The following is a 40643-nucleotide window of genomic DNA, read 5'->3' on the forward strand; positions in this document are numbered from 1 at the left end:
GTTTGTGTCACTGCCGAATATTTTGGCTGGTGAAGAGATCGTGAAAGAGCATATTCTTGAAGAGTGCCACCCAGACTTTTTGTTCCCGTCTGTCGATAAGATGCTATCAACCGATAACAGTGCCTTGATCGAACGCTTTACCGAGATGCATCACTGGATCCGTAAAGACGCAGACAAACAAGCCGCTAACGCAGTATTGAAATTGATTGACCGACCTTTTGTTGAAGCATAAAGCGCTTACTTACAGAACATTAAGAGATTAGTTATGGCAGTAAAAGAGAAAAAAGAGCTTCCTCCATTTGAATACCCGCAAGGTTATCAGCTGTTTGCTGGCGTGGATGAAGTAGGACGCGGACCTTTGGTTGGCGACGTGGTGACTGCTGCGGTTATCCTCGATCCAAACAACCCAATCGAAGGCTTGAACGACTCAAAGAAATTATCTGAGAAAAAGCGTCTTGCGCTGCTTCCAGAAATCAAAGAGAAAGCTTTAGCTTGGTCTGTCGGTCGTTGTTCTCCACAAGAAATTGATGAGTTGAATATTCTGCAAGCGACGATGGTAGCTATGCAGCGAGCTATCGCAGGTTTGAGCGTTCAACCTGATATGGCGTTGATAGATGGAAACCGAGTCCCAGAACTGCCGATGGATGGTCTTGCGATTGTGAAGGGTGACTTGCGAGTGGCTGAAATCAGCGCGGCGTCTATTATCGCTAAAGTCGTTCGTGACCAAGAGATGGAAGAGCTTGATAAACTTCATCCAGAGTTTGGTTTTGCTAAGCATAAAGGTTACCCGACCAAAGCGCATTTCGAAGCGATTGAAAAACATGGTGTAACCGAGCATTACCGCAAGAGCTTTAAGCCAGTAAAACGCATACTTGGCATAGACTAGAGCTTTACGTTAACTAGAGCTTGGCATCGAATAAAGTTGCTAACTTGTATTAGAAAAAAATAGAATACACACAGTTGTAATCCTAGGCTCAAACCTAGAACTCAGGAAAAATAATGTCAGATCCAAAATTTGTTCACCTACGCGTACACAGTGACTTTTCCATGGTGGATGGCCTATCCAAGGTGCCACCATTAGTTAAAAAAGTCGCTGAAATGGGTATGCCTGCTCTAGCATTGACCGACTTTACCAACCTGTGTGGTTTGGTGAAGTTTTACGGTACTGCCCATGGGTGTGGGGTTAAACCTATTATTGGTGCTGACTTCTTGATGCAGTCTCCGGAGTTCGGTGACGAGTTGACCAAGCTCACCGTTATCGCAACGGACAACAAAGGTTATAACAACCTAACGCTACTTATCTCGAAAGCTTACCTTCGTGGTCATGTTCAACATCAGCCTGTTATTGATAAAGAGTGGCTAATTGAGAATGCAGAAGGCCTGATCATTCTATCGGGCGCCAAAGAAGGTGAGATTGGTAAGGCGTTACTGAAAGGTAACCGTGATTTGGTTGCAAGCAGCGTCGAGTTTTACAAAACGTACTTCGCCGATCGTTTTTACTTGGAACTGATTCGTACCGGACGACCAGATGAAGAATCATACTTACACTTTGCGTTAGAGCTTGCTGAACAGGAAGACTTGCCTGTTGTCGCAACCAACGAAGTGGTTTTCCTAACTGAAGACCTGTTTGATGCTCATGAAATCCGCGTGGCGATCCATGATGGTTTCACTATGGTCGATCCTCGTCGCCCTAAGAACTACAGCGCGCAGCAATACTTACGTAGTGAAGAAGAGATGTGTGAGCTGTTCTCAGACATTCCAGAAGCGCTAGAGAACAGTGTTGAGATTGCCAAGCGTTGTAACGTGACCGTTCGTTTAGGGGAATACTTCCTGCCTAACTTCCCTACAGAAGGTTTGGCGATTGAAGACTTCTTGATCAAGAAATCTGAAGAAGGTCTTGAACGACGTTTGGCGTTCCTGTTCCCTGACGAAAAAGTTCGCGCTGAGCGCAGACCTGAATACGATGAGCGACTCAAGATCGAGCTCGAAGTTGTCAATAACATGGGTTTCCCAGGTTACTTCTTGATCGTAATGGAGTTCATCCAATGGTCAAAAGACAACGATGTACCAGTAGGTCCAGGGCGTGGTTCTGGTGCCGGTTCTTTGGTGGCTTACGCGCTTGATATCACCGACCTTGACCCGCTTGAATACGATCTCCTTTTCGAACGTTTCTTGAACCCAGAACGTGTCTCCATGCCCGATTTCGATATCGACTTCTGTATGGATAAGCGTGACCAAGTTATTGATCACGTGGCTGAAATGTACGGTCGTGATGCCGTTTCTCAGATCATCACCTTTGGTACCATGGCGGCAAAAGCGGTAATCCGCGATGTAGGCCGTGTACTGGGTCACCCGTTTGGTTTCGTCGATCGAATTTCAAAGCTTGTGCCGCCCGATCCGGGTATGACGCTAGAGAAAGCATTCCTTGCTGAACCTGCATTGCCAGAGCTTTACGATGGCGATGAAGAAGTTCGTGAGCTGATTGATAAGTGTCGCATCCTTGAAGGTTGTACGCGAAACGCCGGTAAACACGCGGGTGGTGTTGTTATCTCACCCACCACGATCACCGATTTTGCGCCAATCTATGCCGATGCAGAAGGTAACTTCCCAGTAACGCAATTCGATAAGAATGACGTTGAAACCGCTGGTTTGGTTAAGTTCGACTTCTTGGGTCTGCGTACCCTGACCATCATCGACTGGGCGTTAGGCCTCGTCAACCCTCGCCTGAAGAAAGAGGGTAAAGAGCCGGTTCGTATCGAGTCGATTCCTCTTGATGACCAAGCATCGTTCAACCTATTACAAAATTCTGAAACCACCGCGGTATTCCAGCTGGAATCGCGTGGTATGAAAGACCTGATCAAACGTCTACAACCGGACTGTTTTGAAGATATTATCGCATTGGTAGCCTTGTTCCGTCCGGGTCCTTTGCAATCAGGCATGGTAGATAACTTTATCGACCGTAAGCACGGCCGAGAAGCGGTTTCTTACCCTGATGAAACGTGGCAGCACGAATCGCTTAAAGAGACACTAGAACCTACGTACGGCATCATTCTGTATCAAGAACAGGTAATGCAAATCGCACAGATCCTTGCTGGCTATACGCTTGGCGGAGCGGATATGTTGCGTCGCGCGATGGGTAAGAAAAAGCCAGAAGAGATGGCAAAGCAGCGTGGTACCTTTAAAGAGGGTGCTGAAACCAATGGTGTTGATGGCGAGCTGGCCATGAAGATCTTTGACTTGGTAGAGAAATTTGCGGGCTACGGCTTTAACAAATCTCACTCGGCCGCATACGCACTGGTTTCTTATCAAACGCTATGGCTGAAAACGCACTACCCAGCGGAATTTATGGCTGCGGTAATGACGGCGGATATGGATAACACCGAGAAAGTTATCGGCCTTGTTGATGAATGTTTCCGTATGAAGCTCAAGCTTTTACCACCAGATATCAACTCGGGTCTGTACCGCTTTAACGTGGATGAAGATGGCGCGATTGTTTATGGCATCGGTGCGATCAAAGGGGTCGGTGAAGGCCCTATTGAAGCGATCATCGAAGCGCGAAACAAAGGCGGTTACTTTAAAGACTTATTCGACTTCTGTGCACGCCTTGATCTGAAAAAGGTCAACAAACGTGTTATCGAAAAGTTGATTCTATCCGGAGCCTTAGATAGATTAGGTCCTCACCGAGCGGCGATGATGGCATCTTTGAAAGATGCGGTGAAGGCGGCGAGCCAACATCACCATGCCGAGTCTTTTGGTCAATCTGATATGTTTGGTGTGTTGACCGATGCTCCAGAAGAGGTTGAGCACAAGTATACCCAAGTGCCTAAATGGCCTGAGAAGGTTTGGCTTGAGGGTGAACGTGAAACGCTTGGTTTGTATTTAACGGGTCACCCGGTTAACGCTTACATCAAAGAGTTAGCGAAATACACCAGCTGTCGTTTGAAAGATGCCACGCCAACGCGTCGTGACCAATCACTAACAATTGCGGGCTTGGTGATTGCTGCGAGAGTGATGACGACGAAGCGCGGTACGCGAATCGGTTTGATGACACTTGATGACCGTTCGGGCCGAATGGAAGTGATGTTGTTCTCGGATGCGCTCGACCGCTACGCAGAATTGCTCGAAAAAGACAAAATTGTGGTCGTTTCCGGACAGGTCAGCTTTGATGATTTCAATGGCGGGCTTAAAATGTCCGCGCGCGAGGTCATGGACTTAGGAAGCGCCCGTGAGAAATATGCTCGTGGGGTGTCGATATCTATCGACCAATCCCAAATTAACGGTCAATTTTTTGAACGCTTTAGTCAAATCTTAGAACCTTATAGAGCCGGAACGGTCCCAGTCAATGTATACTACCAGCGTGCCGACGCTAGAGCGCGGTTAACATTGGGCACAGAATGGCGCGTGACGCCAAGTGATACATTACTAGACGAATTAAAACAGCTGCTTGGAAATAGCCAAGTAGAACTCGAATTTAACTAAAATTTAGCTTCGCGAATGCGGAGCTGAATCAACAAGGATTCATAGATGAGCCTGAACTTTCTAGAATTTGAAAAGCCTATCGCTGAACTTGAAGCAAAAATCGAAGCGCTACGTGACGTTTCGCGTCACGGTGGTGACACAGCGGTAGATCTAGACAAAGAAATCGAACAACTAGAGAAAAAAAGCTTAGAGCTTAAACAGAAAATCTTTAGTGACTTAGGTGCATGGCAGGTAGCTCAACTTGCTCGTCACCCTCAACGTCCTTACACCAAAGATTACCTGGAGCATGCATTCACAGAGTTTGAAGAGATGGCGGGCGATCGCGCTTACGCTGACGACAAAGCGATTGTGGGTGGTATGGCTCGTCTAAATGGCCGTCCTGTTATGGTTATTGGTCACCAGAAAGGTCGTGAGACTAAAGAGAAAGTGATCCGTAACTTTGGTATGCCAAAGCCTGAAGGTTACCGTAAGGCGCTACGTCTAATGGAAACTGCTGAGCGTTTCAACATGCCTATCATCACTTTCATCGACACAGCGGGCGCATACCCAGGTGTTGGTGCTGAAGAGCGTGGTCAATCTGAAGCTATCGCTAAAAACCTAAAAGTGATGGCTGGCCTTTCAGTTCCTGTTATCTGTAACGTTGTGGGTGAAGGCGGTTCTGGTGGTGCACTAGCGATTGGTGTTGGTGACTACGTGAACATGCTTCAGTACTCTACGTACTCAGTAATCTCTCCAGAAGGTTGTGCTTCAATCCTATGGCGCGATTCAGATAAAGCACCACAAGCTGCTGAAGCGATGGGCCTGATTGCTCCTCGTCTTAAAGAGCTTGAGCTTATCGACGAAATCATTCCTGAGCCTCTAGGTGGCGCGCACCGCGACCCTGTACAAACGGCTCAGAACATGAAAGACATGTTAGTTAAACAGCTAGAAGAGCTAGAGCAGTTTGATAACGAAACGCTGCTTGAGCGTCGTTACCAGCGTCTAATGAGCTACGGCTACTGCTGATAACTTGCCTTAGCGATAAGGCTAGCTATACGAACAAATGATGAAAGGGTTGGACTCAGTGCCAACCCTTTTTTATTATTAAAATATTATCCCTTCACACACGACCTCTTGGTTTATTAGCCTCATGACACACTTAATTGATACCTTCACATCTGTACTTGATCAAAGCGCGCTTAAGCCTTGTCGGTTGATCGTCGCTTTCAGTGGTGGTGTCGATTCTCGAGTTTTGTTGGAGCTGGCTGCGCAATACGCTAAGTCCCATCGCATTGAGTGCTCCGCAGTACATGTTCATCATGGCTTAAGCAACAATGCTGATTATTGGGCAGAGCAGTGCCAAACATGGTGTGATGCTTTGTCGGTATCCTTGTTTATTGAACGAGTCTCGCTAGATATTAGCCGTGGAGAAAGCGTTGAAAAGCTGGCTCGAGACGAGCGATACCAAGCCTTTAAAAAGCATATTAGACAAGGTGATGTATTAGTTACAGGTCAACACATCGATGACCAAGTAGAGACTTTCTTGTTAGCGTTAAAACGGGGCAGTGGTCCGAAAGGGCTCTCTTCAATGGCGAAAGTGATGCCATTTTCAGGTGCTCATATCGTTCGCCCACTGCTGTCGGTGACGAGAACGGATATTGAAGGGGCGGCGCGCGATATGGCTTTAACTTGGGTAGAAGATGAGAGTAATCAAGACGTTCGCTTTGACCGCAATTTTATTCGTCATCAAGTCACTCCGACACTGACCGAGCGTTGGCCTAGTTTCCGAGAGTCGGTCAGTCGCAGCGCTCAGCTATGTGCAGAGCAAGAGTTACTGTTGGATGAGTTGCTTGAGTCTCACTTACAGCAAGCTTTAGGTGGCAATCAAAGTCAAAGCATAAGTATAGAAGCACTATCTCAGCACTCTGATTTACTGCGTGCACGTATATTAAGAATGTGGCTGAGCTGCTGTAATCAACCGATGCCGAGCCAAAAGCAGCTCAAACTTATATGGGATGAGGTGGCATGCGCTCAGGCTGACGCCAATCCTAAGCTGGTGTTGAATGAGGTTGAGGTTAGACGTTTTAATCATCAGCTCTATGTCGTCAAAGAGACCAAAGACTTATCGAACTGGCAAAGCGATATCTCGATGGAAGAGAGCTTAGTTCTGCCTGATGGTTTAGGGGAACTACACTTAACTTCAGCGGCGAGTGATGGTGTATCTAACCACTGTGATGCGCAACGTTTTAGTCTCAACACAACGAGAGGAACACTGCGAGTGATCTTTAACCCTGAGGGATTGTCAGCACACCCTGTTGGGCGCGGTCATAGCAGGAAGCTGAAGAAGTTGTTTCAAGAGTACCAAGTACCCAGTTGGTTAAGACGCAGAACGCCGATACTAATGGATGGCGATCGAGTGATCGCTGTTTTAGGCTTATTCGTAGATAAAAACTACGAAGGTCAAGATTGTGAAGCGCTTTGGAGCAAGTAGAAAAAGTTTGTGTCACAATTCACCGTCACTTTAATAAAAATAATTAATGGAATATGCAATGAAGAAAATTACACTAGGATTAGTTCTTGGATTTGGACTATTGAGTGGTAACGTACTGGCGGCTGATGTTGCTGCGGGTCAAGCTAAAGCAGCAATCTGTGCGGCATGTCATGGTGCAGACGGTATCGCAGTGATCCCTGGCTATCCAAACCTTAAAGGTCAAAACGAGCAATACATCGCTTCATCAATTAAGGCCTATAAGAACGGCCAGCGCACCGGCGGTTTGGCCGCTGTAATGCAGGCTCAAGCTTCAATGCTGAGTGATGAAGACATCGCGAATCTAGCCGCTTACTACGCAAGCCTTAAGTAAAACCTTCTCAAAGCGCTGATTAAACAAGATGATAAATTTCGAGCCAGAGCTTTAAAGCTCTGGCTTTTTTCATTGAATGTTTACTATAGCTAACCGATAATGAGCCATTCGCACAGTTTAAGGGATGAACATGAAAAAGATTGAAGCCATTATCAAGCCATTCAAACTTGATGATGTACGTGAAGCACTTGCAGAAGTGGGCATTACGGGTATGACAGTATCTGAAGTTAAAGGCTTTGGACGTCAAAAAGGTCATACTGAGCTATACCGCGGCGCAGAGTACATGGTCGACTTTTTACCTAAAGTGAAACTAGAAATCGTTGTGACCGACGAAGTGGCTGACCAATGTGTTGATACCATCATCGAGACGGCTCAAACAGGTAAAATTGGTGACGGTAAGATCTTCATTACTGAAGTTGAACGTGTGGTACGTATTCGTACTGGCGAAGAAGACGAAGACGCCGTATAAAAAAACTATTACCCTAAAAGGAGCGTTTATCGCTCCTTTTTCATTTCTGGTAGGGTGTTGTATGTTTAAGAAAACCATCATTGTTATCACGCTATTGATAACGCTTGCTGTCGTTAGTTTTCATTTTATCTTCGTGATCCCGAATAAACCCAACCTGATCACTTCCTCTCAAAGTACCAGTAACGACATCTACAGCTGCTACCAAAACTCTGCACCGAAAGCGATTGATGTGTCTGATGGCTTAGACATTACGGTGTGGAATATCTATAAACAAAACCGAAATAATTGGCAGAGTGAGTTAAATAAGCTGTCGGCAGGTAGCGATTTAGTCTTGCTGCAAGAAGCGAGTATGACAGAAGGACTTCGCCAATGGGTAACGAGCGGCCAGTGGGGAAGCACTCGTGTGAATGCGTTTGAGGCCTTTGAGCAAAGTGCAGGGGTACTCAACCTAGCAACTCATTTGCCGATTGAAGCTTGTGCTTATACTCATGAAGAACCTTGGCTTCAATTGCCTAAATCCGCGCTTTGGTCGCGTTACCAACTAAGCAATGGCGAAGAGTTGGCTGTGATTAATATCCATGCCGTGAACTTTACCTTTGGTACGGAAGATTATGAAGCTCAGCTCAAGAGCTTAACTGACAATCTGCAAAAATATCGTGGGCCTGTTATTTTTGCTGGGGATTTTAATAGCTGGAGTGAAGCTCGCTTTGCTGTATTGAAAGATGCGTTGGAGAAGGTTGGTTTGACGGAAGTTGCCTTTGAGCCAGATAACAGAACTCAGTTCATAACAGGACTGGTGCTCGACCACGTGTTCTATCGAGGGCTAGAGGTAGAAAAAGCAAAAGCGCCCATTACGGACGCTTCTGATCATAACCCTATGCGAGTGACCTTTAAGGCTAAATAGTGATTAGCGATTCGTCATTGGAACTTAACCATTCGCACGGTGGTTACCTTGGGAAATCTAACGGAACAATAGGCTAGAGAGTTTTCGCTAGCCTTATCTCTTCAACTTAAAAGATTAAAATGTAGAGCGCCCAGATTAGGTAGTATCCAACCCATGGTAAGCCTGAAATCACAAGCGCTTGCCCGCGTTCAAACTCAGTCCACGTCAATACCGCGGCATAACCTAGCACGATGTACCATGGCAGAAGCAGTGGTAATGAGCTAGCAAACTGTGACCAATCATTAGTTAGCGGTAACTTGATCAAGCCATTTAAGCTGTTCAAGTCTGCAGCGTAGTTCATCACATGTCCATGCTTGAGTATCAGGCTTGCGTAGCTTGCTACATCACCTAAAACAGCTGGGAATATAACAACCGATGCCGCTGCAAACCATCGCCAAAAGCTGTGTTGGTGTTGGCTTGGCTTGGTTGCTAGGTTAAACCAGAATGCCAATAGAACAATGGTTAATGTTCGGCCAAATACGTCGCTGATGATCTCACTCGCGAGTAAGGTATTGCTGTCAAGTAACGCCAGTTGGTCAGGGTTCGTTTGAGCCAGTTGCTGCGATAGCTCTGCACTTAACCATGCAAAATCTACATTCGAAAAATAAGCACCCCAAAATAAAAATGGGCTGAGCATTAATACGACGTAGGGTTGCCATCCCCAAGCACTTCGCTGATAAAGCGCTAAGAAACAAGCTGTTGGCGAACGGAATATATCCAACAGCATGACGAGTGGGTTACTTGACGGGTTCATACACTTACCTTAGTTACATCAACATACAGCTTCAGTTTTTGTCCTGGCTGTAGGTATTTCTTGTTCTGCAAAGTGTTCCATTTTACAACATCTGCACTTTTTACTTTGAACTTTGATGCAATACCGCTGACTGTGTCACCTGATCTTACGTTATAAAAGATCGTACGGATGATGGCGCCGTCTGAGCCATTTTTCCAAATGACCAGTTCTTGACCAACTCTAAGCGTGTCGCGTGGCCCCATACCATTCCACTTAGCCAGTGATTGGTGAGAGACCTTATTTGCGCGTGCAATCGTCCATAGGCTGTCACCACTTCTTACAGTATGGCTAAGCTTATATTGACCACGACTCTTCGACTGTGTGCTTGCTAGGCGATTTGAAGCGCTTAGGGCGTATGTCTTGTCGTCTTTGGTTGACGTTGGGATAAGTAAGTGCTGGCCAATACGAATATTGTTGTTGCTCAAACCGTTCGCAGAGCGGATCACTTTGCTGGTGGTGTTATATTTGCTTGCCAGTACGCTAATGCTGTCACCAGATTGAACCTTGTAACGCACCAACTTCATGCCTTTGCCTTTATTGGCAGCGACTTCTTTGTTGAATCTTTCAACTGAGTCTAAAGGAAGTAATAGTTGTTGGTGTTTCTCTGGTGCTGTAGCCCATTGGTTGTAAGCCGGGTTGTAACCTTGAAGTTCTTTGACAGGAATGCCTGCGTAGTTCGCAGCAATGGCTAAATCAAGCTGTTCTTCAGGGTTAACCAGAGTCAGCACTGGCTTGTTCGGGATCGCCGGAATATCGATGCCATACTTTTCTTGGTTGGCAATGACATCAGCTAGAGCAAGCAGTTTAGGTACATAGCTGCTGGTCTCTTTTGGTAAATCTAGCGAGAAGAAATCGATTGGTTTACCCAACTTTTTGTTCTTACGGATTGCGCTGTTTACTCGACCACCGCCACTGTTATAGGCAGCAATCGCGTGGTTCCAGTCGCCATCGAAACGTCGGTTAAGGTCTGATAAAAAATCCAATGCGGCGTCGGTAGAGGCGGCAACATCACGGCGGCCGTCATACCAAAAGTTTTGTTCAAGCCCGTAGTCTTTGCCTGTGCCTGAAATGAATTGCCATAGACCTGCTGCACTACCATGAGAATAGGCAAACGCATCGAAAGAACTTTCTACAACGGGCAATAGGGCCAGTTCTAGTGGTAAGCCTTTTTCTTCAATCTTAGTGGTGATCAGATATAGGAAAGGTTCGGCACGCTTTGATACGGTTTTTAGATGACTCGGGTGCTTGAGGTACCAAGTTCGGTAGTAGTCGACCTTCTTTTGGTCTGGCACTTCCATTTCAAGTTGCATCGCAATGCGTTTCCAAACATCTTCTTGTGTTTGTGGAGTAACGACAGGTGCTTCAACTTTTTGATCTTCTTTGGCTGTTGCTTCTGATGAAACGTTCGCTTGAGAAACTTCTTTAGTAGGAGATGTGTTGGTTTGCTCGGAAGCTTGGTCTGGATTCTCTGACTGAGTTAATTGGCAACCAGAAAGTAGTAATACCAAAGCCCAGCTGTACTTAACTCGCATGTTACAGCCTTTTTAATTAACGGCCGATGATAATACTTGCCACCCCCTATGAGTGACAAGTCTGTATTTGTTAAAATTCGTTCTTCCACGCACGTAAAGCGGTGAATACCGATAAAGGATCGGTCTGCTCGGTGCGATTAGACACTGATTTCACTACACTTGGCTCGGTATAGCGCAGGAAGGGGTTCACAAACTTCTCTTGTCTCAAATTTGTGGGGATGGTCGACTTATTTTGAGCACGAAGTCGGTTCACTTGGTCGCGATATTGCTGCAAATGTTGGTTATCAGGCTCAACGGCTAATGCGAAAGCGATATTGGCTGCAGTGTACTCATGTGCACAATAAACTTCGGTTTCTTGAGGTAGCGCCGTGATTTTATTCAGTGCATCGAACATCTGTTGTGGTGTGCCTTCCATGATTCGGCCACAACCCGCAGAGAACAGCACATCACCACAAAACAGTTTGGCATCGCCCACATAACCAATATGACCCGCGGTGTGGCCACTGAGTCCTAGGACGAGAAATACTTCGCCAAACAGTTCTAATTGATCACCATCATCGACCGGATGAGTTAAGGTAGGGATAGGTTCATTCCTTGGACCCACAACATCCACGCCGGGAAATTGTCTAACGAGTTCTGGAACGCCACCAATGTGATCGTGGTGGTGGTGTGTAATCAAGATTGCATCTAAAGTTAGCTCATGGTGTGCCAAGTACTCTAATACTGGAGCCGCATCACCAGGGTCGACGACAGCACAACGGCGATCGCTATTTTGAATCAGCCAGATGTAATTGTCGTTAAATGCAGGTATGCTTTTGATATGTAACATTATTGGTTCTCCAGTCACTTTTAGTGCGACAGAATAAGTGAGACAGATTATTGATGAAGCCAGCACGTAGCAGAAAGAAGTTTGAACGTCCTTACACTTGGGCGCAATTGCACAATGGGGACTGGTTGAGAGAATCTATTCAAACTCGACTCGATGAGTGGTGCCCAAAGCTATTTGGTTACCATATGCTCAAGCTCGGTGGCCTCAGTAGTGAGATTTCTAGCTGCACATGCAACATTCAACATCAAGTAAACCTAGATATCCAGAACCCATTACATAATGTGATAGCGGATGGCTATAATTTACCCTTTTTGGAGAAAAGCTTTGATGTTGTAGTACTGAGTCATCAGCTAGATTATAGCAATGACCCGCATCGATTATTGAGAGAAGTCGATCGAGTGATGATGGACGATGGCTATATCATTATCACTGGCTTCAACCCAATCAGTGTCACTGGGCTTGCCAGTTTGATGCCTTGGCGAAAGAACAGCTTACCCTGGAGTGGCCGCATGTACACGCCAAGTCGAATTAAAGACTGGTTAGGTGTACTTAACTATGAAGTAATTCATTGTGACACCTACGCGCTGTTTCCGATGAGTAAGTATCAAGCGATGTGGACGTGGTTGGAGAACAGTTTAGGTGGTTGTGCATCCTTCGCCGGAAGCCAATACTTTATTGTTGCTCGTAAGCGTACTTACCCGCTAAAACCCATCAAACCACATTGGCACCTTAAGCGACGTTTCTCGCCTGTTGGGGCAAGTTTTAGAACCAATACGCGTCGTACAATGGATTCAGCCAAAGCGTCATATCCGCTAAAAACAGAAAAAGCCGACTAGTTGTCGGCTTTTCATCTATCAATTCGATTGAGAAATTATAAATCGCTTTCTGAAATGTGCGTCTAATTTAAAAAGCGGTTAGCTTGGTTGATAGCCCGTATCTTCTTGAGTCGGATTCTCCGCTGCGTTTCTCGCTAAATCATCACACATTTCGTTTTCTCTGTGTCCTGCGTGTCCTTTTACCCAGCGCCAATCAACGCTATGGCGAGCGGTTTCTTTATCGAGCCTTTGCCACAGATCGGCATTTTTAACCGGTTTCTTGTCGGCTGTTTTCCAGTCACGCTTTTTCCAGTTATGAATCCACTGTGTGATGCCTTGACGCACGTATTGGCTATCTGTGGTCAGAATCACAGAGCAAGGCTCTTTGAGGGCTTGGAGAGCAACGACAGCGGCGAGCATTTCCATGCGGTTATTGGTTGTTAGCGTGAAGCCTTCTGCTAGCGTCTTCTCGACTTTCTTGTAGCGAAGTACGATGCCATAGCCACCGGGACCAGGGTTGCCTAAACAAGAACCATCAGTGAAAATTTCAACTTGTTTCGTCATGATTTGATACTATTACCTCAAGCACATTATCGGCATAGTCTGACACAGTTATCCTTATGAATACCAGTAGCACTCCAGAACAAAGCACGAACGAAAAAAACAGTTCGAACGAAAATAAGCGCATTGTTGTACTCGATACCGAAACCACCGGTATGAATACAGAAGGTGGCCCTCACTATATGGGTCACCGCATCGTTGAAATTGGTGCAGTCGAGATTATCAACCGTAGGCTGACCGGGCGTCATTTCCACGTCTACATCAAGCCTGATCGTGCGATTCAAGAAGAGGCGATTGGCGTTCACGGTATTACCGATGAATTCTTGATTGATAAGCCTGAATACCAAGACATACATAAAGAGTTTCTCGACTTTATCAAAGGTGCTGAGCTGGTGGCTCATAACGCGCCCTTCGATACGGGCTTTATGGACTATGAGTTTGAGAAGCTCAACCCTGCGATAGGTAAAACGGATGACTACTGTAAAGTTACCGATACCTTGGCAATGGCGAAGAAGATATTCCCGGGTAAAAGAAACAACCTAGATATCTTATGTGACCGTTATGGTATTGATAACTCGCACCGTACTCTCCACGGCGCATTGCTCGATGCGGAGATCCTAGCTGACGTCTACTTATTGATGACGGGTGGTCAAACTTCGCTGCAATTTAACGCTGGTCAACAGGAAGGCGAAGCCGAAAGCATACGAAGAGTAGAAAGTGGTCGAAAATCCCTAAAGGTTTTACGAGCTACGGCCGATGAAGTAGAAGCGCATCAAAATCGTTTAGACCTCGTCGAGAAAAGCGGAAGCTGCCTTTGGCGTCAGTAGGGAGAAAGTATGTTAAGGGTATTGGCTACCGGTTACTTATTGCTGTTAAGCTTTAGCTTACATGCGGCAACGGAATCCGTAATGAGTTTATTGGACAACCGTTTTCGCGTTGATCCCAGTATTGAACAAGTCACTTTTGTGATTTATCGAGCCGATAACTCTAAGCCTGTCGTTTTGGTTCGTCCTGACGGCAAGAAATACTACTCTTGGCGCAATGCTGATAATGTCCGTTGGTACGAAGAGTCGTCCATGGACATTATCTCTATCGACAATCCGATGCCTGGCCCTTGGCAAGCGGTCGGTAAAGTTTCCCCTAAGAACAACATCAAGCTCCTGTCTCATCTAGTTTTAGATGCTAATGAGTTCCCAGATAAGTTGTATCAAACAGAACGCATCAAATTTACCGCTCGACTGACTTCTGATGGCAAGCCGCTGGTGCTGCGCGATTTTCTCGATCGCGTGAAGCTTAAGGTCACCTTTATTAAGTTTGTTGAAAACGAAGAGTCTTTGGTGAGAGAAGCGCGCCCGGTGCCGGTTGTGATGGGCGAGTTTGCCGATGATGGCGTTGATCTTGATGAAAAGGCTGGAGATGGTGTGTTCACGGTTTCTTTGCCAATTGATATCGAGCCCGGTAAATACCGAGCGCGTATTACCTCTGGTAATGGTGTGTTCCTGCGAGCGCAAGAGCAAGAAGTCTTGGTTTACCCAACACCGATCACTAGCACCTTCATTCAATCACGAAAAGAGGGTTTACCTCATACGATTGTGGTGTCTGGTGAGCAGGGGATGATCGCACCGAGCTCGTTAGCGGTTCATGTTGAGCACAAGGCTCCTGATGAATATGTGATGTACAAGCAGGGGCAAGCTGAAGTCGACGCAATGAAAGTCGCTCTTGAGGTGCCTTATAATGGCGATTTGGGGATTTATAATTGGTCAGGGATGGTTTACGCCACTGATGCTTCAAGTCAGCGCCCGCTGATCTTTCCTATTACCGAGCAGTCGTACAGCGTTGTTGAAGATATCGACTTAGCAGAGTCACGACGCCTTCAAGAAGAAGCACTTGCTGAACAGAAGCGTATCGCAACAGAGTTGATGATCCTTCAAAAACGTGAAGATGACAGACAGCGCAGTATGATCATTATTGCGGTGGGTAATGTGGTCGCGATTCTATTGGGCTTATTGATTTGGTTTGTGGCTCGTAAGGTTAAGGCGAAGAAAAAAGCGTTACCTGAGATGCAGCTCAAGGCGCCGAAGTAACTCGCTTAGATGATTAGATTGTCTAGAGAGAATAAGCCGCTAGATAAAGAATTGGAATTTGTGGCAACGAAATCATGAACAAAAAAACGGGACTCATAGGAGTCCCGTTTTTGTTTCTTTTTCTGGTCTTAAGCGACGTTATCAATCGATTGGTCTGGGTATTGAGACTTTGCTGCAAGCTCCTCTGGTGAGAAGTCATCCACGTTAATCGTGTACAGTCTATGTTCCTCAGCGCTAATCAGAAGATTTGCTTCGTCTTGCGTTAAGATACCTTTCTCAAGTCCCAACTGAGCAACAAGATCAAGTCGTAAGAAGGCACGTTTTTGATGTGTCTCTTTGCAGACTTTGTCGAACAGAGGTTCAGCTTGAAGAATCACTTCTAGCGCTTTTTCAATCTTACCTACTGGGTTGTATTCCGTCGCTTCTAGGTATTGGCCGCGACCTATACGAGAACGTGTTTCGCTTGGTGTTTGTAGAATGTGCGCGACTTTGCTATCCAGTTTGTCGTTTGGTGCTCGACGGATACGACCAAATGGCATTAGCACAACACGAAGCAGACGACCAATCACAGGGTTAGGGAAGTTCGCTAAGAACTCATCAATCGCCACTTCAGTCTGACGTAAGCTATCTTGCATACCCCAATGCACTAGCGGTAGATCCTCAGCGTGGCTGCCTTCGCTTTCAAAGCGTTTCAATGTTGCTGAACCTAGGTAAAGTTGACTCAGGATATCACCCAGTCTTGCTGATAAACGTTCTCTACGCTTCAGGGAGCCGCCTAGAACAGCCATTGAGATATCAGACAGTAGCGCTAGGTTTGCACTGTAGCGGTTTAGTTGTTGGTAATAACGTTGTGTCTGTTTATCTGTTTTATTTGAAGGTGTTGGCGCATCAGAACCACGACCATCGGTTAAACCAAACCACAAGCTGCGGACTAGGTTACTCATCGTAAAGCTAACGTGTCCTGCTAACGCTGAATCAAACTTATCAAGCGCATCGCTGCTTTCAGAATAAGCCGCTTCCATTTCGTTAAGTACGTAAGGGTGACAGCGAATCGCACCTTGACCATAGATGATCATTGAACGAGTCAGGATATTTGCGCCTTCAACCGTAATCGCAATAGGTGAGCCTTGGTAGCCACGAGCTAGGAAGTTCGATGGACCTAAACAAATGCCTTTACCACCGACGATATCCATCGCATCAATGATGCTGCGTTGGCCACGGTGAGTACAGTGGTACTTAACGATTGCAGAGATAACCGAAGGCTTTTCGCCAAGGTCGATACCTGCGACGGTTAGGTTACTTGCAGCGTCCATTACATAAGCGTTACCTGCCAGGCGTGCAAGTGGCTCTTCAACCCCTTCCATACGACCAATTGGTTGTTTGAACTGACGGCGGATACGAGCGTAAGCGCCAGTTGCAAGCGCGGCAGACTTAATGCCACCAGTTGAGTTTGAAGGCAGTGTGATACCACGACCAACCGACAGACACTCAACCAGCATACGCCAGCCTTGACCGGCCATTTTCTGACCACCAATGATGAAATCGATAGGCACGAAGATATCGTCGCCTTGCGTCGGGCCATTTTGGAAAGGTACGTTTAGTGGGAAGTGGCGGTTGCCAATCTCTACGCCTTTTAAATCCGTTGGGATAAGCGCACAAGTGATACCAAGATCTTTTTGGTCACCAAGCAGACCATCCGGGTCACGCAATTTAAAAGCCAAGCCTAAAACGGTCGCGACAGGCGCGAGAGTGATGTAACGCTTGTTCCAAGTTAGGCGCATACCTAGTACTTCTTCGCCTTGCCAGTCGCCTTTACAAACCACACCGTAATCTGGGATTGAACCTGCATCTGAACCGGCTTCTGGGCTAGTCAGAGCAAAACAAGGGATCTCTTTACCTTCCGCTAGGCGAGGCAGGTAGTGGTTTCTTTGTGCTTCGGTACCGTAGTGCTGTAATAGCTCACCAGGGCCTAACGAGTTAGGTACGCCAACGGTCGATGACAATACACTAGAAACGCCCGTTAGCTTTTGTAGAACCAAAGATTGAGCGTAAGCTGAGAACTCTAAGCCGCCGTATTTTTTCTTGATGATCATGGCGAAGAATTTATGGTCTTTCAGGTATTGCCATACTTCTGGTGGCAAATCAGCAAGCTCATGTGTCACTTGGTAATCATTGACCATTTCACACACGGTATTTACTGGACCATCTAAAAACGCTTGCTCAGCTTCAGACAGTTTCGGGTCAGCAATGTTCTGAAGCTTCTTCCATTCAGGTTTACCTTTGAACAGCTCTGCTTCCCACCATACTGTGCCAGCTTCTAGTGCTTCTTTTTCTGTCTGAGACATTGCTGGTAGAACTTTCTTAAATAAAGAGAGTGCTTTTTGGCTGATCAGTGTCTGACGTATGGTCGGTACAGCAAAGATCGCAACGGCTAATAGATAGCAAAGCCAGCCAGTAACAGCCACGCCGCCAAACAGTGTTAATGCTACCATTGCGCCGGTTAATACAACTAAGGCACGTACCAGACTAACTCTATGGTAAAGACAGACGCCTAAGATGGCGGTCATGCCGAGTAGGGAGAGCAATATGTTCATGATCGATTTCCTTTTCAGAGATCACTTATTGTTATTAAGCTTTAGGTAAGAGGTCTAACCAGTCAAGTGTAAACAAAATATTAAATATTTGTAAAACTCCAAAGTGAATAAAAAGTGATCTCAATAGAGTTAAAGTTCTAATTGTGAGAGGTTGGTGGCGAATATTTGGACGGATCGGCAGTGAGACCCTAATAAAGGTGGCAATCTTTGGGCTTAAGTGTCGACACTATTTCATGTTTGTGGGTAAACTCAGGTAAAAGAGGGGAAAACCCTCAGCTCTCATTTCACGTACTTTAAGTTGCGTAAAAAAATATAAGAGATAAGCCTTATGTACCATGACCTAATCAAAAGTGAATTGAACGAAGCTGCTGACGTTCTGAATAAGTTCTTGAGTGATGACCATAACATCGCTCAAATTGAAGCGGCGGCAAAACTGATTGTTGAGTCATTCAAGCAAGAGGGTAAAGTGCTTTCTTGTGGCAACGGTGGTTCACACTGTGATGCAATGCACTTTGCGGAAGAGCTTACAGGCCGATACCGTGAAAACCGTCCAGGTTACGCTGGCATTGCGATTTCAGATCCAAGCCACCTGTCTTGCGTGAGTAATGATTTTGGCTACGACCACGTATTTTCTCGTTATGTAGAAGCGGTAGGTCGTAAAGGTGATGTGTTGTTCGGTCTGTCGACTTCAGGTAACTCTGCCAATATTCTAAAAGCGATTGAAGCTGCTCAAGCTAAAGGCATGAAGACGATTGCATTGACGGGTAAAGATGGCGGCAAAATGGCGGGTTGCGCCGATATTGAAATCCGAGTACCACACTTTGGTTACGCAGATCGCATCCAAGAGATTCACATTAAGATCATTCATATTGTGATTCAGCTTGTTGAAAAAGAGATGGAATAATAGTTTTACAGACATTTGGAACCCAGGTTTGTGGCTCCATTGGTTTTAATAGGGAGTAGATTAAACCATGTGTGAATTGCTCGGTATGAGCGCGAATGTGCCAACTGATATTTGTTTTAGCTTTACTGGTCTTATGCAGCGTGGAGGCAATACTGGCCCGCACCGCGATGGCTGGGGTATTACCTTCTATGAAGGAAAGGGTTTTCGTACATTTAAAGATCCTAACCCTAGCTGTGAATCAAAGATCGCTGAGTTGGTTCAAAACTACCCAATTAAAAGCCAAGCCGTTGTCAGTCATATCCGTCAAGCGAACCGTGGTGGTGTTAATCTAGAGAATACACACCCTTTTACTCGTGAGCTTTGGGGGCGATACTGGACCTTTGCTCACAATGGTCAATTAACGGATTACGACGATCTGATCAGTGGTCGTTTCAGACCGGTTGGCGAGACAGACAGTGAGCTCTCTTTCTGTTGGCTACTCAAACAACTTGAAGAGCGTTTCCCGGAACCACCTCAAGATATGGAAGGTATGTTCCGCTTTGTGGCTGAGTGTTGTGACAAGCTGCGTGAGAAAGGCGTATTTAACATGTTACTCAGTGATGGTGAGTATGTGATGACTTACTGCACCAACCATTTGTACTGGATAACAAGGCGCGCACCTTTTGGTAAAGCGAGCCTGATTGATGAAGATGTTGAGATTAACTTCCAGGAAGAAACTACGCCTAATGATGTGGTTACAGTGGTGGCAACTCAGCCTCTAACAGACAATGAAGAGTGGTTTAGAATGAAGCCGGGCGAATACGCGCTGTTTCATTTTGGTGAGCTGATTGGCAACAATCATAAAGCATTGGAAGATGTCGCTTATGCGCCGAAGAAGGTAGCAAGCCAAGCGCCAACTGAGCCATTGAGCTGAGCTAAGTATCCCGAATAGTATTATTTGAACCCTATAAAAAAGGCCGCTTACTGAACTAATGAATCAGTAAGCGGCCTTTTTTTGGATTTGATTTAGTTTCTGAAGAATTACTCTTCCGCGTAACCGTGTTTACCTAATGCCTTACCGTCTAAGACAGCTTGCCCATTTAGCATTGATAAACGATCTTCGGCGAACCATTTACAGACCATAGGGTAAATGCAATGTTCTTGAGTAAGCACTCGACTTGCCAGCATATCAGCATCGTCATCTTCAAATACCGGAACCTTAGCTTGTAAGATCACAGGGCCACCATCAAGCTCTTCGGTAACAAAGTGGACGCTAGTTCCGTGCTCTTTGTCTTGCGCATCAATGGCACGCTGGTGGGTGTGTAGGCCTGGGTATTTAGGTAACAGGGAAGGATGAATGTTGACCATTTTACCCGCATAGTGACGAACAAACTCTGAGCTCAGGATACGCATGTATCCCGCAAGTACGATTAAATCGGGTTGGTATGCATCAATCTGAATCATCAATTCATGATCGAACTCTTCACGTGAGCCAAAGTCTTTTGGATTCACTGAATGTGCGTCAACACCTGCGGTTTTCGCTCGTTCTAATCCAAAAGCCTCTGCTTTGTTTGAGAAGACAGCTTTAACTGAAGCATCAATCATATTGTTATCACAGGCATCCAAAATTGCCTGTAAGTTACTTCCGCTTCCTGAAACTAGCACAACGATGTTTTTCTTAGAGTGACTGGTTTTATTTGAGTGATTGTTTTTCATAGAGTGGGTCATACGATTGATTAACTGAACTGTTTACAATGTACCTACATAAACTAAGGTTTTCTGCGGGCTAAATAGCAAAATGAGGACCATTAGGTCCTCATTGATTAACTAAGTAAGTGAGCGTATCACTTATTTGATTTCAACTTGCTCTTCGCCAGCTTCAGCGTTTGCGATCTCACCGATAACCCAAGCGTTTTCGCCTTCAGCTTTCAGTAGTTCAACAGCAGCGTCTGCTTGATCTTTAGGTAGAGCAACAACTAGGCCTACACCACAGTTGAAAGTGCGGTACATTTCAAATGTCTCCACGTTACCTTTCTCTTGTAGCCAGTTGAAGATAGCAGGCCATTCCCAGCTCTTGCCATCAATGACTGCCTTAGTACCTTCAGGAAGTACGCGTGGGATGTTTTCCCAGAAACCACCACCTGTGATGTGCGAGATAGCATGAATGTCATGCTCAGCAATCATCTTAAGTGCTGATTTGATGTAAATCTTAGTAGGTTCTAGTAGGTGCTCACCGATAGTGCGACCTTCTAGTTCTTCACTCTTATCAGCACCAGAAACTTCTAGGACTTTACGAATTAAAGAGTAACCGTTTGAGTGTGGACCACTTGAGCCAACAGCGATAAGTGCGTCGCCTGCTGCTACTTTAGTGCCGTCAATGATGTCAGCTTTTTCTACAACACCAACACAGAAGCCAGCTACATCGTAGTCGTCGCCTTCGTACATGCCTGGCATTTCAGCAGTTTCACCACCGATTAGTGCACAGCCAGCTTGAACACAGCCTTCAGCTATACCAGAAACAACGTCTGCTGCTGTATCTACATCTAGCTTACCTGTTGCGTAGTAGTCTAGGAAGAATAGCGGCTCACCACCTTGAACGATTAAGTCGTTCACACACATTGCCACTAGGTCGATACCAATGGTGTCGTGTTTTTTCAGATCCAAAGCAAGGCGAAGTTTAGTACCAACACCATCAGTACCTGAAACAAGTACTGGCTCTTTGTATTTCGTTGGAAGTTCACATAGGGCGCCAAAGCCACCAATACCGCCCATTACTTCAGGGCGACGAGTGCGTTTAACAGCACCTTTGATACGGTCTACTAGTGCATTACCTGCGTCGATATCAACACCAGCGTCTTTGTAGCTTAGAGAAGAAGTATTACCACTCACGGGATAGTCCTCGAACTTAAGTTGGATGTGAAAACGGCGCTATTCTAACAGGGCTTGATTACCAAGAGCAAACGTTTGCGCGGTTTTTTTTATTAGAATAAAGATTCTGAAATAACCTTAGAGTTCGTGTATAATCTACAGGTTTGTTTAAATATTGCCGGAGTTGGAAATGAAAGTTGTTGAAGTGAAACACCCGCTAGTAAAACATAAAATTGGCCTGATGCGTGAAGGTGAGATTAGCACTAAGCGTTTTCGTGAGCTAGCGACAGAAGTGGGTAGCCTTCTAACATACGAAGCGACATCAGACTTTGAAACTGAGCGTGTGACGATTAACGGTTGGAACGGTCCAGTAGAAGTTGACCAAATTAAAGGTAAAAAAGTAACGGTAGTGCCAATCCTACGTGCTGGTCTAGGCATGATGGACGGCGTTCTTGAGCACATCCCAAGTGCACGTATCAGCGTTGTTGGTATCTACCGTGACGAAGAAACACTTGAGCCAGTACCATACTTCAACAAGCTTGCATCTAACATCGATGAGCGTATTGCTCTAGTGGTAGATCCAATGCTTGCGACAGGTGGTTCTATGATCGCGACTATCGACCTGATGAAAGAGAAAGGTTGTAAGCACTTTAAGATTCTTGTGCTTGTTGCTGCTCCTGAAGGTATCGCTGCTCTAGAAAAAGCGCACCCAGATGTTGAGCTTTACACGGCTGCAATCGATGAGAAGCTAAACGACAAGGGCTACATTGTTCCTGGTCTTGGCGATGCTGGCGATAAGATCTTCGGTACTAAGTAATTCGGTTTCAGCTTAAGTGACTCTAAACAGTTCCTTAACTCGCTGAATTAACCGTATTAATAAAAAGGGAGAGCATTAGATGCTCTCCCTTTTTTGATCTTGTTCGGTTGTGATTCTTTTGAATCTCGCCTTATCGATTCATTAATCGATTTGAGCTTTATCTACCACAGTGTTGTCACCTAGCTCATCTGGAAGTACTAGGTTAAGTAGAATCGCTACGATGCCACATAAGCTTACGCCCTGTAGGCTAAAGTCACCGATGCCAAATGCCATGCCGCCAATACCGAAGACTAACGTAATGCCCACAATCACAAGGTTGCGTGATTTGTGCAGGTCAACTTTGTTTTGAATTAGAGTATTCAAGCCTACGGTTGCGATAGAACCAAACAGTAGAATCATGATGCCGCCCATTACAGGAACAGGAATCGTTTGAAGTAGTGCGCCTAGCTTACCGACCAATGCAAGAACGATAGCTGTTACCGCGGCCCAAGTCATGATCACTGGGTTGAATGCTTTGGTCAGCATTACCGCGCCCGTTACTTCACTGTAGGTTGTGTTTGGTGGCGCGCCCAGCATTGAAGCAGCAATGGTTGCCACGCCGTCGCCAGTAATAGTGCGGTGTAGGCCAGGTTTTTTAAGGTAGTCTTTACCGGTCACGTTAGAGATAGCAAGCATGTCACCTACGTGCTCAACAGCAGGTGCAATCGCAACAAATACCATAAAGAAGATAGCGTTGATGTTGAACTCTGGCGCTGTGAAGTTTGGCAGAGCTAACCAAGATGCTTGCGCTACTGGTGTGAAGTCGACTGCACCATAAACCAAGCTAGTGATGTAACCCGCAACAATACCACCGAAGATTGGCAGTAATTTAAGGAAGCCTTTCGAGAACACACTGATGACAATGGTCACTAACAGTGAAATCGAAGAGATCCACAGTGCAGCGTCTGCATCAACAAGCTGAACTGCGCCATCGCCCGTCTTACCTAGTGCCATGTTTACTGCAACAGGCGCAAGGCCTAAACCGATAACCATGATCACAGGGCCAACCACGACCGGTGGAAGCAGTTTATGGATGAAGCCAACGCCACGAACTTTAATTAACGCGCCCATTAGTACATACACAACACCCGCCGCCATAAGGCCGCCCATGGTTGCTCCTACACCCCAAGTTTGAATACCAAACATGATTGGCGCGATGAATGCGAAAGAAGACGCTAAGAAGATTGGCACTGAACGGCGTGTAATAAGTTGGAATAAAAGGGTACCGATACCTGCGCCAAAGAGTGCAACGTTAGGATCAAGTCCTGTTAGTAGCGGCACGAGTACAAGCGCACCAAAAGCTACGAACAGCATTTGCGCACCTTGCAAAGCATTTTTCATGATATGTCCTTAAAAATGGTCGTTATATGAAAAGTGAAAAATAAAATTCGCGGGATTCTATCACTTAGCAATCGATTGCTACACCAGATAGATCAAATTTATTTATCTTAGTGATGTTTTATATCCATCTAAGCACTAGAAATTCAGTTTATAAGTGAGCGATTTATCATGGCCAGGTGATATTTTGTGGTTATTAAACACAGTGGGCGCTAACGACCTTGCCCCTCAATCCATAGTTGCTTATCATCTAGGCACAAGATTTGAATATTAGGATCAGTATGCGCTACATAGCATTGTTGTTGATGGGACTATTAGCCTCTCCGAGTTATGCCTTAACTCAAGTAGATATTTTTAGTGCTGAAGTTGCGATTAACGCTGAAGACAAACAGCCAGAACAAGTGGCAAGAAATACAGGTATGGAGCAGGTATTGATACGTGCGACTGGCCAGACTGATGTCGCTTCGAATGAGACGATTCAAAAGGCAATGCGCAAGAGTTCGCAGTACATGTCTCAAATGAGTTTTGGCGAAAGCAATGACCAATCAACATTGCGTATGCGCTTTAACGGTGCTCAAATCCGTTCTCTGTTGACTCAAGCACAGTTACCTTACTGGCCTGACACGCGTTCAAACATCCTTGTTTGGCTGGTGGAAGAGGACAACTACGACAAGAACATCGTATGGGAACACTCTAACTCACAGTTAGCAGCTAGCTTACAAGCTAACGCAAAAGAGCGTGGCTTGCCTCTAACGCTGCCTGTGGGTGACTTTGACGATATTACGGGTATTGCGACTTCTGATTTGTGGGGTAGCTTTGTTACGCCAATCAGTAAAGCGAGTCAGCGTTACCCTGTTGATGCTGTGTTGGTGATAAAGGCTCAATCTTCAGGCCTACGTTGGGCTCTATACGATCAAAAGCCAAGTCAATTGACGAGCGCACCAACATCGCCTGTAAGTGGTTCTTTATCAGGTAACAGCGCAACGACTTCTAAGAAGTTAGTCGACCAAATCAGTAACTACTACGCAGGCAAAAGTGCTGTGACGGTAGCGAGTGAGTCATCAGAATCGATTTTAACGCAGTTTATTAGCCTGAATAATGCTCAAGACTTCTTCCAGTTGGAAAACGCACTTAAGCGTCTAAACTCGGTGGCAAGCCTAGATATTCTGAAGATTCAGAACAACGAAGTCACTTTCCGAATTCACTTATTGTCGACTCAACAAGAGTTTGAGCAAGAAGTGGCAAGTATCCGCCAAGTTGCGAAGGTTGAAGAATCTTACATTGAGCCTGAAGTGAGCCCTGAATTTGAAACTCAAGACAACACAATGTCTGTAGGTGATGATTCAACAGACGCTGCTGAAGTCGCTGGTGACGAAACTGACTCAGGCGTGCAAGTGATTAAGGGCAACGAGGTATCTGAGGATGCTGAGCTCACGGCTGACGCAACGTTAGAGGATTCTAGTACAGAAGATCTAACCATCACTACGCCAGTACATGCTAAGCCAAGCTTGGTCTACGAGTGGGTTCGCTCATAATTGTCAGCTGACATGACTGATTGAAATGAAAACATGAAAAAAGCCCTGCAAGAGCAATCTCGCAGGGCTTTTTGTTTGTAAGCGGTCAGTTTAAAAGCATGGGTTCAATATTATTGCTCGAACTTCGCTTTCTCTCTCTTTTCTACTTCAGAAAGACGCTTCAACTTGATGCCTAACTCTTTGGCTCTAAAGCGAGTAAATAAGATATTGCCCGCGAAACCTAGAGTCGTCAGGAGCAGTTCTACAGCCGCTAACAAGCGTTCACCATCGTCTACATACAAAATAGTTAATGCGTGTAGGAAATAGAGCATCAAGACGAAATTCGCCCATGCGTGCGTATAAGGCTTACCTGCTAAAATGCCCGGCAATGGCAGTAACAGCGGGATAGCCCAAGCAATCGCCAGCGTGACATTACTGAGATGAGGGTGCGGTGAAAGCGTCATCTGCCAAGCTACCACCCAGAATAAAAGTGACAAGTTGCCCGCTAAAGCGAGGTAGCGAAATAGCTTGGTTTTGGGAGACATAGCCTTCTCTGGCATATACATCATTGAGAAATTCCCTTCTGGTTTAACGCGATGCGCGCTAGGCGTTTACCTAGGTTTTGCGCCAACTCAATCTCTTCTTTGCTAAGCGAAGCGCTCTCTCCAGTACTGCTTGCACCATAAGGCGTGCCACCGGTTTGCGTGGTGTGCAGCGCAGGTTCTGAGTAGGGGATGCCTACGACTAACATGCCGTGATGAAGCAGGGGCAACATCATGCTTTGCTGTGTCGTCTCTTGACCACCATGCAGTGATGAAGAAGAGGTAAAGACACAAGCTGGCTTATCGATGAGATCGCCATTGATCCACATTGATGTCGTGCTATCCCAAAAGTGCTTCATTGGCCCAGCCATGTTGCCAAACCAAACCGGACTGCCTAGCGCCAAACCATCACAAGATCGAAGCTCTTGTAACGAGGCAATAGGATCGGTTGGTTGATAACGCGAATCAGGCTGCTCTTCTACTGTGTACACGTCGTTCACCGTCCTTAGCATAGCTTCGCAGTTCGGGATGGATTCAACCCCTCGTGCAATCTGTCTTGCTAGAGCTTGTGTGTTGCCGTGGCGGCTGTAGTAAAGAACAAGAATGTTAATGCTCATATTGGATTACAGAATCTCTAGCACTTGCTCTGGTGGACGACCAATTTTTGCTTTGTTGTTCGCGACAACCACTGGGCGCTCAAACAGTTTTGGATTGGTTGCCATCGCGGCGAAAAGATCTTCATCAGTAACCGAAGCATCACCAAGGTTTGCTTCTTTGTAGTCTGCTTCTTTGGTGCGCATCATGTCGCGAACACTCTCAAAACCAAGCTGAGTGAATAGTACTTTCAGCTGTTCAACTGTTAACGGAGTCTCTAGGTATTTGATTACCTCTGGCTGTACGCCGTTTTCCTGAAGCACTTCTAGAGTTTGACGGCTTTTTGAGCAGCGTGGGTTATGATAAATCACGACAGACATGGTTCTTCCTCATTATTATTTTTGATTTAATTGTTTAGCTGAAGCCACCAGAGGTGACTTCTTTTGTGTGTAACGTTGAGCTTTCTTTTTATACTGGCAACGAGCGTTACCAGTAAACACTCTATTGTAGCGACAAGAAGCGCTCTCGTTGAATCATTAGCTGATCAATTCGAGCGTCGTAGCGTGCTTGTTTTAGGCTTCCTAATTCTGCGATTTGGCTTGCTTGCGTGTAGTACTGAATCGCTTTGTTCCAGTTGGCTTGCAGTGCCAAAATTTCTGCACGAGCAGCCAGTTCTTCGTCACTATTACCAAGGCTCGTATTTACTTTTGAAAGTAAGTGCCAGCCATTGGTGTCGTTCGGATTATCGTGCGTGTAACGTTGCAATACGCGAACCGCTTCCTGTAGGTCTTCATTTTCAATCAGTGCATTGGCGTAATTAATGGTCAGAACCGGGTTGTTTGGTTGACGAACCAGAGCCGATTTAAGCTCTTTAATTGCAACCTCAGGCTGTTTCTTCTCGATGTGCAGATCCGAAATAGCATCTAGATAAAACAGGTTGGTTGGGTCACTGTTAATCAGCTTGTTCAGAATCGGCTCTGCTTTTTCTAATTTTTTGGAATCTAGGTAAACCAGTGCTTGGCCATATTCTAGTGACGGAACCAAAGCTTTAGGGGCTTTCTTCAGCTGGCGCTCAAACCAATCAAGAGCAGCATCATTATTAATGCCAGCATAGCGCGCAACAATGCGAGCTCTTGCTAGGTGGTAGTCTAGAGACGGAGCCAGTTTCAGTGGCGGGTAACTACGAGCACGAGCACGTGAATCGGTAATTCGGTCTTCTGGTAATGGGTGAGTCAGTAGCATTGGCGGTGGTGTGCTTGCATAACGGTATTCATCAGCCAAACGGCCAAAGAAACGTGGCATTGCATTCACATCAAACCCAGCTTTTGCTAGCGTATTGATCCCAAAGCGGTCGGCTTCTTTTTCATTACTACGTGTGTAGTTGATTTGGCTTTGCATATTACCTGCAGTCGTTGCCGTTAGGGCTGCAATGCCGGCTTCAGGAGCTGCAATTGCCAGTAATACAGAGGCTGCTAGCGCTGCAATGGTTGCTGGAGATCGGCGAGCTTGATCTTCCATACTACGTGCTAAGTGACGTTGGGTTACATGCGCGATTTCGTGCGCTAATACTGAAGCCAATTCACTTTCAGATTGTGCATGCAGGAATAGACCTGAGTGCAAAGCAACATAACCACCAAAGAAAGCAAAGGCGTTGATGTTGCGGTCACGGATCATAAAGAACTGGAAAGGTGTCTTTACATCATTTGCGTTCGCGACCAGACGATGGCCAAGCGTATCAATATACAGGTTTAGAACTGGGTCGTTTACGATAGGCTGGCTGCTTCTGATGATGCGCATGTAGGCATCACCATAGATAAGCTCTTGATCGATAGTGAGTGTGCCGCCAGCAGCGGTACCGATATCTGGTAGCTCCAAACTATTGGTATTCGCCATAGTTGGGGTGCTTAATGTAGCTGCGATGCATAAGCAAGCAATTGAGCGAGCGCGTTTAAACATATTAGTCAGTAATACTCCGTTTCTTCTGACAGTAAGACAAGTGCAATGGAAATTGGTTCTTTATCTGATTTAACCTTTGCCAAGTGCGTGCGCTATCATGAAGGAAGATGAATGAATGATGGCGCGTTTTCAAAAACAGATTACAATACGACCCTTATAATAAGCATCGAGCTCAAGAATGACACCTAATATTCTAGATTTACGCCAAGAGCGCTGTCCAATGGCGCTATTATTAGCCAAGCGTCACAGTGTAAAGTTAGAAGTAGGGCAGTCATTGTCAATTTATGTCTCTGATAACAGCTCGATGAAAGATATTGTTACTTATTTGTCTAAGCAAGCCTATGACGTCGTCACTGAGGTTTGCTCTAATTACCATCATCTCCTCGTCACTAAAAAGGAATTGCAGTCAGATGCTTGAAATGGTCAATCGTTGGTATAAACGACGTTTCTCTGATCCCCATGCTGTCAGTTTGGTTGCCATCATTCTCTTCGGCTTTATTACGATCTACTTCTTTGGTCACCTAATTGCGCCACTCTTGGTTGCAATTGTGTTGGCTTATTTGCTTGAGTGGCCTGTTACCCAACTTCAAAGACTCGGTGTTCCAAGAACGCCTTCGGTGATGTTGGTGATCATGATGTTCTTCAGCGTGATGCTACTTGCGATCTTTGGCTTGGTACCAACCATTTGGCAACAAGTGGGTAACCTAATCAATGACATCCCAAGCATGTATGGTAGCTTGCAAAACTTCATTGCAACGATTCCTGAACGCTATCCAGAATTAGCCAACCTGCAGATCGTTGAGTCCATTATGTCTAACGCCAAGAACAAAGCGTTAGGTTTTGGTGAAAGTGTTGTCAAAGGCTCTCTTGCTTCTCTTGTGAGCTTAGCGACCTTAGCGGTTTACTTGATTCTTGTACCACTGCTTATTTTCTTCTTGTTAAAAGACAAAGAAGAGATGATCAGAATGGCGAGCGGTGTACTTCCTCGAAATCGTCGTTTAGCGACCAAAGTATGGGAAGAGATGAACCAGCAAATCTCGAACTATATTCGCGGTAAAGTCTTAGAGATTTTAATCGTTGGTGGTGTCAGCTACGTAACCTTCGCGATTCTGGACCTGCGTTATTCAGTCTTGTTGGCTGTAGCGGTTGGTTTCTCGGTGCTAATCCCTTATATCGGCGCGGCAGCTGTGACTGTTCCAGTAGCGATTGTGGGTTTGTTCCAGTGGGGATTAGAGCCTCAGTTTTACTGGTTGCTTCTCGCTTACGGTATTATCCAAGCGCTAGATGGTAACGTGCTCGTTCCTGTTCTTTTCTCTGAAGCGGTGAACCTGCACCCAGTGGCCATTATTGTTGCCGTGTTAGTGTTTGGTGGACTGTGGGGATTCTGGGGCGTGTTCTTTGCTATCCCGTTGGCAACGCTAGTTAAGGCGGTTTGGAATGCCTTACCGAGTCACGCATTAGACGATGACCCCGAACATCAAAAGTAATTGATATTGTTACAGAAAAAGGCCGAACATCCATGATGTTCGGCCTTTTTGCTCTTAGCTTAATCATTAGCTCAATGAGTGTTGCTATTGCCTTAGAGAGTGATGAATCTAAGTCATTAACTCACTCAAATCGCCCTTAAGCTTCTTGATTGAAGTAATCTAGAACCACTTCGTGGTGAGTCTTAGTCTTGAACTTGTTGAAGACGTGTTCAATCTGACCTCCTTCATCAATTAGGAAGCTAATACGGTGCAGACCATCGTATACCTTACCCATGAATTTCTTCTCGCCCCAAACACCAAACTGTTCAGCAACGCTGTGGTCTTCATCAGATAGCAGGGTGAAGTTCAGAGATTTCTTTTCAACGAAGTTTGGTAGACGTTTTACTGGGTCAACACTCACACCTAGAACAACCACGTTTAGGTCATCAAGCTGTGCTTTGATATCACGCAGGCCTTCCGCTTGCGCAATACAACCTGGAGTCATTGCTTTTGGGTAAAAATAGAAAAGTACTTTTTTACCTTTGAAGTCACCAAGAGATACGATATTGCCATCTTGATCTGGAAGAGAAAAAGCAGGTGCTGGAACACCAGCCGTTAGCGTATTCATGACATTTCCTTTTTAAAGACTGTTTTTGATAAAGTTGAGCGAGCCTTGGACTGATAGGCTCTGACACAGCGAATCGAATTCTTCTTGTAGCTGCATCAAGTTACATTCTGATTGCACAGAAGCGGTAATAGAGATATGGAATTGGTCGTTGTCCAGTTGAACCTTAGATTTATTGATGGTTCGTGCACTTAACGAATCGAGGCCGATGTTTCGGTCTGCGAAGAACTGGGTAAACTGCTCAGTAAGTCCGATTTTATCGTCTGACTCAACGAACACCTCTACTGTGTAAGAGTTCTCAATAACATCATGAGTTGAGGTTCGCTTCATAATCGTAATCAAGTCGTGCTCTTGTCCAAGCAAGGGCAAGGTGGTTTCAACGCGGGTAATGTTGTTTGCCTTTCCAGACAGCAGCATGATAAGCGTAAATTCTTCGCCAAACAGGGCGATACGGCTATCAATAATGTTACAGCCTGATTGGGTGACTAAATGAACCACTTGGTTGCATACACCTGGGCGATCAGTGCCCACAGCTGTGATTACTAGATGTTGAGTCATAAAATCACGTCTCTTTATATTCCATTGATTCATGCATGTTAGCACAGTTAGCTCGTGGAATAAGCGTGCGTACGGGGCTTTTTATGAGCGACCTTGCTTCGAACATGTAACCAATGATAAGAATATTGAGCGCGTTAAAAAATGAGATAGAGTGATGAGAGCACAGCTTACTTGTTACTGACATCCAGTGGTGTGCTATCCGCTAGATTGAGCGCAGGTTACCCAAATTCTAGGTAGAACGCCGTTAGAAGTCGTTTTACCTCAAACATACGACAATATTTAATGCAGATGTTGCCGGTAAGCCACTTTAATGTCTTGTGTTTATTGATTGGCTTACAGTAACATGCAAAAAGAATAAATTAAGGGAGATAGACATGTTTTCAGGAAGTATCGTTGCGCTAGTTACGCCATTTAATACAGGTGGTGAAGTGGATTTCGACAGCCTTAAAAAGTTAGTTGAGCACCATATTGCTGCAGGTAGTGATGGTCTGGTTGCGGTTGGCACAACAGGTGAGTCTTCAACACTCACTATTGAAGAGCATGTCAAAGTCGTCAACAAGATCGTTGAATTTGCTGACGGTCGTATTCCCGTTATCGCTGGTACAGGTGCAAATGCAACTCATGAATCTGTTCTATTCAGCCGTTTGCTGAATGGTTCTGGTATTGCTGGTTGCCTGAGCGTAACGCCTTACTACAACAAACCGACTCAAGAAGGTTTGTACCAACACTACAAAGCGATTGCTGAAGTCAGTGACGTTCCACAAATCCTATACAATGTTCCAGGTCGTACTGCGGTAGACTTGCTGCCAGAAACGGTTGCTCGTCTTGCTGAGATCGAAAACATCGTTGCACTGAAAGATGCGACGGGTGATCTCGACAGAATTGCAATTCACCGTGAACTTTGTGGCGAAGACTTTATCTTACTAAGTGGTGATGACTTAACAGGTCTAGAATTTGTTAAGCGTGGTGGCGATGGCGTGATCTCTGTAACGAATAATGTTGCAGCCGCTGATATGGCAACCATGTTCAAGCTAGCGAAAGAAGGTAAGTTTGAAGAAGCAGAAGCGATCAATGAGCGTTTGATGCCTCTACATAAGAATTTGTTCGTTGAGTCTAACCCTATTCCCGTAAAATGGGCGGTTCATAAAATGGGTCTGATTGCTGAAGGTGGCTTACGTCTACCGCTGACTGAACTGTCAGAGCCAGCTCAACCTGTTGTTGCTCAAGCAATGACTGAAGCGTGCATTTACTAAAACGTATGAAGTGATGCCGAAGCGAACCTTCGGCATTTAGGAGTATAAATGAAGTATTCTCACCAGCTAGTGATTGGGTCACTGGCTGTTTTCGTTCTTACAGCATGTTCTGGCAGCCCGACTCAACGTCGCCAAGCCAAAGATGATTTCGAATACTTAGAAACACCTGAGTTTTCACAATGGCAATTGCCTGAAGATGCTCAGCCTCAGTTCTACCCAAACTTTGACATCCCAAGCGGTGAATTCAGTGGTGGTACAGGTCGTGAAGTGGATATTCGTCCACCGCAACAAGTGCTTGAGCTGATCCCAGGGGCTCGTGCTGAGCGTCAAAACGGTGAAGTGACACTATGGCTTCTTCGCGCAGAAGAGGCAGATCGCGTGTGGCAAACGGCTGTAGATATGCTGGCTCAGCGTGGTATTGGTATTCGTGAGCAATCAGAGAATGAGATTGAGACTGATTGGGTAACTTGGGTTTCTGAAGATGAAGACGTAGAGATTGGCAGCCGCTACTCAATGTCTCGCTTCCAAGCGAATAACCGTCATGGCTTCAAGATTAATCTGATTGATTGGCGTGAAGGTACTGAAGAGAAACCGGTAACGGCAACCAATAAAGAACGTTACAACGCGTTCCTGACTAACCTAGTTATGGCTAAGTATGATGAAAACCTTCGTGCTGAAGCGGAGCTGAAAGCACAAGAGTTAGTGAAGCGTATTCCAATCTCAATGGGTGCTGACCGTAGTGGTTTCCCTGTGATTATTGCTCGTACGCCATACAATGTATTCTGGCAGCGTCTGCCTAGCTTGTTGCCTGAAATGGGCTTTGAGCTTGAAGAACGCAATCAATCTCAGGGTACGGTGAAGGCGAAGTACGCAGCACCAGATGATGAGTTCTGGGAAGAAATTGGCCTACAGCCTATCGACTTAGCGCCAGGCACTTACAACTTCCTATTTGGTGATCTTGGCAACCGTACGTCAATCAACGTAACGGATGCATCAGGTAAGCCAGTAGAAGAAGAGCTGCTTAAATCAATGGTTCCGGTACTGGCGCATATTGCTGACCAAACCAAAGATGACAAAGAAGCGAAAGCTGAGTAGTCGCACTTAAGCCGTCACAGAGCGGAGTTAAATCAGTTCTGTGATTAGCTCAAGCAAATAAAAAAGAGGACACACTGTGTCCTCTTTTTTTGTATTCGTTGTCATCAGGTTGTATTGGTCAATCAAGTTGATTAGCCAAAGCAAAAAAGCTATGCGTCTTTACTGTCTTTGGATTCTTCTTTTTCAGCTTTCTCTTGGTTAAGTTTATCCAAGCGATTGAGCTTATCTAAGTCTCGCTCAGTTTTACCTCGGCCCGTCAGATCCATATTGGCGGTCTGTTTGAGCGCTGCGATGTTACCCACCACAACGCTAACCACGATGATGATGATAACCCAAGGGTTTGTAAGCCACTCCAACATAAGCGCTCCTAATGACTGATATTCGCTACGAAGCGTGCATAGATCTCGTCTAGCTGCTCCATAATAATCTCATACCCTAATATTGGCTTAGATTGGAGTTGCTTGCCAAGTAAAGTCGGAGATAACTGTGATAAACACGACTCCGATACTTTGCGATGGCTGATATGCCATGGTTCGACCGCCACACCGCCGAGGTCTTCGCTATAAGGAAAAAAGAACCCAAATTGCGAAGCGTGAACAGATAGCCACTGGTAAAACGCTTGCTGGTGGCCAGTAAGGTATTCCCATGGCTCTAATTGCAACTGTGTGCCTTCAGGTAAGTCGTTTCGAGCAAAGACATCAAAGTCACAACCCCAATGGTGACGGCTCGCTCCGGGAAGGGCAGACCACCTCAGGATTGCCGACAATTTCTGATGTTCACTGAGTGCTGAAGCATCAAGTGGTTGGCTCTCTGAATCCAATATTGGCGCTTCACCAGAAAACTTACGGTTCCAAATCAGAGACTGCCTTGCGTAGTCGCGAAAGCCACTGGCAATCTCCATTTTGAAACCCGCGAGTTGAGCAGCTTCAATCAAATTGTTTAGGTCATCTTTGACCTCACTGTGAACCAAGAAGGTTTTGCTGCCAATGAGGCTAGGTTCTAGGTGAGAATCTGATTGTCCGGTTAGCTGCTCTGGTGTCATAACGTGTCTCTCAATAATTAGATGCTATGAATCGCTGATGAAAGAACTACTTAGCGAACAGGTTCACTAATGTTCTTTCGTACATATCAGTTAGCTTTTCTAAATCTGCCACTTTCACGCATTCGTTAACTTTGTGAATCGTTGCGTTCACAGGACCTAGTTCTACCACTTGCCCCTTCATGCGAGCAATAAAGCGGCCGTCAGATGTACCCCCTGTGGTAAGCAGCGCAGGCTTAACATCATTCACGTGACCTACTGCATCGACAATAGCATCAAGCAATGAACCAGCGTCTGTTAAGAACGGGTCGCCATTGAAGGTCCATTTCAGGTCGTATTCGAAGTCGTACTTATCGAGCGTCGTTGTGATTCGCTCAACGATGATGTCGTTGCTTAACTCTGTGCTAAAACGCAGGTTAAACTGAACATTAAACTCACCAGGAATCACGTTTGAAGCACCCGTACCTGCGCTTACATTTGGGATTTGGAAACTGGTTGGTGGGAAGTAATCATTACCTTTGTCCCACTCAGTCGTTGCCAACTCGTTGATTGCAAGCAGAGAGCTGTGTACTGGGTTGTTCGCTAGGTGAGGGTAGGCAACATGACCTTGTGTGCCTTTAATCGTTAGGTCGCCAGTGATAGAGCCACGACGGCCGTTCTTAACGACATCACCCACGAACTCAGTGCTCGATGGTTCACCAACGATACACATATCGATGTTTTCACCACGTGCCATCAGAGCTTCAACAACACGCACTGTACCGTTGATGAAAGGACCTTCCTCATCTGAAGTGATCAAGAAACCGATTGAGCCTGTGTGGTCTGGGTGTTTGGCAATGAACTGCTCGACGGCAACAATCATCGAAGCCAGAGAGCCTTTCATATCAGCAGCGCCACGGCCATGTAGGAAACCGTCTACGATAGTCGGTTCGAATGGCTTTGTATTCCACTGTTCGATTGGGCCAGCAGGCACCACATCAGTGTGACCAGCAAAAGCAAACAAAGGCGCTTTAGTACCACGGCGAGCCCAGAAGTTGGTCGTATCTTCAAATACCATCACTTCGATTTCAAAACCGAGTGCTTTTAAGCGTTCAATCATCAGGTCTTGGCAGCCTGCATCTTCTGGTGTTACCGATTGACGGCTGATTAGGTCTTTTGCCAGAGCCAAAGTTGGGCTATCTGTCATCCTTGAATTCCTTGTTTAAATAAAACGTCTAGTCATTAATTTTTAGGCGCTGATTCAATGATCAACGTCCTGTTGTCTGTCTATGTCAATACAACGATCTAAGCAAAAATAGACGCGTATTGGTCGGCTTTAAATCCGATGTGAAGCTTGCCCTCTACTTTTAAGATTGGGCGCTTGATCATTGCAGGTTGTTCAACAAGCAAAGTCACCGCTTTTTCTTCTGTTAGGGTATCTTTCTGTTCTTGAGAAAGTTGGCGATAAGTCGTACCACGTTTGTTTAGCACAAGCTCCCAACCTAGCTCAGAGCAGAAGCCTGTTACTAGCTCTTCTGTGATGCCTTGTTTGCGATAATCGTGAAATTCGAACTCGATACCTTCAGCTTCGAGCCATTTCTTTGCTTTTTTAATGGTGTCGCAATTTGGGATACCAAACATGGTGATAGTCATTATTCTTCCTTTGAGTGATTTTATTTCATTGTTATGAGTTGAATCCTATCAGGAAGCGGCAACTCAGACAAAATAGAGTGATGAATATTTCATAGAGTGAAAAAAAAGCGTAAGAAAATGTCACTATTGGAGACTTATTGATCAGCCTCAACATGTTGTCAGCGAAAAAAGAAATAATTGAGCTGCACATATATAGGAGGTGTCAATGGAGTTGAGTCCTGTTTTTGCAAGGCGGCTATATTTAGCATTGTTAGTGGAAAGCCTTGATAGGCCGAATGTGCCTAAACTCATCGAAAAAACGGGGTGGCCTCGTCGTACTATTCAAGATGTACTCAAGGCGTTACCGGGGATCGGTATCGAACTTATGTTTGTTCAAGATGGGCGACGTCATAATGATGGCTATTACCAGTTATCCGACTGGGGGCCATTTGACAGTCAATGGGTTATCCAGCGTAAAGGCGATATAGCAACAAGCCTTGGATTTAGTGCATAAGCCAGCGAAAGCTGGCTTTCTTTTTTTAGAATAGAAATAGTAGGGAGCATCTCGCTCATTTGAGTGGTGAGCTACCCCATTACGTTTCTATTTACTTACACAGATAGGCAGTTCCCAGCATAGTCACGGATGTGGAAAAATCTTGGGGAAGTGTGAATATCACGGTATCTGCGCCTAGCTCAATCGTATTCGACTTGAGTTCATTCATGGCGCCTTGAATCAATGTGTCATTCGGGTAAAACAGGTAGCTGTACCAATGGCCTTCGCTGCCTGTGACTTCCCCTTTATACTCGCATTGCTCGATATTAATCACACCGTGGTAATCCATTTGCACTTTGTCAGCTTCGCTATGAGGTATTGATGTTGGTGTCGTGCAACCTAACAATGCACCACTCATAGCTAAAGCGATTAATTCCTTTTTCATACGATTACCCTGTTATTTCATCAAATAAATCGCGAAGCCTATCCAGCTAGCGATCAGTAGTAGCCACGGTAATTTGTTGCCGTGATTTGATGTTGTTTCAACACTCGTGTCGACATTCTGTTCTTGGTCTTGATTAGTCTGTTGAGTTTGTTTCTCTTTCTGTACACGCTTTTTTGCTTTGTCGGCTTGGCGACTGCGCTCTTTTTGCTGTTTCTTGTACAGTGCGATGCCTTTCTCGATACCTTGAGCAATCAACTTAGTTTGTTCTTTGGTTTGAGCTGGCTTTTGAGTCGCTTTGGCTATCTTCAGTGCTTCTTGTTGAGATTCAACAGACGGTGTATTAGTTTTCTTTTTCATACTGAGTTCGATAATTAAAACGGATTGGCTACTAAGATAACGCAAAGCTAGTTAAGTATGAATGATTTGCGTTAAAGTGTTAGTTTGAAAATAACTGAAAGTGAGATTTGTGCGGTACTCCATAGAACAATACGATAAGCACGGCTTTTTAAAAGCCCCAATCCTATTATGGTTAGGTTGGCTGTTTCTGGCGAAAGCTTTGGTTGTTTTCATTGTCGCAGGAGCAAGCCGAAAGTCGGGCACTGACATACTCGAAATTATCTATCCAGATCATCAAATGTTTTATGTCGGGATCGCGTTGAGTGTGCCTAGCTTGCTACTGATGTGGCTATTTGGACTAAGATCGCCAGATAGAAAACGCCTCAATAAAGTCGTGTCTTGGGGGCGTTGGGTCACTATGACGGCTATCTTGGCGCAGAGCTCACATACGATTTATTTAATCTATTTGGATAATGGATGGTTCCGCTGGTCCAATGGCATTACTTTATTGCTGCTTTTATGGTTATCGCTTTACCTTACCAATAGCCATGCTGCTAGGGACTGCTTTAAAGTGGTTGAGCACGAAGACTGATTCTCATCAAAACATTTGTCCCATTCCCAATTATACTTAGAAGCTAAAAAATGAAAGGATTAATCTATGCTTAACATCTCAAATGAGCAGCCTAAAATTCAAAGCGCTATCTTGCCAGAAGCTGGGCCTTTCGCTCTTTATGTTCAACTGAAAGTGAATGCTAACGCTGCTAATGTTTTAGCGGAACTTCAAAAGCTTCCGAGTTTAATCGACGAACTAAACCAAACTCAACCTGATGCGAACTTAACGGCATCGGTTGCGTTCTCAAAAGCTTTTTGGGATAAGTTCGAACAAGCAGCGCCCGCTGATTTGATTGACTTCCCTGAGCTTGGTGAAGGTGATATCACCGCGCCGAGCACACTGTCTGACGTTCTGATTCACTGTCATTCAAACCGACATGATCTGCACTTCTTTATCTTGCGTAAATTGCTATCTGAAGTAGCGGCTGATGTTGAAGTGGTTGATGAAACTTATGGTTACCGCTTCCTAGACTCTCGTGACATGACAGACTTTGTTGATGGCACTGAAAACCCGAAAGACGCACAACGTGCTGAAGTCGCTATTGTGCCTGAGGGTGAATTCGCTGGTGGTAGTTATGTGATGGTGCAGCGTTTTGTGCACAACCTGCCAGCTTGGAATCGTTTGAATGTATCGGCACAAGAGAAAGTGATTGGTCGAACTAAACCTGATTCAATTGAGTTAGATGATGTTCCTGCGGCGTCTCACGTTGGCCGTGTGGATATCAAAGAAGAAGGCAAGGGGCTTAAGATTGTTCGCCACAGCCTACCTTACGGTACTGCTACGGGCGATCACGGCTTATTGTTCATTGCTTACTGTAACGTTCGTCATAACTTCGATGCGATGTTAGAGAGCATGTACGGCGCAATAGATGGCAAAACAGACCAACTGCTTCGCTTTACCAAAGCAGTGACTGGCGCTTACTACTTTGCACCTTCAACTGACATGTTGAGTGCATTAACGATTAAGTAAATCGTCTCATCTGCAGCAAAGAAAGGGAGCCTCAGGGCTCCTTTTTTATTAAAGCTTGATATGAACTGGTCGATATAAGAGCAATCGTGAGTTTTATTCATCTTTTTGTAAGCGAAGGTCTATGGCTATCACTGTTAATACGAATGTCTCGGCGTTAGTGGCTCAGAGAAACCTCTCTAATGCTAATAACATGCTGAACCAATCTTTGGAGCGCTTAGCTTCAGGGAGCCGTATTAATAGCGCAAAAGACGACGCTGCTGGCTTACAGATCTCGAATCGATTAGAAGCACAGATGAGTGGCATTGATGTTGCCGTTCGAAATGCTAACGACGGTATCTCCATTATGCAGACTGCAGAAGGAGCGATGAATGAAACCACTAATATCATGCAGCGCATGCGAGACTTATCCCTACAAGCGAGTAACGGCTCGAATAGTTCATCGGAACGAATCGCTATTCAAGAAGAAGTCACCGCCTTAAATGACGAGCTGAATCGAATTGCCGAAACCACCTCATTCGGTGGTAAAAAGCTCCTTAACGGCAGTTTTGGGCACACCTCGTTTCAAATCGGCGGCAGTTCGGGCGAAGCCGTGCAGATTGGTTTGAAAAGTATGCGTACTGATGACATCAACATGGGCGGCTTTAGCTACGTTGCTAATGGCATGGCCAGTGATTCATGGGAAGTGAAATCAAACCAGAATGATATGACGATGTCGTTTACTGATCGTTTTGGTCAGCCACAAGAAATCACCATCAACGCGAAAGCGGGTGATGATATCGAAGAGTTGGCGACTTACATTAATGGTCAAACGGATCTCGTATCAGCTTCTGTCAATGATGACGGACAGCTTCAGATTTATATGTCTGGTGAAGATACGGCGGGTACGATCTCTTTTTCAGGTTCGTTAGCCAGTGAGCTTTCAATGTCTGCGGGTTATTACGAATCAGTCGGTGACATCAATGTAACGGATGTGGGTGGTGCTCAGCGTGCCGTCTCTATTTTGGATACGGCGATGAAGTATGTCGATAGCCATCGCTCTGAATTAGGGGCAATGCAAAACCGCTTTGATCATGCCATTAATAATCTTGAAAACGTTCATGAGAATTTGGCGACATCAAACAGTCGAATCAAAGATACCGACTACGCCAAAGAAACCACTCAAATGCTCAAGCAACAAATACTGCAGCAAGTGAGCACAACGATACTCGCTCAAGCCAAGCAAGCGCCGAATCTAGCTTTAACGTTATTAGGTTAATGAATTACCTCGAATCTTATAAAGGCATTTCAGTTTAGCTAGTGCTTTTTGGCGAATAAAAACACAATTTCCTACTCGACTGACTTCCTGACAACTTTAGCGATTTTCTCATCTTTTTTCGATAATTTTACGACCAGTCACGCTTTCTTCTGCTTTACCGCTATTTCTTTAATTTTGTTGTTTTTTTCCTAAAGGTTTCGTCAATCACGCCGTTATTAAAAGTAACTTAGAGATAACTACTTGGTTTTCCGAGACGTCGGAAACCGCTATACCGGAAAATCAATTGGAGAAGTCACCATGGCAGTGAATGTAAATACCAACGTTTCAGCGATGACAGCGCAACGTTACCTAAACAACGCAAACAGCGCACAACAAACATCAATGGAGCGTCTAGC

The 40643-nt window shown here is 45.4% G+C and carries 43 protein-coding genes and 1 pseudogene (1 of these 44 only partly in view); 24 read left to right on the forward strand and 20 right to left on the reverse strand.

All coding sequences use genetic code 11. The features are described 5' to 3' along the window. The 8 genes from lpxB to MSG38_RS17540 all read left to right on the forward strand — a co-directional run. Positions 1 to 232 carry the final stretch of a lipid-A-disaccharide synthase gene (lpxB, locus tag MSG38_RS17505; RefSeq protein WP_248402301.1) on the forward strand. 965 nt of this gene lie to the left of the window's left edge, so 232 of the gene's 1197 nt are visible here — the last part of the coding sequence; its start codon lies off the left edge, out of view; its stop codon occupies positions 230 to 232. A gap of 33 nt (positions 233 to 265) precedes the next feature. Further along, positions 266 to 886, forward strand: coding sequence for a ribonuclease HII (rnhB, locus tag MSG38_RS17510; RefSeq protein ID WP_048606660.1), 621 nt, complete (start codon positions 266 to 268; stop codon positions 884 to 886). Positions 887 to 999: 113 nt separating this feature from the next. Then, positions 1000 to 4479, forward strand: a complete 3480-nt coding sequence (dnaE, locus tag MSG38_RS17515) for a DNA polymerase III subunit alpha (RefSeq protein WP_248402302.1) — start codon at positions 1000 to 1002, stop codon at positions 4477 to 4479. Between the two features lie 45 nt (positions 4480 to 4524). Next, the gene (gene accA / locus MSG38_RS17520) at positions 4525 to 5484 is read left to right on the forward strand and encodes an acetyl-CoA carboxylase carboxyl transferase subunit alpha (RefSeq protein ID WP_008224015.1); all 960 of its coding nucleotides are present in this window, start codon (positions 4525 to 4527) and stop codon (positions 5482 to 5484) included. A 124-nt stretch (positions 5485 to 5608) separates the two neighbouring features. After that, positions 5609 to 6949: a tRNA lysidine(34) synthetase TilS gene (gene tilS, locus MSG38_RS17525; protein WP_248402303.1), complete on the forward strand. Its 1341-nt coding sequence runs from the start codon at positions 5609 to 5611 to the stop codon at positions 6947 to 6949. A 58-nt stretch (positions 6950 to 7007) separates the two neighbouring features. Next, positions 7008 to 7319, forward strand: coding sequence for a cytochrome c (locus MSG38_RS17530; protein WP_050052709.1), 312 nt, complete (start codon positions 7008 to 7010; stop codon positions 7317 to 7319). A 130-nt stretch (positions 7320 to 7449) separates the two neighbouring features. After that, positions 7450 to 7788 carry a nitrogen regulatory protein P-II gene (gene glnB, locus MSG38_RS17535; RefSeq protein ID WP_017063373.1) on the forward strand — a complete coding sequence of 113 codons (339 nt, stop codon included), beginning with the start codon at positions 7450 to 7452 and terminating at the stop codon, positions 7786 to 7788. Positions 7789 to 7849: 61 nt separating this feature from the next. Further along, the gene (locus MSG38_RS17540; RefSeq protein WP_048612211.1) at positions 7850 to 8692 is read left to right on the forward strand and encodes an endonuclease/exonuclease/phosphatase family protein; all 843 of its coding nucleotides are present in this window, start codon (positions 7850 to 7852) and stop codon (positions 8690 to 8692) included. Positions 8693 to 8798: 106 nt separating this feature from the next. Here MSG38_RS17540 and MSG38_RS17545 read toward each other — a convergent pair whose 3' ends face one another. The 3 genes from MSG38_RS17545 to gloB form a co-directional block, all read right to left on the reverse strand. After that, on the reverse strand, positions 8799 to 9485 hold the full coding sequence (locus MSG38_RS17545; RefSeq protein WP_017060727.1) for a YIP1 family protein: 687 nt from the start codon (positions 9483 to 9485) through the stop codon (positions 8799 to 8801). Next, positions 9482 to 11056: a LysM peptidoglycan-binding domain-containing protein gene (locus tag MSG38_RS17550; RefSeq protein ID WP_048616166.1), complete on the reverse strand. Its 1575-nt coding sequence runs from the start codon at positions 11054 to 11056 to the stop codon at positions 9482 to 9484. The genes MSG38_RS17545 and MSG38_RS17550 overlap by 4 nt, the downstream gene beginning before the upstream one ends. A 70-nt stretch (positions 11057 to 11126) precedes the next feature. Next, on the reverse strand, positions 11127 to 11885 hold the full coding sequence (gene gloB / locus MSG38_RS17555) for a hydroxyacylglutathione hydrolase (RefSeq protein ID WP_017060725.1): 759 nt from the start codon (positions 11883 to 11885) through the stop codon (positions 11127 to 11129). Between the two features lie 53 nt (positions 11886 to 11938). On the opposite strand from gloB, the gene MSG38_RS17560 reads away from it, so the two are divergent. Continuing rightward, a complete protein-coding gene (locus tag MSG38_RS17560) occupies positions 11939 to 12721 on the forward strand; it encodes a class I SAM-dependent methyltransferase (RefSeq protein ID WP_017060724.1) in 783 nt (260 codons plus the stop codon). A gap of 78 nt (positions 12722 to 12799) precedes the next feature. Here the strand turns inward: MSG38_RS17560 and rnhA are convergent, their stop codons facing one another. Next, positions 12800 to 13264: a ribonuclease HI gene (rnhA, locus tag MSG38_RS17565; RefSeq protein ID WP_017069372.1), complete on the reverse strand. Its 465-nt coding sequence runs from the start codon at positions 13262 to 13264 to the stop codon at positions 12800 to 12802. Between the two features lie 56 nt (positions 13265 to 13320). Between rnhA and dnaQ the strand changes: the two genes are divergently transcribed. Then, a complete protein-coding gene (gene dnaQ / locus MSG38_RS17570) occupies positions 13321 to 14088 on the forward strand; it encodes a DNA polymerase III subunit epsilon (RefSeq protein WP_010436546.1) in 768 nt (255 codons plus the stop codon). Between the two features lie 9 nt (positions 14089 to 14097). Continuing rightward, the gene (locus MSG38_RS17575; protein WP_248402304.1) at positions 14098 to 15345 is read left to right on the forward strand and encodes a TIGR03503 family protein; all 1248 of its coding nucleotides are present in this window, start codon (positions 14098 to 14100) and stop codon (positions 15343 to 15345) included. A 128-nt stretch (positions 15346 to 15473) separates the two neighbouring features. Here MSG38_RS17575 and fadE read toward each other — a convergent pair whose 3' ends face one another. Further along, complete coding sequence (gene fadE, locus MSG38_RS17580) at positions 15474 to 17939, reverse strand: acyl-CoA dehydrogenase FadE (protein ID WP_248402305.1); 2466 nt, start codon at positions 17937 to 17939, stop codon at positions 15474 to 15476. A gap of 328 nt (positions 17940 to 18267) precedes the next feature. On the opposite strand from fadE, the gene lpcA reads away from it, so the two are divergent. Together lpcA and MSG38_RS17590 are read left to right on the forward strand one after the other, a co-directional pair. Further along, positions 18268 to 18843 carry a D-sedoheptulose 7-phosphate isomerase gene (gene lpcA, locus MSG38_RS17585; protein WP_248402306.1) on the forward strand — a complete coding sequence of 192 codons (576 nt, stop codon included), beginning with the start codon at positions 18268 to 18270 and terminating at the stop codon, positions 18841 to 18843. Positions 18844 to 18910: 67 nt separating this feature from the next. Continuing rightward, complete coding sequence (locus tag MSG38_RS17590; protein ID WP_050633987.1) at positions 18911 to 19756, forward strand: class II glutamine amidotransferase; 846 nt, start codon at positions 18911 to 18913, stop codon at positions 19754 to 19756. Positions 19757 to 19863: 107 nt separating this feature from the next. Here the strand turns inward: MSG38_RS17590 and purN are convergent, their stop codons facing one another. Continuing rightward, positions 19864 to 20538, reverse strand: a complete 675-nt coding sequence (purN, locus tag MSG38_RS17595; RefSeq protein ID WP_059019957.1) for a phosphoribosylglycinamide formyltransferase — start codon at positions 20536 to 20538, stop codon at positions 19864 to 19866. Between the two features lie 132 nt (positions 20539 to 20670). Next, on the reverse strand, positions 20671 to 21711 hold the full coding sequence (gene purM, locus MSG38_RS17600; protein ID WP_008222945.1) for a phosphoribosylformylglycinamidine cyclo-ligase: 1041 nt from the start codon (positions 21709 to 21711) through the stop codon (positions 20671 to 20673). Between the two features lie 169 nt (positions 21712 to 21880). Between purM and upp the strand changes: the two genes are divergently transcribed. Further along, a complete protein-coding gene (gene upp / locus MSG38_RS17605) occupies positions 21881 to 22507 on the forward strand; it encodes a uracil phosphoribosyltransferase (RefSeq protein WP_017060716.1) in 627 nt (208 codons plus the stop codon). A 141-nt stretch (positions 22508 to 22648) separates the two neighbouring features. On the opposite strand, the gene MSG38_RS17610 is transcribed toward upp, so the two are convergent. Next, positions 22649 to 23887, reverse strand: coding sequence for a uracil-xanthine permease family protein (locus MSG38_RS17610; protein ID WP_050619933.1), 1239 nt, complete (start codon positions 23885 to 23887; stop codon positions 22649 to 22651). Between the two features lie 278 nt (positions 23888 to 24165). On the opposite strand from MSG38_RS17610, the gene MSG38_RS17615 reads away from it, so the two are divergent. After that, positions 24166 to 25419 (forward strand): DUF2066 domain-containing protein, encoded by a 1254-nt coding sequence (locus MSG38_RS17615; protein ID WP_050619932.1) that lies wholly within the window; start codon positions 24166 to 24168, stop codon positions 25417 to 25419. Positions 25420 to 25529: 110 nt separating this feature from the next. Here MSG38_RS17615 and MSG38_RS17620 read toward each other — a convergent pair whose 3' ends face one another. The 4 genes from MSG38_RS17620 to MSG38_RS17635 all read right to left on the reverse strand — a co-directional run bounded on the left by MSG38_RS17620 (position 25530) and on the right by MSG38_RS17635 (position 28490). Continuing rightward, positions 25530 to 25967, reverse strand: a complete 438-nt coding sequence (locus tag MSG38_RS17620) for a DUF2069 domain-containing protein (RefSeq protein WP_017060713.1) — start codon at positions 25965 to 25967, stop codon at positions 25530 to 25532. Next, the gene (wrbA, locus tag MSG38_RS17625; protein WP_050619931.1) at positions 25964 to 26557 is read right to left on the reverse strand and encodes an NAD(P)H:quinone oxidoreductase; all 594 of its coding nucleotides are present in this window, start codon (positions 26555 to 26557) and stop codon (positions 25964 to 25966) included. The genes MSG38_RS17620 and wrbA overlap by 4 nt, the downstream gene beginning before the upstream one ends. Before the next feature lie 6 nt (positions 26558 to 26563). Continuing rightward, complete coding sequence (arsC, locus tag MSG38_RS17630; protein ID WP_050619930.1) at positions 26564 to 26914, reverse strand: arsenate reductase (glutaredoxin); 351 nt, start codon at positions 26912 to 26914, stop codon at positions 26564 to 26566. A 121-nt stretch (positions 26915 to 27035) separates the two neighbouring features. Then, positions 27036 to 28490, reverse strand: coding sequence for a M48 family metallopeptidase (locus MSG38_RS17635; RefSeq protein ID WP_050619929.1), 1455 nt, complete (start codon positions 28488 to 28490; stop codon positions 27036 to 27038). 178 nt (positions 28491 to 28668) lie between these two features. Here MSG38_RS17635 and MSG38_RS17640 point away from each other — a divergent pair, with 178 nt between their 5' ends. Both MSG38_RS17640 and MSG38_RS17645 read left to right on the forward strand, forming a co-directional pair. Further along, positions 28669 to 28908 (forward strand): sulfurtransferase TusA family protein, encoded by a 240-nt coding sequence (locus tag MSG38_RS17640; protein ID WP_029235389.1) that lies wholly within the window; start codon positions 28669 to 28671, stop codon positions 28906 to 28908. Next, on the forward strand, positions 28901 to 29977 hold the full coding sequence (locus MSG38_RS17645; protein WP_017063383.1) for an AI-2E family transporter: 1077 nt from the start codon (positions 28901 to 28903) through the stop codon (positions 29975 to 29977). The genes MSG38_RS17640 and MSG38_RS17645 overlap by 8 nt, the downstream gene beginning before the upstream one ends. A 136-nt stretch (positions 29978 to 30113) precedes the next feature. Here the strand turns inward: MSG38_RS17645 and bcp are convergent, their stop codons facing one another. Together bcp and MSG38_RS17655 are read right to left on the reverse strand one after the other, a co-directional pair. Then, entirely contained in the window at positions 30114 to 30584 is a 471-nt protein-coding gene (gene bcp, locus MSG38_RS17650) for a thioredoxin-dependent thiol peroxidase (RefSeq protein ID WP_248402307.1), read from the reverse strand. Between the two features lie 12 nt (positions 30585 to 30596). Then, entirely contained in the window at positions 30597 to 31139 is a 543-nt protein-coding gene (locus MSG38_RS17655; RefSeq protein WP_017060705.1) for a glycine cleavage system protein R, read from the reverse strand. A 374-nt stretch (positions 31140 to 31513) separates the two neighbouring features. Between MSG38_RS17655 and dapA the strand changes: the two genes are divergently transcribed. Then, the gene (gene dapA / locus MSG38_RS17660; RefSeq protein WP_248402309.1) at positions 31514 to 32392 is read left to right on the forward strand and encodes a 4-hydroxy-tetrahydrodipicolinate synthase; all 879 of its coding nucleotides are present in this window, start codon (positions 31514 to 31516) and stop codon (positions 32390 to 32392) included. 48 nt (positions 32393 to 32440) lie between these two features. Further along, positions 32441 to 33487 carry an outer membrane protein assembly factor BamC gene (bamC, locus tag MSG38_RS17665; protein ID WP_048606547.1) on the forward strand — a complete coding sequence of 349 codons (1047 nt, stop codon included), beginning with the start codon at positions 32441 to 32443 and terminating at the stop codon, positions 33485 to 33487. A 149-nt stretch (positions 33488 to 33636) separates the two neighbouring features. Here the strand turns inward: bamC and MSG38_RS17670 are convergent, their stop codons facing one another. From MSG38_RS17670 to MSG38_RS17685, 4 genes are all read right to left on the reverse strand, one after another. After that, a complete protein-coding gene (locus MSG38_RS17670) occupies positions 33637 to 33846 on the reverse strand; it encodes a DUF2897 family protein (RefSeq protein ID WP_048606545.1) in 210 nt (69 codons plus the stop codon). 8 nt (positions 33847 to 33854) lie between these two features. Continuing rightward, on the reverse strand, positions 33855 to 34529 hold the full coding sequence (locus tag MSG38_RS17675; RefSeq protein WP_050647909.1) for a M15 family metallopeptidase: 675 nt from the start codon (positions 34527 to 34529) through the stop codon (positions 33855 to 33857). 46 nt (positions 34530 to 34575) lie between these two features. Continuing rightward, on the reverse strand, positions 34576 to 35712 hold the full coding sequence (gene dapE / locus MSG38_RS17680) for a succinyl-diaminopimelate desuccinylase (RefSeq protein ID WP_248402311.1): 1137 nt from the start codon (positions 35710 to 35712) through the stop codon (positions 34576 to 34578). 98 nt (positions 35713 to 35810) lie between these two features. Next, complete coding sequence (locus MSG38_RS17685) at positions 35811 to 36158, reverse strand: ArsC family reductase (RefSeq protein WP_248402312.1); 348 nt, start codon at positions 36156 to 36158, stop codon at positions 35811 to 35813. Between the two features lie 205 nt (positions 36159 to 36363). On the opposite strand from MSG38_RS17685, the gene MSG38_RS17690 reads away from it, so the two are divergent. Then, complete coding sequence (locus tag MSG38_RS17690; protein ID WP_004734273.1) at positions 36364 to 36651, forward strand: helix-turn-helix domain-containing protein; 288 nt, start codon at positions 36364 to 36366, stop codon at positions 36649 to 36651. A 91-nt stretch (positions 36652 to 36742) separates the two neighbouring features. Here MSG38_RS17690 and MSG38_RS17695 read toward each other — a convergent pair whose 3' ends face one another. Both MSG38_RS17695 and MSG38_RS17700 read right to left on the reverse strand, forming a co-directional pair. After that, positions 36743 to 37075, reverse strand: coding sequence for a DUF4156 domain-containing protein (locus tag MSG38_RS17695; RefSeq protein ID WP_048616132.1), 333 nt, complete (start codon positions 37073 to 37075; stop codon positions 36743 to 36745). A 12-nt stretch (positions 37076 to 37087) separates the two neighbouring features. Beyond that, positions 37088 to 37432 carry a DUF2956 domain-containing protein gene (locus MSG38_RS17700; RefSeq protein WP_172379893.1) on the reverse strand — a complete coding sequence of 115 codons (345 nt, stop codon included), beginning with the start codon at positions 37430 to 37432 and terminating at the stop codon, positions 37088 to 37090. Positions 37433 to 37541: 109 nt separating this feature from the next. Here MSG38_RS17700 and MSG38_RS17705 point away from each other — a divergent pair, with 109 nt between their 5' ends. From MSG38_RS17705 to MSG38_RS17720, 4 genes and pseudogenes are all read left to right on the forward strand, one after another. Further along, positions 37542 to 38003, forward strand: a complete 462-nt coding sequence (locus MSG38_RS17705) for a DUF2919 domain-containing protein (protein ID WP_248402313.1) — start codon at positions 37542 to 37544, stop codon at positions 38001 to 38003. A gap of 66 nt (positions 38004 to 38069) precedes the next feature. Next, positions 38070 to 38993 carry a Dyp-type peroxidase gene (locus MSG38_RS17710; RefSeq protein ID WP_248402314.1) on the forward strand — a complete coding sequence of 308 codons (924 nt, stop codon included), beginning with the start codon at positions 38070 to 38072 and terminating at the stop codon, positions 38991 to 38993. Positions 38994 to 39114: 121 nt separating this feature from the next. Next, a complete protein-coding gene (locus MSG38_RS17715; RefSeq protein ID WP_248402315.1) occupies positions 39115 to 40248 on the forward strand; it encodes a flagellin in 1134 nt (377 codons plus the stop codon). Between the two features lie 240 nt (positions 40249 to 40488). Further along, positions 40489 to 40643 (forward strand): annotated as a pseudogene (locus MSG38_RS17720) (flagellin); the annotation flags it as partial.

Source organism: Vibrio sp. 1CM24A, from assembly GCF_023161725.1.
Classification (GTDB): Bacteria; Pseudomonadota; Gammaproteobacteria; order Enterobacterales; family Vibrionaceae; genus Vibrio; species Vibrio coralliirubri.

Excerpts from the sequence above, each read along its gene's own strand:
- rnhB (WP_048606660.1), top strand. The coding sequence starts at position 266 with ATGGCAGTAAAAGAGAAAAAAGAGCTTCCTCCATTTGAATACCCGCAA.
- dnaE (WP_248402302.1), top strand. The coding sequence starts at position 1,000 with ATGTCAGATCCAAAATTTGTTCACCTACGCGTACACAGTGACTTTTCC.
- accA (WP_008224015.1), top strand. The coding sequence starts at position 4,525 with ATGAGCCTGAACTTTCTAGAATTTGAAAAGCCTATCGCTGAACTTGAA.
- tilS (WP_248402303.1), top strand. The coding sequence starts at position 5,609 with ATGACACACTTAATTGATACCTTCACATCTGTACTTGATCAAAGCGCG.
- MSG38_RS17530 (WP_050052709.1), top strand. The coding sequence starts at position 7,008 with ATGAAGAAAATTACACTAGGATTAGTTCTTGGATTTGGACTATTGAGT.
- glnB (WP_017063373.1), top strand. The coding sequence starts at position 7,450 with ATGAAAAAGATTGAAGCCATTATCAAGCCATTCAAACTTGATGATGTA.
- MSG38_RS17540 (WP_048612211.1), top strand. The coding sequence starts at position 7,850 with ATGTTTAAGAAAACCATCATTGTTATCACGCTATTGATAACGCTTGCT.
- MSG38_RS17545 (WP_017060727.1), bottom strand. The coding sequence starts at position 9,485 with ATGAACCCGTCAAGTAACCCACTCGTCATGCTGTTGGATATATTCCGT.
- MSG38_RS17550 (WP_048616166.1), bottom strand. The coding sequence starts at position 11,056 with ATGCGAGTTAAGTACAGCTGGGCTTTGGTATTACTACTTTCTGGTTGC.
- gloB (WP_017060725.1), bottom strand. The coding sequence starts at position 11,885 with ATGTTACATATCAAAAGCATACCTGCATTTAACGACAATTACATCTGG.
- MSG38_RS17560 (WP_017060724.1), top strand. The coding sequence starts at position 11,939 with ATGAAGCCAGCACGTAGCAGAAAGAAGTTTGAACGTCCTTACACTTGG.
- rnhA (WP_017069372.1), bottom strand. The coding sequence starts at position 13,264 with ATGACGAAACAAGTTGAAATTTTCACTGATGGTTCTTGTTTAGGCAAC.
- dnaQ (WP_010436546.1), top strand. The coding sequence starts at position 13,321 with ATGAATACCAGTAGCACTCCAGAACAAAGCACGAACGAAAAAAACAGT.
- MSG38_RS17575 (WP_248402304.1), top strand. The coding sequence starts at position 14,098 with ATGTTAAGGGTATTGGCTACCGGTTACTTATTGCTGTTAAGCTTTAGC.
- fadE (WP_248402305.1), bottom strand. The coding sequence starts at position 17,939 with ATGAACATATTGCTCTCCCTACTCGGCATGACCGCCATCTTAGGCGTC.
- lpcA (WP_248402306.1), top strand. The coding sequence starts at position 18,268 with ATGTACCATGACCTAATCAAAAGTGAATTGAACGAAGCTGCTGACGTT.
- MSG38_RS17590 (WP_050633987.1), top strand. The coding sequence starts at position 18,911 with ATGTGTGAATTGCTCGGTATGAGCGCGAATGTGCCAACTGATATTTGT.
- purN (WP_059019957.1), bottom strand. The coding sequence starts at position 20,538 with ATGAAAAACAATCACTCAAATAAAACCAGTCACTCTAAGAAAAACATC.
- upp (WP_017060716.1), top strand. The coding sequence starts at position 21,881 with ATGAAAGTTGTTGAAGTGAAACACCCGCTAGTAAAACATAAAATTGGC.
- MSG38_RS17610 (WP_050619933.1), bottom strand. The coding sequence starts at position 23,887 with ATGAAAAATGCTTTGCAAGGTGCGCAAATGCTGTTCGTAGCTTTTGGT.
- MSG38_RS17615 (WP_050619932.1), top strand. The coding sequence starts at position 24,166 with ATGCGCTACATAGCATTGTTGTTGATGGGACTATTAGCCTCTCCGAGT.
- MSG38_RS17620 (WP_017060713.1), bottom strand. The coding sequence starts at position 25,967 with ATGATGTATATGCCAGAGAAGGCTATGTCTCCCAAAACCAAGCTATTT.
- wrbA (WP_050619931.1), bottom strand. The coding sequence starts at position 26,557 with ATGAGCATTAACATTCTTGTTCTTTACTACAGCCGCCACGGCAACACA.
- arsC (WP_050619930.1), bottom strand. The coding sequence starts at position 26,914 with ATGTCTGTCGTGATTTATCATAACCCACGCTGCTCAAAAAGCCGTCAA.
- MSG38_RS17635 (WP_050619929.1), bottom strand. The coding sequence starts at position 28,490 with ATGTTTAAACGCGCTCGCTCAATTGCTTGCTTATGCATCGCAGCTACA.
- MSG38_RS17640 (WP_029235389.1), top strand. The coding sequence starts at position 28,669 with ATGACACCTAATATTCTAGATTTACGCCAAGAGCGCTGTCCAATGGCG.
- MSG38_RS17645 (WP_017063383.1), top strand. The coding sequence starts at position 28,901 with ATGCTTGAAATGGTCAATCGTTGGTATAAACGACGTTTCTCTGATCCC.
- bcp (WP_248402307.1), bottom strand. The coding sequence starts at position 30,584 with ATGAATACGCTAACGGCTGGTGTTCCAGCACCTGCTTTTTCTCTTCCA.
- MSG38_RS17655 (WP_017060705.1), bottom strand. The coding sequence starts at position 31,139 with ATGACTCAACATCTAGTAATCACAGCTGTGGGCACTGATCGCCCAGGT.
- dapA (WP_248402309.1), top strand. The coding sequence starts at position 31,514 with ATGTTTTCAGGAAGTATCGTTGCGCTAGTTACGCCATTTAATACAGGT.
- bamC (WP_048606547.1), top strand. The coding sequence starts at position 32,441 with ATGAAGTATTCTCACCAGCTAGTGATTGGGTCACTGGCTGTTTTCGTT.
- MSG38_RS17670 (WP_048606545.1), bottom strand. The coding sequence starts at position 33,846 with ATGTTGGAGTGGCTTACAAACCCTTGGGTTATCATCATCATCGTGGTT.
- MSG38_RS17675 (WP_050647909.1), bottom strand. The coding sequence starts at position 34,529 with ATGACACCAGAGCAGCTAACCGGACAATCAGATTCTCACCTAGAACCT.
- dapE (WP_248402311.1), bottom strand. The coding sequence starts at position 35,712 with ATGACAGATAGCCCAACTTTGGCTCTGGCAAAAGACCTAATCAGCCGT.
- MSG38_RS17685 (WP_248402312.1), bottom strand. The coding sequence starts at position 36,158 with ATGACTATCACCATGTTTGGTATCCCAAATTGCGACACCATTAAAAAA.
- MSG38_RS17690 (WP_004734273.1), top strand. The coding sequence starts at position 36,364 with ATGGAGTTGAGTCCTGTTTTTGCAAGGCGGCTATATTTAGCATTGTTA.
- MSG38_RS17695 (WP_048616132.1), bottom strand. The coding sequence starts at position 37,075 with ATGAAAAAGGAATTAATCGCTTTAGCTATGAGTGGTGCATTGTTAGGT.
- MSG38_RS17700 (WP_172379893.1), bottom strand. The coding sequence starts at position 37,432 with ATGAAAAAGAAAACTAATACACCGTCTGTTGAATCTCAACAAGAAGCA.
- MSG38_RS17710 (WP_248402314.1), top strand. The coding sequence starts at position 38,070 with ATGCTTAACATCTCAAATGAGCAGCCTAAAATTCAAAGCGCTATCTTG.
- MSG38_RS17715 (WP_248402315.1), top strand. The coding sequence starts at position 39,115 with ATGGCTATCACTGTTAATACGAATGTCTCGGCGTTAGTGGCTCAGAGA.